A 55,798-nucleotide genomic window follows, 5' to 3' on the forward strand; every position below is an offset into this window, starting at 1 on the left:
CTGCCAGAAAACAGCGTGGTCCGGATTCATGGCGATAATTCAGAAGTCTAACAAATTGTCTTCCCAACAAGAAGAGTACAGGATCTGCTCTGATCCTTACGTTTTCTACAGGCTGATTTCTGACGCCAACGGTTTCAGGATTATGACGGCAACGGCCTCGGAGGACACGGGAGAATACCGTGCCTACGGTGATCAAGAGGCATTGATCAGCGCAACCGTGCAGGTTTTGGCGGATCGTGAAATGGCGTTTGCAACGAAAAAGGACCACGCAGAACGCCCTTACATCGAGTCTTCTGTCTATCCTGACAAAGAAGACCTGCTTCACCTCACTGCGACCATTCTTGATAGACTGGGTTTTGAAGACATTTCTGTATTGGCGCTTCGGGAAATGAAAGCGATCTATGACGAGTTCGCCATCGATGACAGTGGTGATGATACCTATTTCAGTGACGGAATGTGGATGACGTCTGACGGTAGGATGATTGAGAAATAGTCTTAGGCGCAAGAAGTCTTATTGGGTTGAAAAACTGACGGAAACGATATGGGCGATTTCGAGGATGTGTTTGGTGCGGGTGCAGACGCTGTTGACATCATTGACGGCTACAATCGTCAGTACCTACGTGCAAGCAATCGAGAAAAGGCCAATTGGTGGGGAACGGCCACTGAAGACGAACTCGAAGCCGCCGAGCAACAAGACGAGGTCGATGCTTGGCGGGCTTCGATGGCGTCACGCGGATACTCAAAAGGTCCGCAGTTCTCGTCCTACGATGAACTTTCGGAGTGGGACCGTGGGAACAATAGGCCTCATGTTCGCCGCCGCACTTCATACGGATTTGAAGTATTCTTCACTGATGGAAATAGTTCCGCACCTAAGGAAGAACTCAGCAAACTCCGTGAGAAAGCGAGCAATAACACGTCGGATGACGAGATCCCGTTTTAGTCAATCGGGATACATCCTCCAACTAATTGGACTATTGGCTCAGCCAATCACTCTTTGCAGTTTCGATAAACCCGACCACGTCCTTCTATCTTCTCCGAAGTGATGTTCAGCCCGAGCTTTTTCTTGAGCGCGCCGGACATTGCACCGCGCACCGTATGTGACTGCCATCCGGTTGCGGCCATGATTTCTGCGATGGTTGCCCCGTCTGGCGCGCGCAACATGGCGATTAGGGTGGCCTGCTTGGTGCCCACGCGCGGCGCGCGTGCCTTGGGTGCTGCATCCTCGGTCGGTTTGACCTCCGTGCTGTCGGTCTCGATGCCAATGGCGGCGAGGCCTGTGTCGGTGGCGATCAGCGTGACGCCGTGACCGTCCCCGGTTTCGCGCCAGACGGGCTCGCCGTTGCGAATGTCCGCTTCGGCCTCCTCGAGGAAGCCTTTGGCGAGCATTGCGCCGACCACCTTTGCGGCGGCACCGCCCCGCAGGCTGTCGGGCAGCGGCAAGGCGATATGGCCGTCGCGTTGAGATGCTGCGCTGAGAATGATGGCTTGGGTGTCGGTGAGTTTGGTCATCTGTGCCTCTTCGGTTTGAGCCGCGCGGAATGCGTGGCTTCTACCGAGGCGAGCCCGCCGTTCGGGCGGGCCGGGACCGACGCGCGAAGGCTCAGTTGTCGCGCGCGATCAGGGCAAGGAGGACGGCCGCCATGCCGCCGAGATATTCGCTGCGGCGAAAGACGATCTCGTCGATCTCGCTCGCGGTGTTGATGCTGGGATCGACCTGCAGGTCGCTGCCCATGTGTGGCATGAGGCGGTTGACCTCGAGGTTGTAGCGCTCTGCAAGGGTGCTGCTCATCGGGGTCACTCCGCGTATTCGCCTTCGCCAAAGGCGCTGTCGGTGATGCGCTTCAGGAGGCTGGCGTAGTGCTCGAGGCTGCCAACCGTGGCCCAGCCGATCTCGTCGGGATGGCAGTTGAAGTGTTCGTCGCTGAGGCCCTGTAGCCGGGCGAGCATCTCGTCGATCTCGGCCTTCTTGCCGATGAAGGCGTTTACAGCCGCCTCTTTGTTGCGACGCGCTTTCTCGGCGCGAAGCTCATGGCGGGGCGTTGTCTGTGGGTTAAGGCGAGTCATCGTGGCGGCTCCGTGGTGAGTTGCATCGTTTTCGTAGGACCACGTTCGCTCTGGTGCGGAGGCTTATCAACTACATAAGCACATGATTTTGAATGATAATCGGAGCGTTCCATGGAGGGTCTGAGCGAGCGCCAATACGCCGCCCGCGTCGGTCTCTCACGCGGAGCCATCCAGAAGGCCAAGGCAACGGGACGAGTGGTTCTGCATTCCGATGGCAGTATCGACGCGGAGGCGAGCGATGCGCTGCGTGCGCAGGCAACCGACCCGTCGAAAACCCGCAAAGCGCCGAAGCCGAAGCTCAAGCCTGTATCCGAGGCTGCCGTCTCGGCCGTGGGTGAAACGCTTCGCGAACAGGGAATGTCTGCCCCGCCGGTGGGTGGTGGCACCACGTTCCTGCAGGCCAAGACGGCGAACGAAGTGCTGAAGGCGCAGGAACGCCGCCTCCGGCTGCAGAAGCTAAAAGGCGAGTTGATCGACCGGGCCCGCGCGCTGTCGCTGGTGTTTCGGCTCGCGCGCCAGGAGCGGGACGTCTGGGTCAACTGGCCCGCGCGGGCAGCGGCGCTGATGGCTGCTGACCTCGGCGTTGAGCCCGCAGCAATGCAAAAGGTTCTGGAGAAACACGTCCGTGCCCAGCTCGACGACCTTGCCGAGGTCAAACCCGATCTCCGATGAGGATTTCGAGGGTGCGGCTGAAATCCTGCGCGCCTGGGGCGAAGGCCTCACCCCGGATCCGGACCTGACGGTTTCGCAATGGGCGGATCGGCACCGCATGCTTTCAGGCCGCGCGTCGGCTGAGCCCGGGCGGTATCGCACGGCGCGCACGCCTTACATGGGCGAAATCATGGACCGGCTGAGCCCAGGCGATCCCACCCAACGGATCGTCTTCATGAAGGCCGCGCAGGTCGGTGCCACGGAGGCCGGCAACAACTGGATCGGCTTTGCGATCCACCAGGCGCCGGGGCCGATGTTGGCGGTCCAGCCGACGGTGGAACTGGCCAAACGGAACTCGCGACAGCGGATCGATCCGTTGATCGACGAAAGCCCGGAACTGCGGGAGCGGGTCAAACCGGCGCGCTCGCGGGACGCGGGCAATACAATGCTGTCGAAGGAATTCGCGGGCGGCATCCTGATCATGACGGGGGCGAACTCGGCGGTCGGGCTGCGCTCGACCCCGGCGCGGTACATCTTCCTCGACGAGGTCGATGCCTATCCGGCCTCGGCCGACGAGGAAGGCGATCCGGTGACGCTGGCGGAAGCGCGCTCGCTGACTTTCGCGCACCGGCGCAAGGTGTTCCTGGTCTCGACCCCGACCATTCGGGGGATGAGCCGGATCGAACGGGACTACGAGGCCAGTGACCAACGCCGGTTCTTTGTGCCCTGTCCGCATTGCGGCGCGATGCAGTGGCTGAAATTCGAACGCCTGCGCTGGGAAAAGGGGCAGCCAGAGTTAGCGGAATATCACTGCGAGGGCTGCGACAAGCCCATCGCCGAACATCACAAGACGGCCATGCTTGAGGCTGGCGAATGGCGGGCGACCGCTACGGCGGCAGATCCCAACACTGTTGGCTACCACCTCTCGGCGCTCTATTCGCCCGTCGGTTGGCTGAGCTGGGAGCGGATCGTACGGGCCTGGGATGCGGCTCAAGGGTCGGATGAGGCCATCAAGGCGTTTCGGAACACGATCCTCGGCGAGACCTGGGTCGAGACCGGGGAAGCACCGGACTGGCAGCGGCTCTACGACCAGCGCGAACGCTGGAAACCGGGCGTTGTCCCGGCGGGCGGGTTGTTCCTGACCGCCGGTGCCGACGTCCAGAAAGACCGGATCGAGGTCGATGTCTGGGCCTGGGGGCGCGGACTGGAAAGCTGGCTGGTCGATCACATTGTCATCGAAGGCGGGCCGGACCGGCATCAGGCTTGGAGCGACCTGACGGCGCTGCTGAATCGCACATGGCCGCATGAACGCCGCGCGCATTTGAAGATCGCGCGGCTTGCCATCGACACCGGCTATGAGGCCCCGGCGGTCTACGGCTGGTCGCGGGCGCAAGGGTTCGCGCAGGTCGCGCCCGTGAAAGGCGTCGAAGGCTTCAACCGCGCGAGCCCGGTGTCCGGACCGACTTATGTGGACGCGACCGAGGGCGGCAAACGTCTGCGGCGTGGGGCACGCCTCTGGACCGTGGCGGTATCGACCTTCAAGGCCGAAACCTATCGGTTTCTGCGACTGGAACGGCCGACCGAGGAGGAACGCGCCAACGGCGCGGCGTTCTCACCCGGCACGGTGCATCTGCCGCATTGGGTCGAGAACGAGTGGCTGAAGCAGTTCGTGGCCGAACAGCTGGTCACCGTGCGCACCAAGCGCGGCTTCGCCCGACTTGAATGGCAGAAACTGCGCGAACGCAACGAGGCGCTGGACTGCCGCGTCTATGCCCGCGCAGCCGCCTGGATCGCCGGAGCGGATCGCTGGACGGACGAGAAATGGCGCGACCTTGAGGATCAGCTCGGGGTGGCCGATGTCTCCGCAGACCCCGCGGGGCAGATCAACAGGCAAGCGCAGACGTCGCAGGGCAAGCGCAAATCCGACTGGCTTGGACGGCGCGGAGGATGGTTTTGAGCATGACGAACTGGACGGAAACCGAGCTGTCGGCGCTGCGCCGAGCCTATGCCAGCGGCACGACACGGGTCAGCTATGACGGCAAATCCGTCGACTACGGCTCGGCAGAGGATCTGCTGGCGCGCATCCGCACCATCGAACGCGCTATCGCGGGGACGACACAGCCGCTGCCGATCGCCGGCCTCGCGGGCTTCTCGCGTGGAGATCGCTGATGTCAGCCAACTGGTTTGATCATGCGATTGCCACGGTGGCCCCGCGTACTGCGGCCCGCCGTGTCCTTGCCAGGCAGGCGTTTGAAACCCTGACGCGGGGCTACGATGGTGCCGCGAAGGGGCGGCGCACCGAAGGTTGGCGCGCGCCCGGCACCTCGGCCGACACTGAGGTCGGCGTGGCCGGGGCGCTCTTGCGGGACCGGATGCGCGATCTGGTGCGCAACAACCCGCATGCGGCGAAGGCCGTGGCGGTGCTGGTCAACAACATCGTCGGCGCGGGCATCATGCCGCGCGCGGCGAGCGGCAACGACAAGCTGGACCGCAAGGTCGATGCGCTCTTCGCGCAATGGTCGGACAGGGCCGATGCCGACGGCCAGCTCGACTTCTATGGTCTGCAAACGTTGATCTGTCGCGAGATGGTCGAGGCGGGCGAGGTCCTGGTGCGCCGCCGCCTGCGGCGCGCCAGCGACGGGCTGCCGGTGCCGCTGCAAGTGCAGGTGCTGGAGGCTGACTTCCTCGACGCCACGAAATCCGGCGTACTCGGCGGGGGACGGCTGGTTCAAGGGATCGAGTTCGACCCGGTCGGCAAGCGCCGGGCCTATTGGTTGCATACCGAGCATCCGGGCGATGCCTACGGCGCGCTGCAGAACGGCCTGCAGAGCCGTTCGGTCCCGGCGACCGAGATCGCCCACGTCTATGAAAAACAGCGCACGCAGGCGCGCGGCGTTCCATGGGGGGCACCGGTGATCCGCAGCTTGCGCGACCTTGACGACTACGAGGTGGCCGAACTGGTCCGCAAGAAGACCGAGGCCTGCGTCACGGCCATTGTTTTTGGCGACGATGAAGCCCAGCAGGGCATCGCGCCCTCCGTGGTGGATGCTGATGGCAACCGGGTCGAGCAATTCGAGCCGGGGCTGATCGCCTATGCCCGCGGCGGCAAAGACATCCGCTTCAACCAGCCCTCGGCCACAGGAGGCTATGCCGAGTACAAGCGGGCGAGCCTGCACACGATCTCGGCCGGGTTCCGGGTGCCCTATGAGCTGCTGACCGGGGACCTGTCCCAGGTCAACTATTCGTCGATCCGGGCGGGCCTCGTCGAGTTCCGCCGCCAGATCGACGCCGTGCAGTGGCAGCTCTTCATCCCGATGTTCTGCACCCCAGTCTGGCGCTGGTTCACGGAAGCCGCGTGGGCTGCGGGCCAGATACCGTCACCTGATGTACCGGTCGAATGGTCGCCCCCGAAGTTCGAGGCGGTCGATCCACAGAAGGACGCGATGGCGAACCTCTTGTCGATCCGCTCTGGCACCATGACGCTCGCGGAGGTGATCGCACGGCAGGGCCGCAACCCGGACGCCGTGCTGGCCGAAATCGCGGCCACGAACGCCAAACTCGATGACCTTGGGTTGGTGCTCGACAGCGACCCGCGCCGCGTCACCAAGACCGGCAGCGCCCAATCCAATAACGGGGTCGGCGATCCGGCCGCCGATGATCTGGATGCCGACAAGCCCGCCGCTGACACGGACACCGACTCGGCGCAGGCCGACCAACAGGATTGAGCAATATGGACACGATGATCGAAATCCCGGCCTTGCGCCGGATGGCGGAGCTTGCGCCGAACTCAGCCAATTCCGACGCCCGCACCGTTGAGGTGATCTGGTCGGCGGGCGCGCGGGTCCGCCGCTCGACCCTGTTCGGCGAGCCCTATGACGAGGAACTGAGCCTCGATCCGGACCATGTGCGGCTCGACCGTCTGAATGCGGGCGCGCCGTTTCTGAAGGTGCACGAGGTCGACACGCTGGATGCCGTGATCGGCTCGGTCGTACCGGGCTCGGCGCGGATCGAAAATGGCCGGGGCATCGCACAGGTCCGGATATCTGAGCGCGCCGATGTCGAACCGATCTGGCGTGACATCCAGGCCGGCCACATCCGCGCGGTCTCCATCGGCTACCAGGTCCATCGCTTTGAGGTCTCGAAACCCGAAGCGGCCCGCGAGCTTTGGCGCGCGGTGGACTGGACGCCCTTCGAGGTCTCCGCCGTGCCCGTTGGCGCGGATCCTGCTGCGGGCTTTCGCACGCAATCCCCCCTTCATGACTGCGTCCTCCATCGCCGGGACGTCCCATCCACCAACACAGGAGCCATCCCGATGACGGACAAATCCAATGATCCGGCGAACGACGCCGAAACCCAAGCGCAAAAGCCGGTCGAGCCGGTTGAAACCGAGGACACCACGATGACTGAACCGAAACCGGCTGCGGCAGAACCGATTGCCGCTGCCGTTGAGACCCGCGCGCAGCCACAATCGAAGAAGGCTGACACTGCCGCAGCACCCGACACCGAAGCGGTCGCGACCCGTGCGCGCGAAACCGAGCGTGATCGCGTCTCCACGATCTATGATCTGGCTGGACGTCTGAACCTCGAACGCAGCTTTGCCGAGGATCTGGTGAAACGCGGGACCGATATTGGCGAAGCCCGCCGTCTGATCCTCGATCAGGTGGCCGCCAAGTCCGAAGAAACCCGCACCTTCAGCCAGGTATCGATCCCTCTGGGCGGCCGCGATGAACAGGTCACCCGCCGCGACGCCGTCGCAAATGCGCTGCTGCACCGCTATAGCCCGACACTCTTTCAGCTGGAGGACGCCGCCCGCCAGTATCGCGGCATGACGCTCATAGAACTGGCCCGTGAAAGCCTCGGCAATGCTGGCGTGAACACACGCGGCCTGTCGCGCGACGAGGTTGCTACGCGCGCGCTGCATTCAACTTCCGATTTCCCCGAGATCCTTTCGGCGGTCACCAACAAGACCCTGCGGCAGGCCTACGAGGCCTATCCCCGAACGTTCATGCTGTTCTGCCGTCAGGTTCTGGCGACCGACTTCAAGGCCATGCACCGGGTCCAGCTCGGCGAAGCGCCGCAGCTGCTGGAGGTGAGCGAAAGCGGCGAGTTCAAGCGTGGCACGCTGGGTGAGAGCAAGGAGAGCTACAAGGTCAAAACCTATGGTCGGGTGGTCGCCATCACGCGCCAGACGCTGATCAACGACGATCTCGACGCCTTCACGCGCATCCCGGCGATGTACGGCAATTCCATCGCCCAGCTGGAGTCGGACGTGGTTTGGGGCATCATCACCGCAAACCCGGCGATGGCCGACGGCAACGCGCTCTTCCACAACAGCCATAAGAACCTTGCGGGCACCGGCGCAGCACTCGACGTGAGCAGCGTCGGCGCGGCCCGCGCCGCCATGGCCAAGCAGACCGGCCTCGACAAGAAGACCGTTCTGAATGTCCGTCCCGCCTTCCTGATCGTGCCCGCCTCACTGGAATTGAAGGCCGAGCAGCTGGTTGCGCAGAACCTTGTCCCCGCCGCGACGTCTAGCGTGGTGCCGCAGTCGATCCGCACACTTGCGCCGATCAGCGAGCCGCGCCTCGACGCCGCCAGCGAAACCGCCTGGTATCTTGCGGCCAGCCCGAACCAGATCGACACCATCGAATACGCCTATCTCGAGGGCCAGCAAGGCGCCTACATCGAGACCCGCAACGGCTTCGACGTCGACGGGGTCGAGATCAAGTGCCGCCTCGACTTCGGCGCCAAGGCGATCGACTGGCGCGGTCTCTACAAGAACCCGGGCGCATAACCGGGGTCATCCCTGACATCTCACCTCTGACGGGCGGTCCAATCGGGCCGCCCGTTCCTGTTTGCAAAGGAACGTGCACATGAAAAACTACGTCCAGCCCGGCAACACCATCACCCTGACCGCGCCCTATGCCGTGACCTCCGGCGACGGCTTGCTCGTCGGCTCCATCTTCGGCGTTGCCGCCGGGGATGCCGCCCTGAACGATCCCGTTGAGGCCGCCCTGACCGGCGTATTCGACCTCACCAAGGTTGGCTCGCAGGCCTGGACCGTTGGCGCCAAGGTCTATTGGGACGACACCAACAAGCGCACCACAAGCGTGGCCACATCGAACACTTTGATCGGCGTGGCCACCGAAGCTGTTGCTGGCGGAGCCGGTGACACCATCGGCCGGGTGCGCCTGAACGCGAGCTTCTGATGACGGCGTTTGCCGCCATCGTTGATGCACTGTTCTCAGATCCCAACATCGGGCGTGAGGCGGTCTACACCTCCGATGGTGGTGCGCCCGTTCTGGTGCGCGTCGTCTCGCGGCAGGCTGATGCAATCACCGACTTTGGCGACGCCCGGCTCTGGTCTGAAACAACCCGGATCGACCTTCGCGTCGCCGAGGTGGCGAACCCACGCCCCGGCGATCGCGTGGAGATCGACGGCGAGGCCTTTCTCATTCAGGGCGAGCCTGTCCGTGACCGAGAGCGGCTGGTCTGGACCGTGGACCTGCGCCCGGCATGAAGCTGAAGCTCGACATCACGCCCGATCTTGTCGCCGCCATGGAGGCCGAGGTGAAGGCGGGCGAGAAGGCCGTCACCGCTGCGATGCGCGAGGCAGGGACCGGGTTGAAGTCTTCGTGGCGGACGCAGATCACCGGCGCGGGGCTCGGGCGACGGCTTGCCAACTCGATCCGCAATCAAACTTTTCCGCGCGCAGGCGAAAGCCTCGATGCAGCGGCGCTGGTCTGGTCGAAAGCACCGGTCATCGTGGGCGCCCACGACACTGGTCCGATGATCCGCTCGAAAGAAGGCTTCTACCTCGCGATCCCGACGGAAGCCGCAGGACGAGGCCTGCGTGGTCGCCGGATCACCCCGGGCGAATGGGAGCGGCGGCGCGGCCTGCGCCTGCGGTTCGTCTATCGCCGCCGAGGTCCGAGCCTGCTCGTAGCTGACAGAGCTCGCATCAACAAGCGCGGTAAGGCTGTGGCCTCGCGCGCGAAGACCGGCCGAAACCAAGTCACCGCTCCGATCTTCCTGCTGGTCCCGCAGGTCAAGCTGCACAAGCGGCTTGATCTCGACCGCGATGCTGACCAAGCGTTGGACAGCGTGCCGGGGTTGATCGTCGCGAACTGGGTGGGGCAAAAGCTATATTAGAGAAGGGTCATTGACGATTTTCGGCTACTACGTCAACTCTCTCGAAAGCTGGCTTAATTCCTATCTCAAGAATATCGTACAGCCCGCTTGAGTTTGTACGCTGGGCCTCTTTTTGCAGCCAATCTATCCAAGAGACCGGTTTTGTTGCAGAAAGGCCGCCTGAGGCGTGAGTGTCCCTTTCCCGTTCGGGTTCAGGCCACGCGGACCACCTCGGCGGTGCCGAGCGCGTTGAAGCGATTGATAAGGGCGACACGGATGTGGATTTCGGCGGTCTGGCGGTCTGGGTCTCTCGCGGCGATGCGCTCGCCGAAGGCCTTCAGGCATCGCATCTTGGCCTCCACGCGGCTTCGGGCGTGGTATCCGGTCCACCGCTTCCAAAACGCCCGACCGTAGTGACGCGTGGCGCGCAGGGTTTCGTTGCGTGCCTTGGCAGCCGGACAGTCCTCCTTCCAAGCCCGACCGTTCCTTCGGATGGGTATGATTGCCGTGCCACCGCGTGCGATGACGGCGCCGTGGCAGCGGCGGGTGTCGTAGGCGCCGTCCGCGGTCACGGTGCCGATGTCTTCGTCTTCGGGGATCTGGCCCAACAGGTCCGGCAGGACGGGGCTGTCGCCTTCCCGGCTGTGGGTGAACTCGACGGCCAGGATATCCGAGGTGGCGGTGTCCATCGCCAGATGCACCTTGCGCCATTGGCGGCGACCCTGAATGCCATGCTTCCGGGCCTGCCACTCGCCATCGCCGAGGAACTTGATGCCGGTGCTATCAACCAGCAGGTTCAGTGGCCCGCCAGCACGGCGATAGGGGATCTGAACCTTCAAGGTCTTCTGCCTACGGCACAGGGTCGAGTAGTCCGGAACGGGCCAGTCCAGCCCCGCGAGTCGCAGCAGACTGGCGACCATCCCGGCAGTCTGTCTGAGCGGCAACTTGAACAGAACCTTGATCGATAGGCAGAACTGTATCGCGGCATTCGAAAAGACCGGGGGGCGCCCCGGGCGTCCCTCATGCGGCGCGTGCCAGGTCATCTCCTTGTCCAGCCAGATCAGCAGCGACCCGCGCTTCCTGAGCGCATCGTTGTAGGTGGACCAGTTCGTCGTGCGGTAGCGGGCGGGCTTGGGCTTGCTCATGCTGCTCGTCTAAGCGCATGAATTCCCGATGTGAATCCTTTACGGCTAGAGTTCTGCAACAACGCCCTGCCACGGGCAAACACGTCTGCCATGCCGTCGACAGCCTGACGCTTCCAAGCGCTTACCTGGTTCGGATGAACCTGATGCCGCGCAGCAGTCTCCTGGATCGTCTTGTCGCCTCGCAGCGCCTCGAGCGCGACCTTTGCCTTGAACTGATCCGTGAACTTCCGGCGTTTCGCTATTTCGTATCCCTCCAAAGGTTCGGGATACACCTTAGCTACCTGTCCGATTTCCTGGGACCACTTCAAGCAGAATGAGCATTTCCGCAAGCTCTGCATTTTCTCATGGATACCTGTGATTATCTTTCCGTGCTGACCGGCGGGCTGGCGGCGTGCCTCTTGGTGCTGCATCCACGGGCTTACGGTCTGGCCGACGTTCCCGCCGCGTTCATCCGGCCCTTCCGGCCCTGGTGAGCTGACCCCGCCCTTGCAAAACGCGCGCCATGGCTTTAGGGGGACGGCTTCCGACACGTGGGCCGGCCGATGTGGCATGCCGAGTCCGCGGTGAACCGAACCCCGGAAGGAGACGGAAATGCCCAAGATGAAGACCAAGTCGAGCGCCAAGAAGCGCTTCAAGGTGACCGCGACCGGAAAGGTCATGGGCGGTCAAGCCGGCAAGCGGCACGGGATGATCAAGCGGTCGAACAAGTTCATCCGCGACGCCCGCGGAACCCAGGTGCTGAGCGAGCCCGATCAGAAGCTCGCCAAGACCTACATGCCCTACGCCCGCTAAGGAGGCCTGATCCATGTCACGCGTCAAAGGCGGCACCGTCACCCACGCCCGCCACAAGAAGATCGTAAAGGCCGCGAAGGGCTACTATGGCCGTCGCAAGAACGCCTTCCGTACGGCCACCCAGGCCGTCGACAAGGCCAACCAGTACGCCACCCGCGACCGCAAGAACCGCAAGCGCAATTTTCGCGCCCTGTGGATCCAGCGGATCAACGCCGGTGTCCGCGCCCATGATGAGAGCCTGACCTATTCACGCTTCATCAACGGACTGACGCTTGCGGGCATAGAGGTCGACCGCAAGGTGCTGGCCGATCTCGCCGTGCATGAGCCAGAGGCATTCAAGGCGATCGTCGAGCAGGCCAGGGGCGCGCTACCGGCCTGACGCCGAGCGCACCCGAAGTCCTGCCGGGGCCGTCCCTCGGTGGACGGCCCTTTGTATTTGCGCCTTGCGATGCCGGACGGGGATCGCCGAAACCGGCGCATATCGGCTCGTCTATCCCGGGCGTGCGGCTGCCCGGCCCGCGCCAGTGCGTCGTCCAGCGGATGTCCCGACAGGTCGGACTGGCATCTATGCGGTCACCGCGCTGTCGCTTTCGACGGTCAGGCCGCGGCGCGAGTTTTACGCACCGGCATATGCACGGTGCGATCCGGCACGCCTGTCGGGCTGCAGCGGATCGCGGGCAGCTTGACGCTAGGTCTCTGACTCTTCCGCGGGTTCGCGGCCCCAGAACACGCCCTTGGTGCCCTCGCCCGCGCGTTCGAGCAGCGCATAGAGGGCAGGGATGATAAGGATGCCCAGGAACGTCGCTGCCGCCATCCCGCCCAGGGCCGCGGCGCCGATGGCGTTGCGGGACGCCGCCCCTGCACCGGTCGCCATCACCAGCGGCATCATTCCGAACACGAAGGCCAGCGCGGTCATCAGCACGGCGCGGAACCGCTGGCGCGCGCCCAGGATCGCGGCCTCCGTGATCGCCATCCCCTCCGCGTGCCTTTCCCTAGCAAATTCGACGATCAGGATCGCGTTCTTGGCCGCCAGCCCGACCAGCATCACCATGCCGATCTGCGCATAGAGATTCGCGGTGAAGCCGAAGACCAGCAGCGTCGCCGCCGCACCCGCCATGGCCACGAGCACCGACAGCATCACCGCCAGCGGTTGCAGCCAGCTTTCGAACTGTCCGACAAGGAAGAGATAGGCGAAGACGAAGGCGGCGAGCAGCGCGTAGATGGCCGTGCTGCCCACTTGCTGCTCCTGGTACGACGCGCCGGAAAACTGGTATGTGTAGCCGTCGGGAAGGGTTTCGTTCGCGACCTCCTCCAGCGCGGCGAGCGCGGCGCCGGTGGACGACCCCGGTGCCGGGTTGCCGGAGACGGACGCGGCGGTGAACAGGTTGAACCGCGGCAGGATGTAGGGCCCGAACTCCGTCCGGAGATCCACCAGATCATCCAGCCGGACCTGGCCGCCCGTCGCTGTGGTCACGTAGAGATCGGTGATGTTCTCTGGCTCCGAGCGGTATTCGGCATCGGCCTGGATGCGCACCTGATAGACGCGCCCCTGATAGACGAACTGGTTGACGAAGCCTGCCCCCAGCGTCTGGCCGAGCGTCTGGTAGATATCTGCGACGGAAAGGCCAAGCTGGGCCGCGCGGTCGCGGTTGACCTCCACGAAGATGCGCGGAACGCTGGCGGCAAAGCTGGTCCGCGCGCCGGCGATCTCCGGCCGCGCGTTGGCGGCCTGCACGAACGAGCGCGCGACCTGGGCGACCTCGCTCGCATCCTGGCCTTCGGTCGCCAGAAGCTCGAACGAGAACCCGCCGACAGAGCCGGTGCCGGGAATGGATGGCGGCGGAAAGGCCGCGATCTGCACACCCGGAATGGTCTGGAACTGTCCGTTCAACCGGCCGAGCAGGGCGAAGACGCTGGGCCGCTCCCCCCATGGCTTGAGCGTGGCGATGGCGATCCCGACGGATGAGCGCGATCCGCCGAGAAAGCTGAAGCCGACGACCTCGATCACCTCGTCCACGCCCTCCGTGCCTTCGATGATCGCGCCGATCTCCGCCATCGCGCGTTCGGTCCGCTCCAGCGACGCGCCGTCCGGCAAGGAGATGTCCACGAAGAGAGCGCCCTGATCCTCCGGCGGCACCAGTTCGCCCGGAAGCGACGTATAGGCCCAGGCCGCGATCCCCACCGCGACGGCAAGGGCCGCCAGTGCCAGGATCCCTCTGGTCACGAAGAAGCCCACGATGCGGCCGTAGCCGGTGCGCGCCTTGTCGAGCGTCCAGTTGAACGGCCGGAAGATCCGCGATGGCGTCCCGCCCGCCTGCAGCAGCCACCCGCAGAGCGCCGGCGTCAGGGTCAGGGCCACGATGGAGGACAGGACGACGGCGCTGGACAGGGTCAGCCCGAACTGGCGGTAGAGCTGGCCCGACAGACCCGGCAGCAAGGTCGTCGGAATGAACACCGCCAGCAGCACCAGCGTGGTCGACACGATCGGTCCCTGGATCTCTGCCATGGCCTGTTCCACGGCCTCGCGGCCGCGCAGATCCGTCTCGTCCATGATGCGGCGGGCGTTCTCCACCACAAGGATCGCGTCGTCCACGACAAGCCCGATGGACAGGATCAGCGCCAGAAGCGTGATGACGTTGATCGAGAAGCCGACCGCCAGCAGGACCGCGAAGGTGCCGATCAGCGATACCGGGATCGCGATCAGCGGGATGACGGTCGACCGGATCCCCTGCAGGAAGACGAAGACCACCACCACGATGATCGCCGCCGCGATCAGCAGGGTGCGGATGATCTCCTCGATGGTGACACGGATGAATTCGGTGGTGTCGTAGACGACGTTGAAGTCCAGCCCGTCGGGAAAGGTGGATTTCAGCGTCGAGAGTTCGTCGCGCACCTGCTGCATGGTTTCCAGCCCGTTCGCGCCGGGCGCCTGGTTCACCTGTACGGTAATCGCCGGCAGATCGCCGAGATACGCTGTCGACGAATAGTCCTCTGACCCCAATTCTACCCGCGCCACGTCGCTCAGGCGCACCAGCCCGCCCGTGTTCCCGGCGCGCAGGACGATATCCTCGAAATCCGCCACGTCCGAAAGCCGGCCCGTGGATGTCACGGTATAGACCAGCGACTGGCCTTCGACGGCGGGCGGGGCGCCGACCTGTCCCAGGGCGGCGGCAAGGTTTTCTGACCGGATCGCGGTGGCGATATCCTGGGCAGAGATATTCAGCGCGCTCATCTTGTCGGGATCGGTCCAGACCCGCAGCGCGTAGTTCGACGGGCCCAGAACCGACGCGTTGCCCACGCCGTCGATCCGCTGCAGCGCGGTGGTCACGTTGGTGGAGATGTAGCTGGCCGCCTCGATCACGGTCAGGCCGCTGTCCTGGCTCACCGGAAAGGCGATCGCGGCCAGGAAACTGGGCGACTGGCTGGAGACGCTCACCCCCTGCTCGACCACCGATGTCGGCAGCTGCGAGGTCGCCAGCTGCACGCGGTTGCTGACGTTGACCTGCGCGATGTCTGGGTCGGTGCCGATCGCGAAGGTGATCGACAGTGAATAGGTGCCCTGATTCGAGGATGACGATGACATGTAGATCATGCCCTCGACCCCGTTGATCGCGCGCTCCAGCGGCGCGCCCACCGTTTCGGCCAGAACTGTCGAATCCGCTCCGGGATAGGCGGCCGACACCTGTATCGTCGGCGGAGAAATCTCCGGATACTGGGTGATCGGAAGCGCGAAGATCGAAATCACGCCGGCGATCGCCAGCACCAGGGAGATCACGGCGGCCAGGCGGGGACGCCGGATGAATGCACGCGAGATCATTGCGTGGATGCGCCCGGCGCGTCGCTCGCGCGGCGTGGATCGACTTTCGCGGCATCCTGCAGATTCATCGTGCCGCGGACGATCACCCGCTCGCCGCCGGACAGTCCTTCGGTCACGGCGACCTCTCCGGGCTGGCCGCTTGGCCGGACCGAGATGGGGACGCGCGCCACGGTATCGTCCTCCTTCACGACCCAGACCGCGCGCCCGTCGCGGCCCAGCTGGACGGCGGCCTGGGGGATGACCGGGAATTCCGGCGGATCGGCCTCGGTGACGCGCAGGGTGACATTCTGGTTCGGCAAAAGCAGGCCGTCGGGATTTGGAAACTCCACCCGCACATCGACGGTCCCGGTCGCGGGATCGACCGAAGAGCCGATGAAGGACAACGACCCCGTGTCGTCATAGACAGATCCGTCCGGAAGCAGCAGGCTGAGCCTGTACCCGTCGCCAGAGACGCGCTGCCCTGCGGCAGGTTCGCCCCCGTTGTCGTTGGTGTCGTCGGCTGCGGCCGCGCCCGGTTCACCGCCGATCCCCAATCGCTGCCATTCGATCAGGCGTGTCTCACCCAGTGCGAAGACGCCCCAGATCGGGTCCATCTGCGTCAGTTCCGCGATCTCGCCGGTCGTGGAGTCGACGAAATTACCGCGGGTCTGGAGCGGCGCCGACATCCGGCCCGAAATCGGCGCGGCGATCGTGGTGTAGGCAAGATCGAGCTCGGCCTGCCGGACGGCGGCCTCGGCCTGCGAAAGCGTGCCAGACGCGGATTCGAACGCGGCCGTCGCCTCATCTAGGCTGGCGACGCTGACGGTACCGCTCTCGCGCAGTTCCTGCGCCCGCTCCAGGCTGCGCTGCGCTGCGGTCAGCTGCGCGCGCGCGCTCTCTGCGCTGGCCTTCGCCGACTGAAGCTCTGCCTCGTACCGCGTGGCTTCGATCTCGAACAGGACGTCCCCCTCTGCGACGGTCTGCCCGCCGGAGAAGGCCACGCGCTCGATGAAGCCCGGCACGCGCGTCTGCACCCCGACCACTTCGATCGGCGCGATGCGTCCCAGGAAGTCGAAGGTCTCGGCCACCGCGCGGGTTTCCGCCGGGGTCCAGACGACCGCCGGGGGCGGCTGCTCACCCTGGCCGGGGCCTGCCTGGCCCTCGTCGCCGCCAAGGCCCAGCATCGCCGCGATGAAGCCGGGCACCGGAACCTCGCCGATCAGCGGAATATCCACGGTCGGCGGACCGGAGTCCTGAGGCGGCCCGGCCTGACCGTCGCCGCTGCCCTGCTGCGCAACAAGGCCCATGGGGAATACCGAGAGCGTCGCGGCGAGCGCGAGGCCAAGAAGCCGGACCCTCGGATTGTCGTACGTCTTACGCAAGATGTCGTTTTTCCTTCTGCTCCGCCGGGCGGCGTTGTGGCCGTGATAGGGGGTTTGGGACGTCTCGGACAGGGCGAAGCTGCGCGTGACACTCGCGGGGGGCGTAGCGGCGCCCCACCGGCGATAGCCGCCCGTCGGTCCGGATCGCGCATCCGCCCGGGCTGAAAAGGGTGCGATGCGTGTGACCTTACCAAGAGGGCGGGGGCGATGTCCGGCGTCCAGTCCGGATGCGCCGCAAGGCGCGGAGGGTGCCGGGAGACCGGACATCGAATGCGTCCGATGGATTGTCGCGAACCGGAGAACGCGGCCGCTCCTCGCAACGCACGTTCCCACCGCCGCGTCGGTCGTATCCGGATGCGGGGCGCCGCGCGCGATCCGACCTGCGCCGTTCATATCCTCGTGCCCCGACTCGGCTGGTGGAAGGGTGGCGGGACACCTATGGGGAGAAGTCATCAATCTGCGCATCGTATGGGCATTTCGTCGTCCATCCAGGGGCGCGCATCCGTCGCAGCCCGATGATCCGCGATGCGGGCGATCTCGTCGCTGCGGCAAGAGGTCCGCGCAGCCGACCGGACCCTGTCCGCCGGCGACGCGCCGCTTATGCATCCTTGTGACCATCATTGTCTTCGCGGCGGCGTCTTCGACCCGTCGCGCTTGCAGAGGCGCGCAGGACAGCGATCCTGGCGTAGGCGATCACCCTCACGCTGCCGGGACGCAGGACGCGTCCCGGCCCCTCCGCACATACGGGTATCAGCCGGTCGGCCTTGCCATTTCCCGGTCGGTGCCGTTTCGTCGCCCCATGCATGAGCCTCTTGTCTTCGACGGGCATAACGATCTTCTGACCCGCCTCCACATGGCGGGCGGCATCGCCGCGCTCGGCACCGTGGAGCGGCCCGGTCACGGCGCCATCGACCGCGCCGGCGCCACGCTGGGCGGGTTCGGCGGCGGGTTCTTCGCGGTCTGGGTGCCCTCCCTCGTGGATCTTGCGGCGAAGATGGCGGCGATGCAGGGCGACAGCTACGACATGCCGCTGCCAGCCATGATCGGAGCGCGGGAGGCGGGCGGGACCGTCGCGGCCCAGATCGAGATCCTGGAGGCGCTGGAGAATGCGGGCCATGTCACGATCTGCCGCGACACGGACGCGCTGCGAAGCGCGTTCGGCGGCGATACCCTGGCAGCGATCCTGCATCTGGAAGGCGCCGAGGCGATCGGACCCGACCTGGGCGAATTGCAGGCCCTCCACGACCGCGGGCTCCGCTCGCTCGGGCCGGTCTGGAGCCGCGAGACGATCTTCGGCCACGGGGTGCCGTTCCGCTTTCCGTCCTCCCCCGACACGGGCCCCGGGCTGACGGAGGCGGGCGCGCGGCTGGTCTCGGTCTGCGACCGGATGGGGATCATGCTCGACCTCAGCCACCTGAACGAGGCCGGGTTCCGGGACGTGGCGCGGCTGTCCTCCCGGCCCCTGGTGGCGACTCACTCGGGCGCCCACGCGGTGTCGCCCCACTCCCGCAACCTCACCGACCGGCAGCTCGACGCCATCGCCGAAAGCGACGGGATGGTGGGCCTGAACTTCGCCTGCGCGTTCCTTCGGCCGGACGGAAAGATGCGCGCGGATGTGGGCATGGAGGTGCTGATCCGCCATCTCGACCACCTGATCGGCCGGTTGGGAGAGGATCGCGTGGGGCTGGGTTCCGACTATGACGGGGCGCTGGTGCCGAAAGAGCTGACCACCGTGGCCGGGCTGCCGGTGCTGCGCCGCGCCATGGAGGCGCACGGATTCGGGTCGGAGCTGATCGCCAAGATCTGCCACGGCAACTGGTTCCGGGTGCTGGAGAAAAGCTGGGCCTAGTCGTCGTCCACCACAGGCTCCTGCCAGTCCACCGATACGCCGTCCAGTTCCTCTTGGATCGCGATATGGGTCATGGCCACGTCGCGTGCCGCGCCGTGCCAGTGGCGCTCGCCGGGGGCGAACCAGACGACGTCGCCGGGGCGGATTTCGTGGATGCCGCCGCCCGCCCGCTGCACCCGGCCGATCCCTTGGGTCACGATCAGCGTCTGGCCGAGCGGATGGGTGTGCCAGGCGGTGCGGGCGCCGGGCTCGAACGTCACCGACAGGGCGATGGCGCGGGCCGGCGCCTCCGGCCGGTGCAGCGGGTCGAGCCGCACCCAGCCGGTAAAATACGCCGCTGGGCCGGGGCGGGATGCCTGCGTGCCGGCGCGGGTGATCTTCATGGCGTGTCCCCCTGCAGAGATGCCCCGAGGTTTTCCAGCATGTCGAGGCATAGGCCAAGCTGCGTCCGGGACACGTATTCGTCGGCCTTGTGGGCCTGGTCGATGGAGCCGGGGCCGCACACCACCGCCGCGCAGCCGAGCGACTGGAACAGCCCCGCCTCCGTTCCGAAGGACACCGTGGCCGCGCCGTTGTCGCCGGTCAGCGCGGCGACGATTTCCCGCGCTTCGTTGTCGGTGACGGGCTCAAGCCCGGCCACGTCGCCCACGGTCAGGGTCTCGATATTCGCGCTTTGGTGGACGTCTCTCATGGCCGGAAGCAGCGTCTCGTTGCAGAAATCGCGCATCGCGCGGATCGCGTGGTCCTTGTCGGCGGCGTTGATCGGGCGCAGCTCCCAATCGACGCTTGCCAGTCCTGCGATGACGTTGCGTGCGACACCGCCGGTCATGCGGCCCACCTGGACCGTGCTGTGGGGCGGGTCGAACGGGCTGTCGGCGGGGGCGCGGGCCGTCAGCTCATGGCGCAGTTCGAGCAGCCGGACGATGAACCGGCCGGCGTATTCCGTGGCCGAGACGCCGCGTTCCGGGGCGGAGCCGTGGCCTTCCAGCCCGTGAAAGGTGGTGGTGTATTCGCAGCAGCCCTTGTGCGCGTCGATGATCTTCATCGAGGTCGGCTCACCGATGATCGCCGCGGCGGGGCGCAGCCCCTCGCGCCGGAGGAGCGCCACCAGATCCTGCGCGCCGAGGCAGCCGACCTCCTCATCGTGGGTCAGCGCGAAATGGAGCGGCCGGGTCAGGCGCCCGGTAAAGAGCGGCGCGGAGGCGAGCGCGCAAGCCAGAAACCCTTTCATGTCGCAGGCGCCGCGGGCATAGAGCAGATCGCCCGCATCGCGCAGGACGAACGGATCGGATGTCCAGCCGGTCTCCTCTGCCGGAACAACGTCCGTGTGGCCCGACAGGACGATGCCGCCGTCTCCGTCCGGCCCGAAGGTCGCAAAGAGGTTGGCCTTGCCGCTTTCGGGCGCTTCCAGGACCCGGACGCGCCCGCCCAGCGCCTTCAGCCGGTCGGCATACCAGGCGATCAGCTCGATATTGGGACGCGACGAAACGGTAGCGAAGGCAACCATGCGCGACAGATGCTCCTGCGCCTCATCCAGGCGGCTCATGGCTTGACCACCAGTTCGCGCGGGTAGTCGCAGAGGCATTCGGCAGCGGCGCCGTCGCGGATCAGGATGGTCTCGGTGATTTCCAGGCCCCAGTCCTCCATCCAGAGGGCGGGCATGAAATGAAAGGTCATGCCCGGCCGCAGCACCGTCTGATCCATCGCACGGATCGAAACCGTATGCTCGCCCCAGTCGGGCGGATAGGACAGGCCAACCGCATAGCCCGCACGGCCCTGCCGGTCGATGCCGTGGCGCTTGAGCACCGATGTCAGGGCGATGGCGATGTCGGCGGCGCGGTTGCCGGGGCGCGCGGCGGAGAGCCCTGCCTCGATCGCCTCGATCAACGCGGTTTCGGTCCGGCGGACGGTGTCGGAGGGCGTACCCAGATAGACCGTCCGGCAGAACGGCGCGTGGTAGCGCCGGTGGCAGCCGGCCAGTTCGAAGAACGTCGCCTCGTCGCGCTGGAATGGCCGCCCGTCCCAGGTCAGATGCGCGGCGGATGCGTCCGGACCCGAAGGGAGCAGCGGCACGATGGCGGGATAGTCGCCCCAGGCGTCGTCGGTGCCGCGGATGGCGTCGCGGTAGATCTCGGCCACCAGGTCGTTCTTTGGCAGGCCGGGCTCCACCCGGTCCATGATGCCGCGGATCATCTTGGTGGAGATCCCAGCGGCCTTGCGCATGACCGCGATCTCTTCGTCGGATTTCACCAGCCGCTGCCAGTTCACCGTATTCGTGGCGTCGGGGAACACCGCCTGCGGAAGCTCGGCGCAGAGAACCTCGAACGCGCGGGCGGTGAAATAGTAATTCTCCTTTTCCACGCCGATCCGCGCCCGCTCCAGCCCGCGGTCCGCCATCAGGCGGGCGAGGGTCTGCATCGGATGGCGCTCGTCCGACTGGATGTAATCGTCGGCGTAGTCGACGATGTCGTCGGAACCCATCCAGACCGTGCGCCGCGCGCCGAAACCGTCCATGCGGCGGCCCCACCAGACCGGATCGGCGTCCGGCAGGATCAGGACGCCCTGATGGACATAAAAGGACCAGCCGTCGTAGCCGGTGATCCAGTTCATGTTCGACGGGTTCGTGACGAAGAGGGCGTCCAGCCCATCCGTGCCCATGGCCTGCCGGACGAGGGCGAGGCGGCGCTGGAACTCCGCGGCGGAAAAGGACTGGGACATGGGGCGTTCTCTTGTGACCGACCACCGAAGGGAAGGCCAGTCGCCCGCCGCCGTCAAGGGCGGGGGTTTCGCGGGCGGTGCGGTCGCGGTAGACGCGGCGGGACACACCCCAATCCGGAGGTTTCCATGGCCCGTGTTCTGCACAACGACCAGCTTGACCAGTGGGACCGGGACAATCTGCTGCACCCGTCGACGCATCTGGCCCAGCACGCCCGCGGCGAAACGCCGGGCCGCGTGATCCGCACCGCGTCCGGCGTCAGGATCGAGGACCGCGACGGGCAGCGCTGGCTCGACGGGTTCGCCGGGCTCTACTGCGTGAACGTGGGCTACGGGCGGTCAGAGATCGCGGATGCCATCGCCGAACAGGCGCGTGAGCTGGCCTATTACCACGCCTATGTGGGCCATGGCACGGAGGCGTCGATCACCCTGGCCAAGATGGTCATGGACCGCGCGCCGGACCACATGTCCAAGGTCTATTTCGGGCTCTCCGGGTCGGACGCGAACGAGACCAACATCAAGCTGGTCTGGTACTACAACAACATCCTTGGCCGGCCGGAGAAGAAAAAGATCATTTCGCGCTGGCGGGGCTATCACGGGTCGGGCGTGATGACCGGATCGCTGACCGGATTGCCGCTGTTCCACGAGAAGTTCGACCTGCCCATGGCGCCGGTGCTGCACACCACCGCGCCCTACTACTACCGCCGCGACGACCTTTCCCAGTCCGAAGCCGCGTTCACCGCCCAATGCGCCGCCGACCTGGAGGAGATGATCGCGCGCGAGGGCGCCGACACCATCGCCGCCTTCTGGGCCGAGCCTGTGCTGGGCACGGGCGGTATCGTGCCCCCGCCCGCGGGTTACTGGAAGGCGATCCAGCCGATCCTGCGCAAGCACGACATCCTGCTGGTGGCCGATGAGGTCGTGACCGGGTTCGGCCGGCTGGGAAGCATGTTCGGGTCCGACCATTACGGATTGGAGCCGGATTTCATAACCATCGCCAAGGGCCTGACCTCTGCCTATGCGCCGCTCTCGGGGTCCATCGTATCGGACAAGGTCTGGAAGGTGTTGGAGAAGGGCACGGATGAGAACGGCCCCATCGGCCACGGCTGGACCTACGCGGCCCATCCCATCGGCGCCGCGGCGGGGGTTGCGAACCTGAAGCTTCTGGACAGCCTCAAGCTGGTGGAGAACGCGGGAACCGTGGGCGCCTATCTTGTCGAACGGATGCGCGACGCGCTCGGCGACCACCCCCATGTGGGCGAGATCCGGGGCGAGGGGATGCTCTGCGCTCTGGAGTTCGTTCAGGACCGGGACCGGCGGCGCTTCTACGATCCGGCCGACAAGATCGGCGCCAGGGTCGTGTCCAAGCTGGCCGAGAGCCACGTGATCGGCCGCGCCATGCCGGGCGGCGACATTCTGGGCTATGCCCCGCCCTTCAGCCTGACGACCCAAGAGGCAGATGAGATCGTGGCGGCCACCGTCAAGGCCGTGCGCGCGGCGGGTCTGTGACCGGGGGCGTCATCCGTTTGCGTCCCAGGAACACCACGGCGCAGACGACCATGAGCAGCATGGACACCAGGAACGGCGCGCCGGGCAGATAGACCGCGGTGGATTCGGCCGTTGCCACCCAGAAGACCTGACTCATCACCGCCGGGCTGACGATCATCGCAAGCGCCCCGGCGCTGGTCAGAAGCCCCTGCAACCCGCCCTGGGCGTTATCCGGTATGGCGCGCGACATCATCGCCTGAAGCGCCGGGATGACGACCGCGCCCAGGGCCGCCAGCGGCGTCAGGATCAGCGCCAGTGTGCCTGAGCTGACCATCGCCAGGGCCAGAAACGCGGCGGCATTGAAGAGGATCCCGTAGAGCACGGTCTTCCGGTCGCCCAGCCAGGCCAGGACGTAGCGGATCAGCCAGCCCTGCACGATGGCAAGCGAGATGCCGAAGAGCCCCAGCGACAGGCCGATGGTCCTGGGGCCCCAGTCGAATCGCTCCTGCGCGTAATAGGCCCAGATCGCCGGATAGACGAAGAACGCGGTCTGGTAGAGGAAGAACATGAAGGTCAGCCGCCCGACGCGTTCCTTGCGGCCCAGATCCAGAAGCGCGCCCAGCGGGTTGGCCCGTTTCCATGAGAACGGGCGGCGGATGCGGTCGGTCACCGTTTCGGGAAGAACCATGACCCCAAGAAGCATGTTGGCCGTAGCCAGGGCCGCGGCGGCCCAGAAAGGCGCGCGCGTTCCCAGTTCCGCCAGCAGGCCGCCCATCAGCGGCCCCAGGACGAACCCCAGTCCGAAGGCTGCGCCGACCAGCCCGAACCGCGCCGCCTTTTCCTCGGGTGAGGAGATGTCGGCGATGAAGGCCGTGGCGACCGAGCGGGTGGAGGCCGCGATGCCGCCGATGATCCGGCCGAAGAGCAGGACCCAGACATTCATCGCGACGGCGATCACCACGTAGTCCAGCGCCATGATGGTCAGCGTGATAAGAAGCACCGGTCTGCGTCCGAAACGGTCGGACAGGGTTCCCAGCAGCGGTCCGCAAAGAAACTGCATCACCGCGTAGGCGGTCGAGAAGATCCCGCCCCACAAAGCGGCCTGCGCGAGCGTGCCGCCTTCGATGTCGCGGATCAGCTGCGGCATCACCGGGATCACCAGTCCGATCCCCATGGCATCGATCATCAGCGTTGTCAGGATGAACAGCAGGGGCAGGCGCGCGCGCATCGGGTCTCCGGTCCTGTTCGCGCCCATATGCGGCGGGGGCGCGGCCGGGTCAACTTGGACAAGGCCGAAAGGGGCGCGCCTGCGGTCCTTATGTCGCGGCGATGGCGGCCAGGCGGCGGGCCAGGTCCTCGGGCGCGGCGAAGAACGGAGAGTGCGACGTGGGCATTCGCTGGATGTTCCCGGCCGGGATGCCTTCGGCCATCAGCGCCTGGAAACCGACGGGGACCGCGCGATCGTCCTCGCAGAGAATGGCATGTCGCTCGACGCGCGGCGTGGCGGGATCGAGCGGCGTGCGCTGCGGCGCAAGAGGCTGCGGCGTCAGATGCGCGCGGGCATGTTCCAGCGTACCCGAAGGGCAATCGTGGTAGAAGAGGTCCAGCTGCCGGTCGGGCGCGAAGCTGAAGGCCACGCGGTCCGCATCGGGGACGATGGCCGGAAGCAGCGGCTGTTCCGGCCAGAGATGGCGCATGTCGGCAAGGCTCTTGCCTGGCTGGGGTATGTAGGCGCAGAGATAGACCAGCCGCGCGATCTTTTCCGGCGCGCGGAGGGCCGCGGCGGTGATCGGAAAGCCGCCCATGGAGTGTCCGACAAGCGTCACCGGCGCGTCGATGGCCGCCAGGATCGCGTCGGCATATCCGTCCAGGGTCACCCGGTCGCGGGGGGTCTGGTCGGCGCCGTGGCCCGGCAGGTCGATCGCGCGGGCCGGCTGGCCCATGGCGCCCAGGGCGGCCAGGGTTTCGTCCCAGCACCAGGCGCCGTGGCAGGATCCGTGGATCAGGAGAAGCTCAGACATGATTGATCCTGTCAAGGAACCGGTTGAGTGCGTCTGCATAGGCCGCGGGCTGTTCCAGGAACGGCAGGTGGCCCGCACGCCGGATCAGGGCGAAATCGGCCCCCGGGATCAGGGCGGCGGTCTCGCGGACCATATCGGGCGGGGTGGAGTCGTCCTCATCCCCCGCGATGGCCAGGGCAGGCAGGCGCAGGGTTGCCGTGGCGGCCATCAGATCGGTGCCGGAGATGGCCGCGGAGCATCCCGTGTAGCCATCCACGGGCGTGCGGGTGAACATATGGCGATAGGCGATGTGGTCCGGGCCGTCGCGGTAGTGGCGCGCGAACCAGCGGGCCACGGTGGCGTCCGCCTGGGCCGCCAGACCGCCGGTGCGGACGCTTTCGATCCGATCGTCCCAGAGCGCGGGCGTGCCGATCTTGGCGCCCGTGTTCGACAGGACCAGACCGCGCACCAGATCCAGCCGTTTCACCGCCAGGGCCTGCGCCGTCATGCCGCCCAGGGAGATCCCGACCAGGACCGTGTCCCGCAGGTCCAGATGGTCGCAGAGCCGCTCCAGGTCGGTCACCAGCGCGCCCATGGCGTAGGGCGGCGGCGGCGCGTCCGAAAGGCCGTGGCCGCGGGTGTCGTAGCGGACGATGCGCAGGCCGGCGCGGAGATGGGGCAGCAGGCTGTCCCACAGATGCAGGTCTGTCCCGAGCGAATTGGAAAAGACCACCGCGGGGCCGTCGCGCGGACCTTCGTCGCGATAGTGCAGGTGGATGCCGTTCAGATGGGCGACAGGCATGGGTTCAGATCCTACATGTGCGAGTCATGCGAGCCTCTCCAGCGCGCGGGAAAAGGTCCGGGGGTCGACGTTGCCGCCCGAGGCGATCACGGTCACGGCGTCGCCCTCGATCAGGTCGCGGCGAAACAGGGCCGCGGCCAGGGCGACCGCGCCGCCGGGCTCGCACACCAGCTTGAGCCGCAGGAACGCCAGCGCGACCGCATGCATCGCCTCGTCGTCGCTGACCGACAGGCCGGGTCCTGCGCGGTCTTTCAGGATCGGAAAGGTCAGATCTCCGGGCGCCGGGGTCAGGATGGCATCGCAAACAGAGCCGCCCACGGCCGCGTTACGCTCGATCCGGCCGGAGGAGAGCGAGCGGGCCATGTCGTCGAATCCCTCCGGCTCGACCGTGCGGACGCGGAGCGCCGGGCGCTCGGCCTCCAGCGCCAGGGCGATCCCGGCGCTGAGCCCACCGCCGCCGCAGCAGACCAGCACATCGCCGGAAACGTCGCCGGGAAGCTGGCGGGCCAGTTCCAGCCCCACGGTGCCCTGGCCCGCGATGACCTCCGGGTCGTCATAGGGGCGGACCAGCGCCAGGCCGCGTTCCCGCGCCAGGGCGGCGCCGATCTCCTCGCGGTTCTCGCCGCGCGCGCGGTCGTAGAGCACGACCTCGGCCCCCAGGGCGCGCGTGTTGGCGATCTTGAGCGCGGGCGCGTCCAGCGGCATGACGATCACCGCCGGCATGTCCAGCCGCTCCGCGGCCATGGCGACGCCCTGGGCGTGGTTGCCAGAGGAATAGGCCAGCACGCCGCGCGTGCCCTTGGGCAGGGCGGTCAGCGCCGACCACGCGCCGCGGAACTTGAAGCTGCCGGCCCTTTGCAGCGGTTCCGCCTTTACGTGGACGCGCCGGCCGGCGAGATCGTCCAGGAACGGCGAGGTCAGGATAGGCGTGATCCGCGCATGTCCGTTCAGCCGTTCGGCCGCCGCATGGATTTGCTCGACGGTCACATCAGCGCCCGCCAGCGCGCGATGGCGTCTAGCGCCCGGGGCTCGTCCAGGAACGGAACATGGCCGCGGTCGGGCACTTCGGCCGCGACCATGTCGGGACGGCGGGCCTGCATCTCGGCGAAGGTGGCGGGCGACAGCAGGTCGGAGTTCGCGCCCCGGATGCAGGCCAGCGGCAGGCCGCCCAGCGCATCGAAGGCCGGCCAGAGATCGGCGGCAGGCTCCGCGCCGCCGGCGCGCACCGTCTCGGCCAGGGCCGGATCGTAGTTGATCACCAGCCCCTCGTCGGTCTCCTCGTAGTGTTTTTCGACCTCCTGCCGCCAGCGGCTTTCGGGGACGTTGGCGAATCCGGCCATCAGGTTGGCGCGGACGGCAACGGCCTCGGCATGGGTTTTCTGCGCCGGGTTGCGCCCGATATAGCCCATGATCACGTCCAGCCCCTCCGGCGCGATTTCCGGGCCGATGTCGTTGAGGCAGGCTCCCGCCAGCCGGTCCTTGGCCATCGCGGCCAGGATCATGGCGATCAGCCCGCCCCGGGAGGTGCCGATTACCGCAGCACGCCCCAACCCCAGATGATCCAGAAGTTCCACCGCGTCCCGCGCCTCCACCGGAACGGTGTAGCTGGCCGGATCGCCCCAGTCCGACCGTCCCCGGCCCCGGTAGTCGAGCGCGATCATCCGCGCGTCGTCCAGATGCGGCGCGAGGTAGTCGAAATCGGTCGAGTTGCGGGTGAGACCCGACAGGCACAGGATCGGCTGGCCCTCGCCCCGGTCCTGATAGTGCAGGCGCAGGCCGTCGGAGGTGGTGAAATCAGGCACGGGCGATCTCCGGGATGGGGGTCAGGTCGGCAAGGACGTGGTGCGGGGCTGCGGGAAGGCGGTCCATGGGCTTGCCGGCGCGGTTCACCCATGCGGTGTCGAAGCCGTATCCCGCGGCGGCGCAGACGTCCCAGCCGTTGGAGGACACGAACAGCACCTCCGACGATGCGATGCCGAAACGCGCGTCCACCATGTCATAGACCTGCGCCGCGGGCTTGAAGACGCCCACCGTCTCCACCGACAGCACCGCATCCAGCGTGCCTGACAGCCCGGCGGACGCCACGGCGCCGTCGAGCATGGCGGGCGATCCGTTCGACAGGATCGCGGTCTGCAGGCCGGCGGACTTCAGGGCGGTCAGCGTGGCGGGCGCTTCGGGAAAGGCGGACAGCTGCCAATAGAGCGACAACAGGCGCTGGCGCAGATCCGCATCGCCGGCAAGATCGTGCGCCTCAAGCGCCCAGTCGAGCCCGTCCTGGGTTACGCCCCAGAAGTCCCGATGCGTGCCCATGATCGCCCGGAGCCAAGAGTATTCCAGTTGTTTCGCGCGCCAGTCCCGCGACAGGTCCTGCCAGCAGCCCGCCAGCGCATCCCGGCCCGGCTCGTCTGCCGCGGCGCGCGCGGCGGCGTCCACGTCGAAAAGCGTGCCGTACGCGTCGAACACACACAGTCTGATGGTCATCCGCCCCTCCGCTACCGGGTCTTCGTGACATGGCGAACATGGCTCGGCAAGGGCCGGGGTTGCGTGCGCTGACGCGGGAACGTCCGTCGCGCGGATCCCGAAACCGGCGCGTTCCCCGGCAAAACGGGTCACGCGGGGTTTACAACCGGGGTTCTGTTTCCCACGTCGGACCGGAGCCGGGGAGACCGACGCAGATGCCTGCGGTGTCCCCGAAACCACTGCGACCCGAAAGGACATCCCATGAGCCAAGCCAAGCCAGGCGACACCGTTCGTATGCATTACACCGGCAGCCTAGCCGACGGCACCGAGTTCGACAGCTCCGCAGGGCGCGACCCGCTGGAGTTCCGACTGGGATCCGGCCAGATCATTCCGGGCCTCGACGCGGGCGTGACCGGCATGGAGGTCGGCGACACCAAGACCGTCGTGATCGAGCCGTCCGACGCCTACGGCGACCGCGACCCGGCCCGCGTGCAGGCCGTCCCTCGCGAGCAGATCCCGGACCACATTCCCGTCGAACCCGGCACCCAGTTGCAGATGCAGACCCCGGACGGGCAGACCATGCCCGTTATGGTGGCCGAAGCCGACCAGAGCCAGGTCACGCTTGACGCGAACCACCCGCTGGCCGGTCAGCAGCTGACGTTCGACGTGGAACTGGTCGAGATCGTCTAACCGCGCCGGAGGCCGCAACTCCGGATCGCACAGTGCGGGCGGCGCCTTCTCCGGGCGCCGCTCTGCGCGTTTCCGCGACACCCCATCGCGAACTGCCAGAGGCGGAATTGCCAGAACGCGGTCGGGCACATGTGCCATTCCGGTCACGGGGCTGCGACCAAGCAGGCGATGTGTCAAAAAGGCGATATGTGAACTGGTTTGCCGATCGCCAGGCGATGCCCGGGTCCGGGCGACGGTCCGTGCCGCCACCTGTCGGGGACTTGACAACGGCGCGGCAAGGCAGTGTCGTCGCGGCTCTCACGGTAGGGGCCATCGAATGATATTTGCGCGTCACGCGATCCCGGTTCTCGCCCTCGTCCTGTCGCTGTCCATGCCGGCCGACGCCCAAGAGGTCGCCGACATGGCGCCGCGGGAGGGCTGGGCCGTCGCTCGCGCCCAGGTCGGTGCCGACGCGCTGGCCGAGGCCGTGCGAACTGCTGTCGCGGAAGAGGGTCTGGCGGTCGTCACCCAGGCCGGACCCACAGGTGCCGCCGCGGCGCGCGGGATAGATATTCCGGAAAACCGGGTCATCGGAGTCTTCAACAACGATGTCGCCGTCCGCGTCCTGCGCCTGTCCACCGCCGCGATGATCGAGGCGCCGATGCGGCTCTACATCACCGGAAACGCCGATGGCACGGCCAGCCTCAGCTACAAGCTGCCCTCCGCCGTTCTGGCCCCCTATCGCGATGAGGGCGGCGCGGCGCTGGCCGACATCGGCCAGGAACTGGACGCGACCTTCGCGCGGATTGCCGACGCGGCACTGGATCGTTGAGGGCCGCCGATAGCCTGGCCCGCCGTCTGGCAGAGGCGGGATGCCGCCGCGCCTTCGGGATGCCGGGCGGAGAGGTGCTGACCCTTCTCGACGCGCTGGGTCGGGCGGGCATCGCGTTCCATCTGGTCAAGCACGAGAATTCCGGCGGCTTCATGGCCGAAGGCGGCAGCCACATGGACGGCGCGCCGGGCGTGCTGGTGGCGACCCTTGGACCCGGTATCCTCAACGCCGTCAACGTGATCGCCAATGCCTGGCAGGACAGGGTGCCGCTGATCGTGCTGTCGGGCGCGGTCGATGCGGACGACGCGCTGCGCTACACCCACCAGGTGCTCGACCATCGCGCGGTGCTGGCCCCCGTCACCAAGGCGACCTTCACGCTGAGCGCCGCGGAGGCGGACACCATCGCCGACAAGGCATTGGCCATCGCGACGGAGGGTCGGCCCGGGCCGGTCCTGATCGACGTCCCGATCTCGGTCGCCGATGCGCCGGCCGGGACCGCGCGCCGCCGCCGGGCCCGACCCGCCCCGGTCGCGCCGTGCGGCGCCGCGCTGGATGAGGCGCGCGCGTGGGTCAGCGCAGCCGAGCGTCCGCTGATCGTGGCCGGGCTGGACGTGCTGACCGACCGCGGCGAAGCGGCCCTGTCGCGCACCGCGCGGCGGCTGGGCTGGCCGGTGGTCACCAGCTACAAGGCCAAGGGCATCCTGGATGAGCGCGATCCGCTGGCCTTGGGCGGGGCAGGCCTGTCGCCCAGGGCCGACGCGATCCTGGGCGATGTGGTGCGCGCCGCCGACACGGTGCTGTGCCTGGGCTACGATCCGATCGAGATGCGGCCGGGCTGGCGCGATCTCTGGGATCCGGCCCGCCAGCGGGTGATCGACGTACATGCCGCGCCGAACCATCACTACATGCACCACGCGGGCCTCAGCTTCGTGGCCGATACCGCCGCGTCGCTGGCGGCGCTGACCGATGGCATGACGCCGCGTCCGGTCTGGCCGGGCGGAGAGATCGCGTCTGCCCGCGCGGCCCTGGCCGAGACGTTTCCGGGCGACGAGGACTGGGGACCCGCCGCGGTCATCGCCGAGGCCCGCGCCGCCTTTCCCGACGACGCCATCGCCACCGTGGATTCCGGGGCACACCGCATCCTGCTCAGCCAGATGTGGACCTGCGCGCGGCCGCGGACGCTTCTGCAATCCACCGGCCTGTGCACCATGGGCTGTGCGGTGCCGCTGGCGGCCGGCGCGAAACTGGCCGATCCCGCGCGGGAGGTCGTGGCCTTCACCGGCGATGCCGGCCTGCTGATGGTGGCCGGAGAGCTTGCCACCCTGGCGGAAATGGGTCTGGCGCTGACGGTCGTGGTGTTCGTGGACGCGCGTCTGGCCCTGATCGACCTCAAGCAGCGCCAGCGCCAGTTGCCCCGGACCGGCGTGGGGTTCGGCCGCCACGATTACGCGGGCCTGGCGCGGTCGCTCGGCGGCACGGGCCACCGGGTCGAGACCCGCGCAGAGCTTCGCGCGGCACTCGCCGAGGCGAGCGCGTCGGACCGGTTCACCCTGATCGCCGCCGAGATAGACGAGGACGCCTATGACGGACGCCTCTGACGCATCGCCGCCCGGACCGCTCGCCGGGCTGACGGTGCTCGACCTGAGCCGGATTCTCGCCGGGCCGACATCCACGCAGATGCTGGGCGACCTCGGCGCGCGGGTGCTCAAGATCGAGAACCCCGCCACCGGCGGCGACGATACCCGCCAGTGGGGCCCGCCCTTCGTCGCCGACGCGGATGGGTCGGACACGGACCTTTCGGCCTATTTCGTCTGCGCCAACCGCAACAAGTTCTCCGTCGCGCTGGATATTTCCACGCCCGAAGGCCAGCGTGCGGTGCGGGCTCTGGCCGCCGGGGCAGACGTGGTCGTGGAGAACTTCAAGCCGGGCGGGCTGAAGCGCTACGGGCTGGACCATGAGACCCTCAGGGCGGAGTTTCCGCACCTGGTCTTCTGCTCGATCTCCGGGTTCGGGCAGACCGGACCGAATGCGCCGAAGCCGGGCTATGACCTCATGGCGCAGGGCTACGGCGGGATCATGAGCCTGACCGGACCGGCCGACGGTCCGCCGATGAAGGTCGGCGTGGGGATCGCCGACGTGATGTGCGGAATGTATGCCGCGATCGGTATCCTTGCCGCCCTGCACCACCGCACGAAGACCGGTGAGGGGCAGCATATCGACCTGTCGCTGGTGGATTGCCAGGTCGCCTGGACGATCAACGAGGGCGTGAGCACGCTGGTCACGGGGATGCCGCCCCGGCGGCGCGGCAACGCCCATCCCAACATCGTGCCCTACAACGTCTATGCCGTCGCAGACGGGCATGTGATCGTCGCGGTGGGCAACGACAGCCAGTTCCGTCGCTTCGCCGCGTGGCTGGGTCAGGATGGCTGGGCCGTCGATCCGCGCTTTGCCACCAATCCCGCGCGACTGGCCAACAGGGACAGCCTTGAGCCGCTGGTCGCGGGGGCGCTGCGGGACCGGACCGGGGCGGCGGTCATCGCCGGGCTCGAAAGCGTCGGCGTGCCGGTCGGCCCGGTACAGACGCTGGATCGGGTCCTGGCCTCGGACCAGGTGGCGGCGCGGGACATGGTTGTCCGGATGGAGGCCGCGGGCACCGCCGCGCCCGTGCCGGTCCTTGGCAATCCGCTGAAATTCTCTGCCACGCCGGTGACCTACCGCCGCGCGCCGCCGCGGTTCGGCGCCGATACCGATGCCGTGCTGTCCGGGATCCCGCCGGTGGCGGATGGCGATGGGCGGCGCCGCTGATCGTCACAAGGCCGTGGAATACTGTCATGTTCGGGTGCGAAGCCTAGGCTGCGGGGGGCGGCGCGGGGTATGTAAAATGACCTAAGGAGGGCGCCGCGCATGAGACAGGATCAATACGGCCAGCCGGTGGATCTGCCCACGGAGCGGGCGTTGGCCGACTGGAACGCCGTCATGCAGGGGGTCCTGAGCCATTCCGCCGCCGCGCCCGCGCATCTGGCCGCCTGCCTGGAGGCCGCGCCGGACTTTGCGCTGGGGCACGCCACCAAGGGGCTGTTCCTGGTGCTTCTCGGGCGAAGAGAGCTTTTCGGCGCGGCGGCGGAGAGCCTCGCGGCAGCGCGTGCCGCTTTTGCCCCGGACGCGCGCACCCGGGCCATGATCGACGCGCTGGCCGCCTGCATCGACGGGTATCCGGTGCAGGCCGTCGCGCATCTGTCGGCCCATGTGGACCGGGCGCCCGGGGACGCGCTGCTGGTCAAGCTGGAGCACGGTCTGCGTTTCGTCCTGGGCGACGCGCGCGGCATGAACGAGCGGCTCCGGGCCGTGGCGCCCGCCTATGGGGCGGACCACCCCGCGGCGGGCTATATCGGCGGCTGCCGGGCCTTCGCGCTGGAGGAGACGGGCGCCTACGGCGACGCCGTCCGCGCCGGGCACGACGCGCTGGATCGGGCCCCGGACGACGCCTGGGGCCTGCACGCCGTGGCCCATGTCCACGACATGCGGGCGGACGCCGCCGCCGGGATCGAATGGCTCACGCGGCAAGAGGGCGCCTGGGCCCATTGCAACAATTTTCGCTACCACGTCTGGTGGCACAAGGCGCTGATGCTGCTCGACATCGGCCGCACCGACGAGGCCCTGGCCCTCTATGACCATGAGATCCGCGCCGAGCGTACCGACGACTACCGCGACATCGCCAACGCCACGTCGCTGCTGTCGCGACTGGAACTGGAGGGGGTGGCGATCGGCGACCGCTGGTCGGAACTTGCCGACCTGTCGGAGCGGCGGTTCGAGGACGGATGCCTGATCTTCGCCGACCTGCACTACCTGCTGGCGCTGGTCGGCGACGGGCGGCGCGACGCGGCGCAGCGGCTGGTGGCGCGTATCGCCCGGGACGGAACGGGCGACACCGACACCGCCCGCCGCATGGCCCGGCCCGGCGTGTCGGCGGCGCGCGGTCTTGCGGCCTTCGGAGAGGGCCGGTACGACGACGCCTTCCGCGATCTCGCCGCGGCGCAGGACTCGCTTCATCTGGCCGGCGGCAGCCACGCCCAGCGCGACGTGTTCGAGCGGCTGACCATCGACGCGGGGATCCGCGCGGGCGCGTGGGGTGCCGCAGAGCGGATCCTCGACCGCCGCCAGCGCACCCGCGGCCGGCACGAGGACGGCTATGCCGCCACCCGCCGCGCGCTGATCGACGCCGGCCGCGGGCATCTCAGGACCCCGGCGGAGTGACATGACGCTGACGGCCGACGCCTTCCCCGCCCATCGCGCCGACGCCCCCGGCCGCCCGGCCACGGGAGGCGTGCGCCTGCGCGACCCGCGGCTGGATTTCTTCCGCGGCATCGCCATGTTCATCATCTTCATCGCGCATGTCCCGGGCAACCGCTTTACCGGCTGGATCCCTGCGCGCTTCGGGTTCTCCGACGCGACCGAGATTTTCGTGTTCGCCTCCGGAATGGCCTCGGCGATCGCCTTCGGCACGGTGTTCGACCGGGCCGGCTGGAGGCTGGGAACCGTGCGCGTGGGCTTTCGGGTCTGGCAGGTGTACTGGGCCCATATTGGCCTGTTCCTGGCCTGTGCCACGTTCCTTACCGCGCTCGACCAGACCGGTGCGTTCGACAAGGTGTATATCGGCACGCTGAACCTGTGGAAGTTCTTCCGCGACGATCCGGGTCCGCTGTTGGTCGGTCTGATGACGCTGACCTACGTGCCGAACTATTTCGACATCCTGCCCATGTATCTGGTGATCTTGGCGATGATCCCCGTGATCATGGGGCTGGCGCGGATCCATCCGGGCATGGCGGGCATCGCTGTGATCTGCGTCTGGGCGCTGGCGCAGGGTCGGGCGTGGTCCTGGGGCGGGATCAACCTGCCGGCAGAGCCGTGGTCCGACCGGAGGTGGTTCTTCAACCCGTTCGGCTGGCAGCTCGCGTTCTTCACCGGTTTCGCCTTCATGCGCGGTTGGCTGCCGGCGCCCCCTGTGCGCGCGTGGCTGGTGCTGCTCGCGGCGCTGATCGTCGTCGCGAACCTGCCCCTGTCGGACGTGGGCATCCGCGAGTTCGGCCAGTCCTGGGCACGCACGTGGCGCGCGGACAACGGCCTGCTGGTCTCAAAGAGCGATTTCGGCATCCTGCGCTACGTGCATTTCCTGGCGCTGGCGTATCTTGCATGGGTCGCCGCGGGTCCGGGGGGGCGGGCGCTGAGTTCCGCCGGCATGCCGCGCGTCTGGCGGCGGGTCGTGGCGATCGTCAGCAAGGTGGGGCAGCAATCGCTGGCGGTCTTCCTGTTCTCGATGTTCTGGGCGCGGGTGACGGGCCTGGGACTCGACATCGCGGGACGCAGTGCGCCGACGACGGTCATGGCCAACGCTCTGGGCTTCGTGCTGATCGTTGCGGTCGCCTATGTCGTCGCCTGGATCAAGGGTCAGCCCTGGCGGCGGCCGCGCGCCGGCTAGGTCGTGGACTCATTAGTCCTGATCCAGATGCGGGTTGAGGCGAGGTGGAGGGCGGCGAGGAAGTTCGTTGCGGTCTTGAAGTAGCGCGTGGCGATGCCGCGGAAGTGTTTCAGGCGGTTGAAGAACCGTTCGATCCTGTTGCGCTGGCGGTAGAGGTCCCGGTCGACGCTTCGCACCACCCTGACGTTCGATTGGCTCGGGATATGTGCCGTCGCACCGCTCGCCTCGATGGCGGCGATCACCGCCTGTCCGAAGTAGCCCCGGTCGCCGACGACGTCGCCGGTCAGTCCGAGCGGCGCGACAAGCTCCGGCGCGGTGGTCTTGTCCGAGGCCTGGCCGGGCGTCAGGAGCAGCCGAACCGGCAGGCCGCGACCGTCCACCACCGCATGGATCTTGGTCGTCAGGCCTCCACGGGAGAGACCGATGGCGTGATCCTCGCCCCCTTTTTTCCGCCGGCGGCGTGCTGGTGGGCGCGGACGATGGAACTGTCGATCAGATGCAGCGACCCCGGGGAGCGCTCCGCCAGAGCCTCGAAGATGCACAGCCAGACGCCGCTCTTGGCCCACCTGTTGTACCGGTTGTAGACGGTCGTCCGAGGACCGTAGCGCTCCGGGAGATCGCGCCACGGTGTCCCGGTCCTGAGAATGTAGAAGATGCCGCTGATGACCCGCCGGTCGTCAACCCGCGCGACGCCCCGTGGCTTGTTCGGCAGGAGCGGCGCGATCACAGCCCACTCCGCATCCGTCAGATCGTGCCTGCCCGACATATATCACCTCCACCTCCCGGAAGTGAATCACGACACAGAAACCAAGGGAATCCTGTTTATGGGTTCACGACCTAGGCCCGGAGCGGTGGGGGGCGGCGGCTCCGCGAGCCTTGTGGGGTTGCACTTGGTTCTGACGGGGGGCGGTTTCGCGCTGCAATGAGGTCAGTGGCTTACGTGGTGTCGCGTTGCAGAGGTTTTGGCAGCTCGGGCGGTTCTCGCGCCTGTCCGGCCCGATGTCCGGACGATGTATCGGACGAGATGAAGGCCCCGATTTTCCGACTCTGCGCCAAAGAGCCCGCGCCGCACGATCTGCCGATCAGCTTTCCGGCGATACCGTATGCCACTCCGTGACGCCCGGTTGATGTCCGCGGATCTGCGCACGGTCACGCCGCACCGCATCTTCGGGATGCCTGCAATCTTCGTGGATCGGAACTTCGAGCGGCGAATGCGGCTGCCGGTCGCCAGAGGCTTGCGTGGCGGCGAAGGGCCCGCCTTGCGCTGACCCGAACAACGTCCAGAGGTCCGCTGGACGGCTCGCCATCTGCATCATGCCGGCGAAGTCATCCTTCGCCGCCGCATCTGCGTGGATGCATGGCCGCGCTCATCATGCGGGGTTCGTCCCTGACGCTCTGAGCTGCTGAGCACGTCAAAAGGCACAACCTCACGAAGGCGCGTCCTGGTCAGTGGAACGGTCCGACAGCAACGGCGCTCCGGGAGCAGGTTGCGTCCGAGCCAGTTTCGCAAACCGCGCCACGGGACTGAAGGTCAGCGAAATCTGCGGCATTGGCCGTATTCCGCAGCACCAACCTCGGCTTCGGAATGGCTGCGCCGTGAAGGCATCGCGATCGCCCTGACAACCGGACGCGGCGGCTCCTGCGAAACCGTCCGTCTTGCCGGCCTTCCCCAGCCGGAGCGTCGGGCGTATCTCGACCGCCAGGCCGAAGATGCCGGGATCGAGCCGGGCGCGCATGACAGCGCGGCGAAGCTCCTGTTCATCGTGAAGCGGGAGAGCGTCGGTCCGAGAGGGCCGGAGATCGAGGAGGCTGGCCGGAACATCTTCGGCGCCTTCCCTTCGCGAAACACGGTCAAGGTCCGGAAACGCCGGACCGACGCCGTCGCGCCCGCGAACCGGGCGCCCGCGCTGGCGCCGAGCTGGTCGGGCGGCGGCGTCGGCGATCCGGTCTCGGCCGAGGCTATGGCTCGGATGCTGGACCTGATGAAGCTGTCGGGCAAGAACCGGCGCGGCTGGTCGCTCAAGCACGCGCACCGGATGGTCGCCGATGAAGCCGCGCGCAAAGGCTGGGCCTGGCCAAGGCCCCCTAACGTGCGGCGGCGCTGGAACGCCCTCGACCCGAACGAACGCCTCTTCGCCACGCTCGCAGAAGAGCGGTTCACCACCCGCATCCATATGCAACACCCCCGGCACACCAAGGGCATGGCCGGTCTTGCCCCGTTTCACCGGACACTCGGGCGGTTGCGATCTGAGCTGCGATGAACGCGCGGGGTGAGCGCATCCTCGGCCTCGGGTGGTTGTCGTCGTCGCACCACCCTGCGATCGGTCCGGGGACGGTCGCTTCGTCGGGCAGCGGCGTGATGCGGGCGGGGTCGCGCTTTGGCGTCGTCACGGATGCCTCGGCTATCCCGGTGCTCCGCGGGCTATTCACCGGCGTGCAGCGGGGTTTTCGGGCCGATTTGGCGGCCGAGGATGCGGGTGTCCCTGGCGCTGTCGGGCGCGCCGTTGCCGGTGAGCATCTCGACGGGATTTGGCGTCTTGCAGGCCGCGAACCGTCGCCCGACCGCATCATTTCGCGGATGTCCGATGCCGGCATCCACCACGGCCCGCCGAAAGACGATCTCGCGGTCGAGCGCATCCATGACGAATGCGCCGCGGACGACATCGCGGTGCCAGCGGGGGAGCTCGAACCCGTCCGGACACCGGCGGATGCTGGAGCGCATCGTGACCGCTTTGCCCGCCTGGGTGGGTTCCGGCTGCGCGGTGGATCCGCGCGCCTGCCCGATGCGATACACGCCTGTGGTGCACGGGCGCGGCGCCTTCGGTCCAAAGCCCCCGGTTCGGGAGAGCGTCTGCGGTGGTCGCTCGGACCGGTGGCGCAACCAGCGGCACCTCCGCCGCTATCCGCAGGTCGGCCGCGCGGCGATCGGCGGCACCGCCTCGCGCGTCGCGATGGCGCCGACGCGGCTCTGCGCTTCCCTTCGGATCATGCGGATCGGCGCGGGAAACACCGAAGCGCCCGGCGACGCTCATCGGGAACGGTCCTTCGGCCGGTGCGCCGCACGCGCGCGCCACGGCGGTTTTCCTGAGCGCGACGTGCCGAGCGCCTCCTCGGGGCTCTCGACGTCGCGAGTCTTTCGCCCCGGTCGGCGCGCCGAGACGCGAATGCGATCCGCCATCTGCCGGACGGCGCGGTTGCCTGTGACGTCATCGTCTCCGGCCCCTCCCGCCAGACGCCGCCGACGATACGGCAGGTCGGGCGCCAAACCGCTGCGGCGCGCCACGACCGGGGTGCCGGCGGCCTCGTCCCGCGCCTCCTCGACGACCCGCCGCGTCCCGGACGACGTCCCGCGACGCCCGCGGTGATGATGTCACGGTCAGACACAAGCACGTGCCTGGGGCTCTCCCCAAGCCTCCATGGTCCTGCCTGTGGGTCCGGTCGAAAAGGGGACCGGTTCAAGGGCCGCGATGGATGCGGTTCACGGCGACGGACGCGCGTTCAAGGGACGGATCCGCTGGCCGGAGGGATCGGTCTGGTGCCTTGGGTGGTGGCGCTCGTGGACCATGCCAGCCGCAGGCCCGTCGGATGGGCCATCGGCCGATCCGAGAGCGCCGGCGTGACGGAAGCGGCCATCGTCCCGCTCGGCCCCGCCCGGCCCGTCACCTTCACCTTCGACAACGGCAGCGCCGTCAACAGCAAGCGGATCGCCGGAACGGACACTCGACCGACCGGATCGCCAAGACCCTGAACGTCAACGTCCGCGCCGTGACCCGCTACCGCGCGCGGCTCCGCGCCCACGGGCATGCCTTCGCCCGGGCCACCGACAGGACCCCAAGATGATCGTGAACAGCCAGAACCTCGACCTCGCCTTCAAGGGCTTCAAGTCCGTCTATACGGACGCCTACAACACCGCCCCGACCACCTGGGACAAGATCGCGATGACGGTTCCCTCGGGCGTCCGCGAAGAGACCTATGGCTGGCTCGGCCAGTTCCCGCAGATGCGCGAATGGCCGGGCGGCGGGCGCGTGCTGAAGGACATCGAGCCGCAGTCCTACACGAGCGCGAACCGCGCGTTCGAGAGCGCCTTGAACATCCGGCGCGAGGACGTCTCCGACCGCCTGGGCATCTTCGAGCCGATGATCGCCGGGACGGCCCAGACCGCGCGGCTGCCGCCCGAAGAGCCCCTCTACGGCCTGCTGGAACCCGGAGCCTCGGCGGAGCGCGTCCATCGCTCGCCCCGGTTCGCCAGGTTCGGCGCCTCCCGTGCCGCCTTGTCCGCAGATCCGCGGCATGTCCGAAAGCGACGAGCAGCGCGCGAAGGCACCCGCACATGCCGCTTCGGCATTCGGGGCGCCGGCACGGGCCCTGCGTCCGGAAGGCGTCGCCGTGACGGGCGCGGCCCGGAATGGCGCTCGATGTCCTGCAAGGGCAGCCGCGCGGACGGCCGGGCCGAGGCGCGCCGCGGATGACCGCCGCGGCCCCCGACGGCTCCACGCGTTGCCTGGCGCCCCGACGGCTCCGGCGCACGGCCTGCGGCGCTCGCGACCGTGGACGACGCCGCCGCCGCGCTGGCAACCGTCCGGGCCGCGCCCGACGCCGCCCGTGAACGGGATGTTCAACGCCCCCGAAACACCCGTTCACCCCGCCCGTCACACCGCCGGAAGAACACCGGCGCGCGCACCGATCCCGACGGCCGCGCCGGATCGACACCGACCCGGACCCGCGCGCCTTCGCCAGCGACCAGATCGACCGCATGATGTCCGCGCAGGTCGCAAACGCCGTGGCCACGTCCCGCCCGCCATCCACGCCTGCCGCCCCCCCCCCGGCGAAACGCGACCCCCCGATCCCGACCCCATCCGGCGTCGCACCATTCCCGCCAGACGCCGGACCTCCGTCCCCTTCCAGCGACAAATCCACCGAAACCCGGTGACAAACCCGGTGAAAGAGCAAAATATTTCGGGAAAGATGAAGACCCCCCTTCATCTTTCTCCAAATATCCCGGGGAGCGCGAGGGGCAGCGCCCCTCGCCCGCACGCTTCGCGCGGATCAATCGTCCAGCAGCGCCAGCACGGCCCGCTCCATCGCGCGCAGTCCGCGCCGGGCGGGGGCATGAAACGCCGTCATGCGGTCCGCAGGACAAGCGTTGCGTGATCGGACATGTCCGGTTCAGCCATGACGTCGAATGCCTCGACCGCTACCGCATCTTCAACCAGCACGTCGAACCGCTCCGCTTTGGTGCAGAGCGCCGGGCGCGTGCGAAACCTCGGGCCGTGACGCGTTCGGTCAGGCCCGGCCGCCGCCGCAGGATTCCCGGTGTCTCGCTGTCGGGACGGACGTTCGGATCGCCGCACGTCGATCAGATCGGCGACGCGGTGCGCCTGTGCCGCGCGTGCCCGGATGTCGCCCTTGCCCGCGAGATCGCGCAGACCGTGGAGATGGAGCGCATGGTCCGCCGCGACGTCCTAAAGGCACGGGGGGAACGGGGATGCCCGCCATGGCCGTGCGCTCCGACGTCGCCATGCGCAAAGTCCCGCACCCGACCGATCGCGGCGCCGCACCAAGGTCGCCAGACCCCACTTGGACGGGTACGACACGTCTCCATGCCACGGATCGCCACGCGCGGCGGGGCAGAATGCGGCGCGGAGGTCCGGCATGGCGGCGCTGAGTCGGTCGAACATCGCCGCCCGCTGGGGCAGCGCCGTTCCGAGCCGCGGGTCACGGTACTCTGGGGCAGCTGCCGGCGCGGCCGGCGTGTAAACCTCCTCCGGGCAAAGGATAGCCGGGTCAAAGGCCAGGACGCGCTCATAGGGCCGCCCGCCCCAGGCATCGAGAGGTGCTATACGCCTGGAAGATCAGCCTATGCCGGCGCGCGGCGGCGCGCGCGGTTCGAGGCGGCGACGAAGTTCTCTGGACGGTCCTCGGACCTCGACCCTTCGTCGAAGCGGCACCTCGCGCTGGCGCAGCCGGAAGAGGGGCATCCGAACGGCCTCCGTCATGCCCGGTTGCGTATCGAAATGTTACACTATAACAGAACCGTCATGACGTGTCCCTCCTTCGATCCCCATGACCACGCCGCCTGCCGGCGCGCCGGAATGGATGCGGCGGAATCGCTCTGCGCGGACCGCCGCCTGCGCCTCACCCCGGTCCGCCGACGGGTGCTGGAGCTTCTGCTCGCCGCACCGAAGGCACAAGGCGCCTATGACGTCCTGTCCGGCCTCAACCGCGATGCGCCCCCGCGCCAGCCCCCGGCCGCCTACCGCGCGCTCGATTTTCTGGTCGCACACGGGCTGGCCCATCGGATCGAGCGCCTCAACGCCTATGTCGCCTGCGCCAGCCCCGGCAGCACCCACCGCCCCGCATTCCTGATCTGCCGCGCCTGCGACCGGGTGGCCGAAACGCCCGACCTGACACCGGACCGCCTGAAGCGGGAGGCCGATGCGCAGGGATTCCGCATCGAGGCCACGGTGGTCGAGGCCGTCGGCCTGTGTCCGGCCTGCGCGCCATGAGCCTGGTCGCGCTGGAACGGATCGTGGTGGCCGAGGGCGGCCGGCAGATCCTGTCGGGGGTCGACCTGGCCATCGACCGCGGTGAGATCGTCACCATCGTCGGCCCCAACGGGTCGGGCAAGACCACGCTTCTGCGCACCGTCCTGGGCGCCGTCCGGCCACGGGCGGGCCGGGTCCGCCAGGCGCCCGGCCTGCGGATCGGCTACGTGCCGCAGAGGCTGGCGCTGGATCCGACCCTGCCGATGAGCGTCGGGCGGTTCATGGCCCTGCCGGCCCGTCCGCCCGCCGGCGCCGTCCCCGCGGCGCTGGCAGAGGCGGGCCTGCCCGACATCGCGGACCAACCCCTCGCCTCGTTGTCCGCCGGGCAGATGCAGCGCGCGCTTCTGGCCCGCGCGCTGCTGTCGGATCCCGACCTGCTGGTGCTGGACGAGCCCACGGCCGGGCTCGACCAGCCCGGATCGGCCGCCTTCTACCGGCGGATCGAATCGCTCCGCAACGCGCGCGGATGCGCCGTGCTGATGGTCAGCCACGACCTGCACGTGGTCATGGCGGCGTCCGACAGGGTGATCTGCCTCAACGGCCACGTCTGCTGCGAGGGCACGCCCGAAAGCGTCGCCTCTGCACCCGCATACCGCGCGCTCTTCGGAGAGGGGACGCGGGGGGCGCTGGCGCTCTACCGCCACGAGCACGGGCACAGCCACGACCACGGCACCCGCGATGGATGATGCGCTGATCCGCGCGCTTCTGGCTGGAACCGGACTGGTGCTGGCCACGGCGCCCCTGGGCTGTTTCGTCATCTGGCGGCGGATGGCCTTTTTCGGCGATGCCACGGCCCATGCCGCCCTTCTGGGCGTGGCGCTGGCGCTGGCGCTGTCGCTGCCGGTGGGGCTGGGCGTGCTGGCCGTGGCGCTGGTCTTCGCGCTGCTGCTCTTTCGCCTGACCCGCGGCGGAGAGGCGCCCGACACGGTGCTGGGCGTGCTGAGCCACGGCGCCCTGGCGCTGGGGCTGATGGCCGTCGCACTGCTGCCGGACGCGCAGGTGGACCTGGAGGCGCTGCTGTTCGGCGACATCCTGGACGTCGGTCCGCGCGACGTGGCGCTGGTCTGGGCCGGCAGCGCCGGCGTGCTGGCCGTGGCGCTGTGGCGCTGGCAGGGGCTGGTGACCGCCAGCCTCAATCCGGACCTCGCCCGCGCCGCGGGGCTCAGGCCAGAGCGCGACGACGCCGTCCTGACCCTGCTGCTGGCGCTGACCGTGGCGCTGTCGCTCAAGCTGGTGGGGGCGCTGCTGATCTCGGCGCTGCTGATCCTGCCGGCCGCGGCGGCCCGCGCCTTCGCCCGCTCGCCCGAAGCCATGGCGGTCCTGGCGGCGGCGGCGGGCGCGGTCTCGGTCGCGGCGGGGCTGGCGCTGTCGGTCGCGCTCGGCACGCCGGCGGGCCCGTCGATCATCGCCGCGGCCGCGGTCCTCTATGCCCTGGGCCGGGTGGTGGCGCGATGATCCGTCAGTCGCGGAACCCGTTCGGATTGGCCTGCTGCCATGCCCAGGTAGAGCCGCACATATCCGGCAGATCGCGGCGCGATTCCCACCCCAGCAGATCGCGCGCCTTGTCCACGGAGGCAACGTAGCTTTTCACGTCGCCGGGACGGCGGTCGGTCAGCCGGTAGGGGATGGCGACGCCGGTCGCCGCCTCGAACGCGGCGACCATCTCCAGCACGGTAGAGCCGGTTCCGGTGCCGACGTTGCAGACGTCATACCCCGTCCGCCCGGCGACATGGGCCAGCGCGGCGACATGCGCCTCGGCCAGATCGGAGACGTGGATGTAGTCCCGCTCACCGGTGCCGTCGCGGGTCGGCCAGTCGGCGCCGAAGATCGCCAGTTCCTTCCGCCGCCCGATGGCCACCTGGGCGATGAACGGCATCAGGTTGTCCGGCACCCCGATCGGATCCTCCCCGATCCTGGCCGACACATCCGCCCCCACCGGATTGAAATAGCGCAGCGAGATGGCCGAGGCACCGTCGGTCGCGCCGGCCCAGTCGGCGATGATCCCCTCGCTCATCAGCTTGGTGCGGCCGTAGGGGTTGGCGGGCCGGGTCGGGTGGTCCTCGTCCAGCGGCAGATAGTCGGGAGAGCCGTAGACCGTCGCCGATGAGGAGAACACGATCCCCCCGCAGCCGTGCCGGTCCATCGCCGCCAGAAGCGCCACCGTCCCGCCCACGTTGATGTCGTAATAGAGAAGCGGCGCGGACTCCGATTCGCCGACGGCCTTCTTGCCGGCGAAGTGGATCACCGCCTCCGGGCCGAAGCCTTCCATCGCGGCGTCGAGCGCGCTGTCCTTGCGCACGTCACCGCGCGTCAGGCCGATCCGCCCGTTGGTCATGGCGCCGACGCGGGCCAGCGCCTCCGGCGACGCGTTCGAGAAATCGTCGAGCACATGGACCTCATGGCCCGCGCGGAGCAGCGCCAGGACGGTGTGGCTTCCGATATAGCCGGCGCCGCCGGTGACGAGTACGCGCATGGGACGGATCCAGATCTCTGCAATCGCCCCGTCTCTACCGCAAGGGCGCCGGCCGACAAAGGCCCCCTGTCCGAATGAGACGCGGCACTGGCCATTGCGGGGCGGATCGCTACCTTCGGCGCGGTCTGGACCGCATGGGCATGGGAACACACGGATGATCGGTGGCATCGACCTTGGCGGCACGAAGATCGAATCGCGCCTCTTCGATCGCGGGGGCGCCCCCCGGGGCGAGGCGTTGCGCCTGCCGACGCCGCGGGACTACCCGTCGCTGCTGGACGCCCTGGCCGGACAGGTGCGGGCGCTGGACGACCGGGCCGGGATGCGGGTGCCGGTGGGTCTGGCCGCGCCGGGGGTGGTCGCGCCCGGCACGGGGCGGCTCTTCGCCGCCAACCTGGCCGCGACCGACCGGCCGCTGGGCGCCGATCTGGCCGCGCGCGCCGGCCGCCCCGTTCCGGTGGTCAACGACGGCATGGCCTTCGCGCTGTCCGAGGCGCGCGGCGGGGCGGCCGCGGACGCCCGCGTGGCGTTGGGTCTGGTCATCGGCACCGGGCTGGGCGGCGGCGTCACCGTGGACGGCCGCCTGCCGCCGCGCCACGCCGGCTACGGCGTGGAGATCGGCCATGCGGGCCTGCCCGGGCGTGCGCTTCTCCGCCACTCTCTGGACCTGCGTCCCTGCGGCTGCGGGCGGCTGGGCTGTGCCGAGGCCTATCTCTCCGGCCCCGGCCTTGCCGCGCTGGCCGGCGGCGGGCTGCCGCCCGGCGCGGCGGTCCCGGACGCCGCGCTCGACATCTGGGCCGATCTGGCGGCAGAGACGCTCCAGGCGCCGGTCCTGGTGCTGGACCCGGCGGTGATCGTGCTGGGCGGCGGCGTGTCGCTTATCCCGGGCCTCATCGACCGGCTCGGCGCGGCGCTGGACCGCCACCGTCTGGGCGGCGCCCCCGCCCCGGCGCTGGCCCCGGCGCGGTTCGGCGCCACCTCCGGCGCGCGGGGCGCGGCGCTTCTGGCGGGGGATGCGTCATGCTGATCGCGCCGGACCGGCTCTGGACCGGCGGACGGCTTGGCGCCGGGATGGCGGTAGAGGTTGCCCGGGGCACCGTCGCGGCGGTCCGCCCGCTGGGGGCGGACACGCCGGACCTGACACCGCATCTGCTCATCCCCGGCCCGACGGACCTGCAGGTGAACGGCGGCGGCGGCGCGCTCTTCAACGCGGACCCCACCCCGGCGACGCTGGAGACCATCGTCGCCGCCCATCGCCGCCTGGGCACCGGAGAGATCCTTGCCACACTGATCACCGACACGCCCGGCGTGATGGAGGCCGCCGTCGATGCCGCGATCGCCGCGCGGGACATGCCCGGTCTCCTGGGCCTGCATCTCGAAGGACCGCATATCGCCGCCGCGCGCCGGGGCACCCATGCGGCGGAGCATATCCGTCCGCTGGACGCGCGCACGGTCGCGCAGGTCACCCGCGCCCGCCGGGCCGGCCTGCCGGTCATGGTGACACTGGCCCCCGAGGAGACCGGCGCGGCGGTCCTGTCCGATCTGCTTGCCACCGGCGCCATCGTCTCCGCCGGCCACAGCGCCGCGGACGCGGCCACGGCGCGGGCCGCCTTCGCGGCCGGGATCACCTGCGTCACCCATCTGTTCAACGCCATGGCGCCGATGACGTCGCGCGCGCCGAACCTGCTGGGCGCGGCGATCCTGTCGGACGCCCATTGCGGCCTCATCGCCGACGGCCACCACGTGTCGTGGGAGATGATCCGCCTGGCCCTCTCCGCCCGCCCGCGTCCCGACCGCACCTTTCTGGTCTCCGACGCCATGGCCACGGTCGGCGGGCCGGACCGCGTCACGCTCTACGGACAAAAGATCCGCCTGGACCGCGGTCGGCTGATCAACGCGGAAGGCAACCTTGCCGGGGCGCATCTCGACATGGCGACAGCACTGGGCAACCTGCACCGCATGGCCGAAGTGCCGCTTGCCACCGCCGTCGCCATGGCCACGGACATTCCCCGCCGCGCCATGGGGCTGGCGCCGGTGGACGCCGCCCCGGGCCTGCCCCTCGCCCGGCTCACCGCGCTGGACGCGGGCCTCAGACCGGTCGCACTGGCCTAGGAATGCTCTTCCGCCGCCGTGGCCGCCAGCGCCTTGTTGTAGCGTTGCAGCGCGTCCACGTGGTGCAGCGTGCCCAGGATCTTCGGCGCCTCGCCGCTGTCGCCGATGCGCACCACCGGCAGCCACATCCGCGCGGTGTCCTGGAACATCGGCATGGCGGTCTCCAGCGTCGCGTTGGGGTCGATGAAGATACCGGCCTCCAGCGCCTCCCAGACATCGTCGGTGGGCACGGCGCGGGCGTGATCGGGCGGACGCATCACGTTGGCGACGCGGAACATGCACAGAAGATACGCCTGCGGGCCCTTCGACAGGTGCACCTTGCGCCGCTCCAGCTGGGTCAGAAAGAAGCTGCGGTCCACCAGCCGGGAGGCCAGCGCCGTGGAGGTCGAGACCGCGACCATCACCGCCAGGCCGGTCTGCCAGTCGCCGGTCAGTTCGAACACGATCAGCGTGGTCGAGATCGGCGCGCCCAGCACCGCCGCGGCGACGGCCCCCATGCCCGCCAGCGCATAGAGCGTCTCGGACCCAGACACATCGGGAAAGACCGACGTGGCGATGAGGCCGAAGGCCAGCCCCGCCAGACTGCCGACCATCAGCGACGGTGAGAACACGCCGCCGCCCATGCGCCCGCCCATGGTGATCGCCACCGCGGCGACCTTGACCGCCGCCAGCACCACCGCCTCATGGGCCAGCATCTTGCCGGTCAGCGCCAGGGACGTGGTCTCGTAGCCCACGCCGATGATCTGCGGAAAGCCCAGCGCGATGACCCCCAGGATCGCCCCCGCCGCCGCCGGACGCAGCCAGGGCGGGATGTTCCAGCGCGCGCGCCACCTTTCGGCCGTGTCGTCCACCCAGAAGATGGCGCGCATCAGGATCACCGCCACGGCGCCGCAGACCAGCCCCAGGATCAGGAACGCCGGCAGCTCCACGTAGAACGACAGCACCCCCTGGCGCTCCAGCGTGAACTCCGTCACGCCGCCGAACTGCAGCCGGTTGATGACGGTGCCGGCGGCGCTGGCGATGACGATGGGCGCGAAGGCATGCACCGCAAAATGGCGCAGCACCACCTCTAGCGCGAAGAGCGCCCCGGCGATGGGCGCGTTGAACGACGCCGACACGGCGGCCGCCACGGCGCAGCCCAGAAGGTCGCGCGCGGTGATCCCCCGGGCGTCGATGAGATCGTTGACCTTGGTGGCGATGACGGCGGCCAGATGGACCACCGGCCCCTCCCGCCCCGACGACCCGCCCGATCCCAGCGTGATCAGCGACGCCGCGGCCGAGGCCAGGCCCGCCCGCACCTCCACCCGCCCGTCGCGGAGCGCCGCCCCCTCGATCACCTCCGCGACCGAGCGCACGCGCCCCCCGGCGGACAGGCGGAACAGGATCAGCCCCACGACCAGGCCGCCCAGGGTCGGCCACAGGATGAACAGATACCACGGCAGGTCCACCGCGCTGGAGGCCAGCCGCGTCACGTCCTCGACCCGGTAGAGTGCCGCCTGAAGCGCGTCGATACCGATGCGGAACCCCAGCGCCGCGAAGCCCGAGGCGATGCCGATGACCAGCGCCAGCAGCCAGAACTGGAACTGCCCCGGTCCATGCTGGCGCAGGACGGTCCAGCCGCGCCGCCCCCGCGCCAACATGCCATCGACCAGGTGCCAGTCCCGCACGGCCTTGGGCGCCGCCATCCCCTGTTCCTCCGACCGGATCCCCGCCCTTCTACGGGCAATGGCGGCGAAGGGGAACCTCGACGCGGACCCGCACCCCGTGCCGGCCCGCACCCATGCCCGCCGCCCCCGGGGACTGCCCGACGCCTTCCGCTGCGTCCCGATGGCCCGGCGTCGCAGCGCGAGCCTGACCCCGCGCTCCGAAGGCGGATGTCGTGAAAGCGGCCGGGATCCGGCGGCGCGGCCGCGGGGCCAACGAAACCGCGCGTCGCGGTGGGCCGGGGCGGTTTTCGCACCCTCGTCCCTCCGGATCGGGCGGCGGGGTCCGCGCCGCGCGGGGGCCGGCTGTCGCCACGGTCCTTGCCCAAGCGATTCTCTCCGGCCGGATCGCCCTCCGGCGGGCGCCCATGGCCGAGCGGCGCACCGGGCCCGGCTGGCGCTGCGTCTCGACCCGGCGCACCGGCAACCGTCCGGGTGCGGAAACCGTGGCGCCCGGCCCCGGCGGCCCGCCGCCCGCCCGGGATCGCGGCGGCTGACCCGAACCGGCCCGGCGCGGCGCAGGTCCGTGACGCCGCGCTCGGCGAACCCGGCCCGGCAAACTCTGTCCGGCAAACCTGGGCCCGGCACGCCCCTCTACGCGCGGCCCCGGACCCCGGCGCCTCAGCCCAGCAGGGACCGTGCCGCGCCGCGCGCTTCGTCGGTCACAATGTCGCCGGCCAGCATCCGCGCGATCTCGTCGATCCGCGCGGCCTCGTCCAGCGGCGTCACGGTAGAGGTGGTCATTCCCTCCGCCACGCGTTTCTCGACCCGCCAGTGATGCGCGCCGCGGGCGGCAACCTGGGGGGAATGGGTGACCACCAGGACCTGCGCGGACTCCGCCAGCGCGGCAAGTCTGCGGCCCACCGCATCCGCCGTGGCCCCGCCCACGCCGCGGTCGATCTCGTCGAAGATCAGCGTCAGCCCGCGGGAGGTGCCGGTCAGGCAGACCTTGAGCGCCAGCAAAAAGCGCGACAGCTCTCCGCCCGACGCGATGCGGCCCAGCGGACCCGGCGGCGCGCCCGGGTTGGTGGCCACGGTGAATTCCACCGCGTCGCGGCCGTCCGGGCCGGGGGTGCCCGGCGCGATCCCGGTGGAGAACACCGCCCGCTCCATCTTCAGCTGCCCCAACTCGCCGGCCATGGCGGCATCCAGCCGCCCGGCGGCGTCGCGGCGCAGGTCGGTCAGCGCCCCCGCCGCCACGTCATAGGCCCGGTCGGCCTCGGCCAGCGCGCGGCGCAGCGCGGCCAGATCCCCCTCGCCCGCGTCGAGCGCGGCAAGCCGGTCGCGCAGCGCCGCGGCATGTGCGCCCAGATCGTCGGGCAGGACCTCGTACTTCCGGGCCAGTCCGCGGATCGCGAAGAGCCGCTCCTCGATCCGCTCCAGCTCATGGGGGTCGAACTCCATGGCCTCCAGCACCCGGCCCAGGCCCTGCTCGGCCCCGGCAAGCTCATCCATGGCCCGCAGCAGCGCCGCAGAGACCGCCTCCAGATCCCCCGCGTCCCCCACGTCCCCCGCCGCGCCGTCGAGCCAGCGGGCGGCGTCGGTCAACAGCCCCTCCGCCCCCTCCCAGCCCATCGCGGCCTGGGCGCGGGCCAGATCGCCCCGCACCCGTTCGGCGGCCTGCATCTGCCGGCGGCGGGTGTCGAGCGCCGCCTCCTCGCCCGGATCGGGATCCAGCGCATCCAGCTCCGTCACCGCGTGGCGCAGAAAGTCCTCCTCGGCGCGGGCGGTCTCAAGCGCCGCCTCTGCCGCCGAAAGCTGGCGCGCCGCGGCTGATTTCGCCGACCAGGCGGCACGCGCGGCCGACAGCGCCAGATCCGCACCGGCAAACGCGTCGAGCAGCCGCCGGTGCCCGCGCGCGTCCAGAAGTCCGCGGTCGTCGTGCTGGCCGTGCAGCTCGACCAGGGTCTCGGAGATCCGCCGCAGCGCCTCGCCGCTGGCGCGACGGTCGTTCACCCAGGCGGTCTTGCGCCCGTCGGGCGTGTTGACGCGGCGCAGGATCAGCGGCTCTCCCGGTTCCAGCTGAAAGCCGGTGTCCTCCAGCACGGCGCGCGCCGGATGGCCGTCGTCCAGGTCGAACTCCGCCACCACCTCTCCGCGCTCCGCGCCCTGCCGGACCAGTTCCGCCCGGCCGCGCCATCCCAGCACGAAGCCCAGCGAATCCAGCAGGATGGACTTGCCCGCCCCGGTCTCACCGGTCAGCACGTTGAGGCCGGGCCGGAGGTCCAGGTCCAGCCGGTCGATCAGCAGCATGTCCCGAACGCTCAGCCCGCGCAGCATGTGGCCCCCTTGGTCGGCGCAGCTATCGCACGGGCCGGAGGGCTGTTCCAGTGCGCGGGATCCCGCCGCGCCGGGATCTCCCGAACCGCGGTGTTCCGCCCGGTCCGCGATGCGCGGGAACGTCCGGTCCGGCCCGTCCGTTACACCAGTCTTCGGGGACATTCCCGCCCCGAAGATTGGGTAACGTGTGAGCGTAACCAGTTCGCTTACCAGTGCCCCGGACATGTTCCGGACTTCGGATCGGGTCGGCAACCCCGGTCCGGGCGTCGCGTCCCAAGGGGCGCGGCGCCGATCCGGTCAGAGCCACTCGCCCCGCACCACCTGCCGGTAGACCTGTGTCAGCCAGCCGTCTCCCGCCGCCTCCACCGTCAGGCCGCGGCCCGTGAGCAGCGCATAGGCGCGCTGGTACCATTCGGTCGATTGATAGTTGTAGCCCAGTATCGCCCCGGCGGTCCGCGCCTCGTCCTCCAGCCCGAGGGAGAGATAGGCCTCGACCAGCCGCAGAAGGGCCTCCGGGGTGTGGGTGGTGGTCTGGAAATCCTCGATCACCACCCGGAACCGCGTCACGGCGGCGGCATAGTTCTTGCGCTTGAGGTAGTAGCGTCCGATCTCCATCTCCTTGCCCGCCAGATGGTCGAAGGCCAGGTCGAATTTCAGCACGGCGGAGCGGGCGTATTCGGTATCGGGATATTGCTCGATCACGGTGCGGAGCGCCTGCAGCGCCTGAAAGGTCAGGCCCTGATCGCGTCCCACGTCGTCGATCTGGTCGTAGTAGCTGAGCGCCAGGAGATACTGGGCATAGGCCGCGTCCTCACCGGTTGGATAGAAGTCCAGGTAGCGCTGCGCGGCGCCGCGCGCGCTGTCGTAATCGCGGTCGCGGTGAAAGGCCAGGGCCTGCATCACCAGCGCGCGCTTGCCCCATTCCGAATAGGGATAGAGCCGCTCGACCTCACCGTAGAGTTCGGCCGCGCGCTCCGGATCGTCGGTCTCCAGGCTCAGCTCGGCGCGCTGGAAGATCGTCGCCGCGTCGAGATTCTCCAAAGGCGCATCGCGTGAGGCCAGGCGGGAGCCGCCGCAGCCCGAAAGCGCCAGCCCGATCAGTCCCAGACCGATCAGGCGTCCCGTCATCCCTGCCATGTGTCCGGCCCCGTTCGTCGCCCCGTCGCACGTCGCCGACGGACCGTCGGCCCGCCGCGCGCTTCTGTTAGCACAGAAAAATCCGGGGCAAAACGTCTCGATGTCACGCGGCGCGCCGGGGCGCGTCTTCGGGCATCAGCCCGGCACCCGGCAGCCGCGCCAGAAGCGCGGCGTCGGCCTGGATCATCCGCCAGGCGCCCTTGCGCGCGAACAGCGTGCGCAAAAGCGCGTTGGTCAGCGCGTGGCCGGACCGGACGCCGGTGTAGCGGCCCAGGATCGGCGCACCGGCCAGGGCCAGATCGCCCAGCGCGTCCAGCATCTTGTGGCGCACCGCCTCATCGGCATGGCGCAGACCGCCGGGGCTGAGAACCTCGGCGCCGTTCACCACCACGGCGTTGTCATAGGTGCCGCCCAGGGCCAGCCCGCGGGCGCGCATGGCCTCCACATCGGCCTGCCGGCAGAAGGTGCGGCTGTCGCACAGCTCATGCACAAAGGTGCCGTTGGCCAGATTCAGCCGCTTTTCCTGACGCCCGATGGCGGCATCCGCGAAGTCGATGGAAAAGTCGATCTCAAGCCCGCCGGCCGGTTCCAGCCGCGCCAGCGCGGGGCCGTTGCGCACCTCGATCACGTCGAGGATCTCCAGCGCCCGAACCGGGGCGCCCTGCCGCACCGTGCCCGCGGACAGGATCCTGGCCACGAAGGGCGCGGCGGAGCCGTCAAGGATCGGCACCTCGGGCCCGTCGATCTCGATCAGCAGGTTCTGGATGCCGCAGCCGGCCACCGCCGCCATCACATGTTCGATTGTGGACACCTCGGTGCCGTCCGCATTGGCGATCCGGGTGCAGAGCTCTCCCTGCACCACCGCGTCCCACTGTGCCGGAACCATGGATGCGCGGGGCGGCAGATCGGTGCGGCGGAACCACAGGCCGTGGTCCACCGGCGCGGGGACAAGCCGCAGCCGCGCGGGCCGGCCGGAATGAAGCCCGGTGCCGTGAAACGTGACGGCCGTCGCCAAAGTGCTCTGCATCCTGCGGTCCTCTCCGGTCTTCGGCCGGTTGCCTGCACGATCAGTTAAGAGCGCCGGGAAATCGGTACAAATCAAGCCTTGCAACCGAGTGTTACAAAGCCCGCCGCCGGTCGGCAGAGACTCGCCGCAACTTGAGGGATACCGCACAAACCATTGTGCAAGAACAGAAAAGGCCGGCTTTCGCCGGCCCCTCCATCACGGGAAGCGTGATCGGTCAGTTGGCCTGACGGCGCAGGAAAGCGGGGATCTCGATGCGATCCTGCTCGCCGGCCTCGGCCTCGTCCTCGTAACGCGGCAGCGGCGGCGCGGCACGGCGGGCGGCCGGCTGGGCCGGCGCGCGGGGTTCCTGGGCGGCGGGACGGGCCTGACCCTCACCGGTCATGCGGTTGATCAGGCTGTTGATCCCGAAGCGCGCGGCCTTGTCCGGCATGCCGGCCGGAACGGGGCGCGGCTGCACCGCCGCGGGGCGCAGGGCGGCCGGACGCGGCGCCTGGCCGGACCCTTGGCCCGCACCCTGGCCCGCGGCCGCGGGACGGCCTTCGGCGCCCGGAACCTTGCGGACCGCGCGTTCCAGCCGCTCCAGGGCCTCGGCGGACGGCTGACCCGGGGCGGCCCGCTGCGCGGCGGTCTCGGCCGGGCGCGGTGCTGCGGCGTCGTGCTGGTCCGCGGCTTCCGCGGCGCGGCGGCTTTCCCAGTCGGCGAAGAAATCCGGCTCGCCGGAGGCGCTCGCGGCAACCTGCTCCGGCGCGGTCTCGGCGGCCATGGCGTACTCGTCCGCCTCCTCCTCCTCGACCACCGGGCGGGCCAGAGGCTCGGACAGGCGGCGGCGGTCGGCGGGCGGGTCCATCGTCGCGGCGATGGCGTCGATGCCCGTGGCCACCACGCTGACGCGCATCCGGCCGTTCATCTCCGGGTCCAGGGTGGAGCCGACGATGATGTTGGCGTCCGGGTCCACTTTCTCGCGGATGACGTTGGCGGCCTCGTCCAGCTCATACAGGGTCAGGTCCTCGCCGCCGGTGACGTTGATCAGCACGCCCTTGGCGCCGTTCAGGCTGATCTCGTCCAGGAGCGGGTTGGCGATGGCCTTCTCGGCGGCCTGCAGCGCGCGATCCTCGCCCTCGCCCTCGCCGGTGCCCATCATCGCCTTGCCCATCTCATCCATCACGGAACGCACGTCCGCGAAGTCGAGGTTGATGAGGCCCGGACGCACCATCAGGTCCGTGACGCCCTTGACGCCCTGGTAGAGCACGTCGTCGGCCATGCCGAAAGCGTCGGTGCAGGTGGTCTTTTCGTTGGCCAGGCGGAACAGGTTCTGGTTGGGGATGATGATCAGCGTGTCGACCATCTTCTGCAGCGCCTCGATGCCGTCCTCGGCCTGGCGCATCCGGCGCGCGCCCTCGAACTGGAACGGCTTGGTGACGACGCCGACGGTCAGCACGCCCAGCTCGCGCGCGGCCTGGGCGATGATCGGCGTGGCCCCGGTGCCGGTGCCGCCGCCCATGCCCGCGGTGATGAAGCACATGTGCGACCCGGCCAGGTGATCGACGATCTCCTCGATCGATTCCTCGGCCGCCGCGGCGCCGACGGAGGCGCGGGCGCCCGCGCCCAGCCCTTCGGTGACCTTGACACCCATCTGCACGCGGTTGGCGGCAGCGGATTGGGCCAGCGCCTGCGCGTCGGTATTGGCGACGACGAACTCGACCCCTTCGAGCTGCTTTTCGATCATGTTGTTGACGGCATTGCCGCCCGCGCCGCCGACACCGAACACGGTGATCCGGGGCCGCAGCTCTTCCTGCGTCGTCATGGTCAGATTGAGTGTCATGCTATGTCCGCCTGTCTGTTCCCGCTTGAGCGCGCGAGTTTCTGCCAAATTTTCTTGAATTCTAGCGTTACCGGGCCGTCGCGTCACCCATAAATCTGCCCGAATCATACAAAATAAAGGGGAGGCCGCCGGCGCCATCGGCGGCATGTCGCCGAATCAGCTAGATATGGCGGCTACCAGTTGTCCTTGAACCACTTCACCGCCCGCCGGAGCGACCGGGCCGGGTAGCGCTCGGACGGGATCTCGAAATCCCACCATTCGTCCTGCGGGTCGGCGGCGAAGAGGCACAGGCCCACCGCGCTGGCAAAGGCCGGTCCGGTCGCCTTTTCCGGCAGGCCCGCCACGCGCAGCGGCCGGCCGATGCGCACCTGCTGGCCCAGGATCCGCGGCGCCAGCGTGTCGAGCCCGGGGATCTGGCTGGCGCCGCCGGTCAGCACGATCTGCCGGCTCGGCAGCGTCTCGAACCCCGCGACGTCGAGCCTGCTGCGCATCTCCTCCAGGATCTCCTCGACCCTGGGGCGCATGATGCCGATGAGTTCCGCCCGGCTCGCCGTGCGGCGGTCGAGGTCCCAGTCGCCGGTTTCTCCGCCCAGCTCGATCAGGTCGCGGTCGTCCATGGAGGTCGCCACCGCGCCGCCGTGCAGCGTCTTGACCCGCTCGGCCGTGGCCAGGCTGACGCGCAGCCCCTTGGAGATGTCGGCGGTGACGTGATCGCCGCCCATGGACACCGCATCCGCATAGATCAGGTGCTTGCGCCAGAAGATCGACAGCCCCGTGGCACCGCCGCCCATGTCGATGCAGGCCGCGCCCAGCTCCTGCTCGTCCTCGACCAGACTGGCGATTCCCGACACGTAGGCAGAGGATGCCAGCCCGGCCAGTTCCAGATCGCACCGCTTCACGCAGTGGATCAGGTTGGCGACCACGCGATCGTCCACGGTCAGCATGTGCAGGTCGCACGACAGCACGTCGCCGACCTGCCCGCGCGGATCCTGCAGGCCCGACCGGTGGTCGAGCGCGAAATTCACCGGCTGCGCGTGCAGCACCTCCCGGCCCGGCCCCACGTCGGGCATGTCGCAGGCGGCCAGCACCTGGGCCACGTCGCGCTCGGACACCTGGGCGCCGCCCAGCACCACCTCTCCGGCCAGCCCATAGCTGCGCGGCTGTCCGCCCGACACGGCCGCGATCACGTGGTCCACGCGCACCTGCGCCATCTTCTGCGCCGCCTGGACGGCGGTGCGGATCGCCCGCTCGGTCTCGTGCATGGCGTCCACCTCGCCGAAGCGCACCCCGCGCGACCGGGTGGTGGCCGCCCCGATGATGCGGAACCGCGACTGCCCGGCCATCCGGCCGACGCCCTCTCCGGGCTCGGTCTCGCCGTCGAAGCGCAGCACCAGGCAGGCGATCTTCGATGTGCCCACGTCGAGGATCGCGATGACGCCGCGCTGGATGG

The 55,798-nt window shown here is 68.8% G+C and carries 52 protein-coding genes and 1 pseudogene (1 of these 53 running past the window's edge); 28 read left to right on the top strand and 25 right to left on the bottom strand.

The genetic code is table 11. From position 1 onward, the window contains the following. Positions 1-28: 28 nt before the first annotated feature. Positions 29-493, top strand: a complete 465-nt coding sequence (locus KW83_RS04650) for a hypothetical protein (protein ID WP_036175354.1) — start codon at positions 29-31, stop codon at positions 491-493. Between the two features lie 48 nt (positions 494-541). After that, a complete protein-coding gene (locus KW83_RS20420; protein ID WP_152563477.1) occupies positions 542-940 on the top strand; it encodes a hypothetical protein in 399 nt (132 codons plus the stop codon). A gap of 47 nt (positions 941-987) precedes the next feature. On the opposite strand, the gene KW83_RS04655 is transcribed toward KW83_RS20420, so the two are convergent. From KW83_RS04655 to KW83_RS04665, 3 genes are all read right to left on the bottom strand, one after another. Beyond that, on the bottom strand, positions 988-1,509 hold the full coding sequence (locus tag KW83_RS04655; protein WP_036175357.1) for a DUF3489 domain-containing protein: 522 nt from the start codon (positions 1,507-1,509) through the stop codon (positions 988-990). A 91-nt stretch (positions 1,510-1,600) separates the two neighbouring features. Then, a complete protein-coding gene (locus KW83_RS04660) occupies positions 1,601-1,789 on the bottom strand; it encodes a hypothetical protein (protein WP_036175360.1) in 189 nt (62 codons plus the stop codon). A gap of 5 nt (positions 1,790-1,794) precedes the next feature. Continuing rightward, the gene (locus KW83_RS04665) at positions 1,795-2,064 is read right to left on the bottom strand and encodes a hypothetical protein (RefSeq protein ID WP_036175363.1); all 270 of its coding nucleotides are present in this window, start codon (positions 2,062-2,064) and stop codon (positions 1,795-1,797) included. 111 nt (positions 2,065-2,175) lie between these two features. Here KW83_RS04665 and KW83_RS04670 point away from each other — a divergent pair, with 111 nt between their 5' ends. The 8 genes from KW83_RS04670 (at position 2,176) to KW83_RS04705 (ending at position 9,867) form a co-directional block, all read left to right on the top strand. After that, the gene (locus KW83_RS04670) at positions 2,176-2,736 is read left to right on the top strand and encodes a hypothetical protein (protein ID WP_036175366.1); all 561 of its coding nucleotides are present in this window, start codon (positions 2,176-2,178) and stop codon (positions 2,734-2,736) included. Then, on the top strand, positions 2,690-4,672 hold the full coding sequence (locus KW83_RS04675; RefSeq protein ID WP_327203957.1) for a phage terminase large subunit family protein: 1,983 nt from the start codon (positions 2,690-2,692) through the stop codon (positions 4,670-4,672). Before KW83_RS04670 ends, KW83_RS04675 begins: the two co-directional genes overlap by 47 nt. A gap of 2 nt (positions 4,673-4,674) precedes the next feature. Continuing rightward, on the top strand, positions 4,675-4,884 hold the full coding sequence (locus tag KW83_RS04680) for a phage head-tail joining protein (RefSeq protein WP_036175369.1): 210 nt from the start codon (positions 4,675-4,677) through the stop codon (positions 4,882-4,884). Then, complete coding sequence (locus tag KW83_RS04685) at positions 4,884-6,440, top strand: phage portal protein (protein ID WP_036175370.1); 1,557 nt, start codon at positions 4,884-4,886, stop codon at positions 6,438-6,440. Before KW83_RS04680 ends, KW83_RS04685 begins: the two co-directional genes overlap by 1 nt. A 5-nt stretch (positions 6,441-6,445) precedes the next feature. Beyond that, entirely contained in the window at positions 6,446-8,509 is a 2,064-nt protein-coding gene (locus KW83_RS04690) for a prohead protease/major capsid protein fusion protein (RefSeq protein WP_036175373.1), read from the top strand. A gap of 79 nt (positions 8,510-8,588) precedes the next feature. Then, positions 8,589-8,924: a DUF2190 family protein gene (locus KW83_RS04695; RefSeq protein WP_036175375.1), complete on the top strand. Its 336-nt coding sequence runs from the start codon at positions 8,589-8,591 to the stop codon at positions 8,922-8,924. Beyond that, a complete protein-coding gene (locus KW83_RS04700; RefSeq protein ID WP_036175377.1) occupies positions 8,924-9,235 on the top strand; it encodes a head-tail joining protein in 312 nt (103 codons plus the stop codon). The genes KW83_RS04695 and KW83_RS04700 overlap by 1 nt, the downstream gene beginning before the upstream one ends. Then, entirely contained in the window at positions 9,232-9,867 is a 636-nt protein-coding gene (locus KW83_RS04705) for a DUF6441 family protein (protein ID WP_036175379.1), read from the top strand. Before KW83_RS04700 ends, KW83_RS04705 begins: the two co-directional genes overlap by 4 nt. A 191-nt stretch (positions 9,868-10,058) precedes the next feature. Here KW83_RS04705 and KW83_RS04710 read toward each other — a convergent pair whose 3' ends face one another. Both KW83_RS04710 and KW83_RS21365 read right to left on the bottom strand, forming a co-directional pair. Beyond that, positions 10,059-10,991 (bottom strand): IS5 family transposase, encoded by a 933-nt coding sequence (locus KW83_RS04710; protein WP_036173704.1) that lies wholly within the window; start codon positions 10,989-10,991, stop codon positions 10,059-10,061. Beyond that, a complete protein-coding gene (locus tag KW83_RS21365; protein ID WP_161785454.1) occupies positions 10,988-11,401 on the bottom strand; it encodes a transposase in 414 nt (137 codons plus the stop codon). The genes KW83_RS04710 and KW83_RS21365 overlap by 4 nt, the downstream gene beginning before the upstream one ends. A gap of 181 nt (positions 11,402-11,582) precedes the next feature. Between KW83_RS21365 and rpmI the strand changes: the two genes are divergently transcribed. After that, entirely contained in the window at positions 11,583-11,783 is a 201-nt protein-coding gene (gene rpmI, locus KW83_RS04715) for a 50S ribosomal protein L35 (RefSeq protein WP_036175381.1), read from the top strand. A 13-nt stretch (positions 11,784-11,796) separates the two neighbouring features. Further along, positions 11,797-12,162 (top strand): 50S ribosomal protein L20, encoded by a 366-nt coding sequence (gene rplT, locus KW83_RS04720; RefSeq protein ID WP_036175383.1) that lies wholly within the window; start codon positions 11,797-11,799, stop codon positions 12,160-12,162. Between the two features lie 309 nt (positions 12,163-12,471). On the opposite strand, the gene KW83_RS04725 is transcribed toward rplT, so the two are convergent. Both KW83_RS04725 and KW83_RS04730 read right to left on the bottom strand, forming a co-directional pair. Further along, positions 12,472-15,600, bottom strand: a complete 3,129-nt coding sequence (locus KW83_RS04725) for an efflux RND transporter permease subunit (protein WP_036175386.1) — start codon at positions 15,598-15,600, stop codon at positions 12,472-12,474. After that, positions 15,597-16,961: an efflux RND transporter periplasmic adaptor subunit gene (locus KW83_RS04730; RefSeq protein ID WP_051928268.1), complete on the bottom strand. Its 1,365-nt coding sequence runs from the start codon at positions 16,959-16,961 to the stop codon at positions 15,597-15,599. Before KW83_RS04730 ends, KW83_RS04725 begins: the two co-directional genes overlap by 4 nt. A gap of 799 nt (positions 16,962-17,760) precedes the next feature. Between KW83_RS04730 and KW83_RS04735 the strand changes: the two genes are divergently transcribed. Further along, positions 17,761-18,810 carry a dipeptidase gene (locus KW83_RS04735; RefSeq protein WP_036175389.1) on the top strand — a complete coding sequence of 350 codons (1,050 nt, stop codon included), beginning with the start codon at positions 17,761-17,763 and terminating at the stop codon, positions 18,808-18,810. Here KW83_RS04735 and KW83_RS04740 read toward each other — a convergent pair. The 3 genes from KW83_RS04740 to KW83_RS04750 are packed head-to-tail and all read right to left on the bottom strand — an operon-like array spanning position 18,807 to position 21,528. Further along, positions 18,807-19,193, bottom strand: coding sequence for a (R)-mandelonitrile lyase (locus KW83_RS04740; RefSeq protein ID WP_036175391.1), 387 nt, complete (start codon positions 19,191-19,193; stop codon positions 18,807-18,809). The genes KW83_RS04735 and KW83_RS04740 overlap by 4 nt on opposite strands. Next, positions 19,190-20,356 (bottom strand): acetylornithine deacetylase, encoded by a 1,167-nt coding sequence (gene argE, locus KW83_RS04745; RefSeq protein ID WP_036175393.1) that lies wholly within the window; start codon positions 20,354-20,356, stop codon positions 19,190-19,192. Before argE ends, KW83_RS04740 begins: the two co-directional genes overlap by 4 nt. Further along, positions 20,353-21,528: a M24 family metallopeptidase gene (locus tag KW83_RS04750; protein WP_036175395.1), complete on the bottom strand. Its 1,176-nt coding sequence runs from the start codon at positions 21,526-21,528 to the stop codon at positions 20,353-20,355. Before KW83_RS04750 ends, argE begins: the two co-directional genes overlap by 4 nt. 126 nt (positions 21,529-21,654) lie before the next feature. Between KW83_RS04750 and KW83_RS04755 the strand changes: the two genes are divergently transcribed. Next, positions 21,655-23,034, top strand: a complete 1,380-nt coding sequence (locus tag KW83_RS04755) for an aspartate aminotransferase family protein (protein ID WP_036175397.1) — start codon at positions 21,655-21,657, stop codon at positions 23,032-23,034. Here the strand turns inward: KW83_RS04755 and KW83_RS04760 are convergent. From KW83_RS04760 to KW83_RS04785, 6 genes are all read right to left on the bottom strand, one after another. Continuing rightward, positions 23,006-24,241: a TCR/Tet family MFS transporter gene (locus tag KW83_RS04760; RefSeq protein WP_036175399.1), complete on the bottom strand. Its 1,236-nt coding sequence runs from the start codon at positions 24,239-24,241 to the stop codon at positions 23,006-23,008. The two genes, KW83_RS04755 and KW83_RS04760, sit on opposite strands and share 29 nt — an antisense overlap. A gap of 88 nt (positions 24,242-24,329) precedes the next feature. After that, positions 24,330-25,034, bottom strand: a complete 705-nt coding sequence (locus KW83_RS04765) for an alpha/beta fold hydrolase (protein ID WP_036175401.1) — start codon at positions 25,032-25,034, stop codon at positions 24,330-24,332. Continuing rightward, entirely contained in the window at positions 25,027-25,815 is a 789-nt protein-coding gene (pcaD, locus tag KW83_RS04770) for a 3-oxoadipate enol-lactonase (RefSeq protein WP_036175403.1), read from the bottom strand. The genes KW83_RS04765 and pcaD overlap by 8 nt, the downstream gene beginning before the upstream one ends. Before the next feature lie 24 nt (positions 25,816-25,839). Continuing rightward, positions 25,840-26,802 (bottom strand): threonine ammonia-lyase, encoded by a 963-nt coding sequence (locus tag KW83_RS04775; RefSeq protein ID WP_036175406.1) that lies wholly within the window; start codon positions 26,800-26,802, stop codon positions 25,840-25,842. Next, entirely contained in the window at positions 26,799-27,617 is an 819-nt protein-coding gene (locus tag KW83_RS04780) for an alpha/beta fold hydrolase (protein ID WP_036175409.1), read from the bottom strand. The genes KW83_RS04775 and KW83_RS04780 overlap by 4 nt, the downstream gene beginning before the upstream one ends. Beyond that, a complete protein-coding gene (locus KW83_RS04785) occupies positions 27,610-28,296 on the bottom strand; it encodes a haloacid dehalogenase type II (RefSeq protein ID WP_036175412.1) in 687 nt (228 codons plus the stop codon). Before KW83_RS04785 ends, KW83_RS04780 begins: the two co-directional genes overlap by 8 nt. Before the next feature lie 240 nt (positions 28,297-28,536). Between KW83_RS04785 and KW83_RS04790 the strand changes: the two genes are divergently transcribed. From KW83_RS04790 to KW83_RS04815, 6 genes are all read left to right on the top strand, one after another. After that, positions 28,537-28,965, top strand: coding sequence for an FKBP-type peptidyl-prolyl cis-trans isomerase (locus KW83_RS04790; RefSeq protein ID WP_036175415.1), 429 nt, complete (start codon positions 28,537-28,539; stop codon positions 28,963-28,965). A 316-nt stretch (positions 28,966-29,281) separates the two neighbouring features. Beyond that, entirely contained in the window at positions 29,282-29,776 is a 495-nt protein-coding gene (locus KW83_RS04795; protein ID WP_036175418.1) for a DUF302 domain-containing protein, read from the top strand. Continuing rightward, positions 29,773-31,374: a thiamine pyrophosphate-binding protein gene (locus KW83_RS04800; RefSeq protein WP_036175421.1), complete on the top strand. Its 1,602-nt coding sequence runs from the start codon at positions 29,773-29,775 to the stop codon at positions 31,372-31,374. The genes KW83_RS04795 and KW83_RS04800 overlap by 4 nt, the downstream gene beginning before the upstream one ends. Continuing rightward, on the top strand, positions 31,358-32,581 hold the full coding sequence (locus tag KW83_RS04805; protein ID WP_036175425.1) for a CaiB/BaiF CoA transferase family protein: 1,224 nt from the start codon (positions 31,358-31,360) through the stop codon (positions 32,579-32,581). Before KW83_RS04800 ends, KW83_RS04805 begins: the two co-directional genes overlap by 17 nt. A gap of 99 nt (positions 32,582-32,680) precedes the next feature. Next, positions 32,681-34,030, top strand: a complete 1,350-nt coding sequence (locus tag KW83_RS04810; RefSeq protein WP_036175429.1) for a tetratricopeptide repeat protein — start codon at positions 32,681-32,683, stop codon at positions 34,028-34,030. Position 34,031: 1 nt separating this feature from the next. Further along, positions 34,032-35,252: an OpgC family protein gene (locus KW83_RS04815; RefSeq protein ID WP_036175432.1), complete on the top strand. Its 1,221-nt coding sequence runs from the start codon at positions 34,032-34,034 to the stop codon at positions 35,250-35,252. Here the strand turns inward: KW83_RS04815 and KW83_RS19650 are convergent. Continuing rightward, positions 35,249-36,018, bottom strand: a protein-coding gene (locus KW83_RS19650; protein WP_152563479.1) for an IS5 family transposase whose coding sequence is annotated in 2 segments (ribosomal slippage) — positions 35,249-35,706 and positions 35,706-36,018 — 771 coding nt in all. Because the reading frame shifts where the segments join, the coding sequence is not laid out codon by codon here. The genes KW83_RS04815 and KW83_RS19650 overlap by 4 nt on opposite strands. Positions 36,019-37,222: 1,204 nt before the next feature. Between KW83_RS19650 and KW83_RS21120 the strand changes: the two genes are divergently transcribed. Beyond that, a complete protein-coding gene (locus KW83_RS21120) occupies positions 37,223-37,513 on the top strand; it encodes a hypothetical protein (RefSeq protein ID WP_200879660.1) in 291 nt (96 codons plus the stop codon). Here the strand turns inward: KW83_RS21120 and KW83_RS19655 are convergent. Beyond that, positions 37,488-38,711, bottom strand: a pseudogene (locus tag KW83_RS19655) (IS3 family transposase); the annotation flags it as partial. The gene KW83_RS21120 and the pseudogene KW83_RS19655 sit on opposite strands and share 26 nt — an antisense overlap. 76 nt (positions 38,712-38,787) lie before the next feature. Between KW83_RS19655 and KW83_RS04845 the strand changes: the two are divergent. The 5 genes from KW83_RS04845 (at position 38,788) to KW83_RS04865 (ending at position 43,252) form a co-directional block, all read left to right on the top strand. Beyond that, positions 38,788-39,000, top strand: a complete 213-nt coding sequence (locus KW83_RS04845) for a hypothetical protein (RefSeq protein WP_152563481.1) — start codon at positions 38,788-38,790, stop codon at positions 38,998-39,000. Between the two features lie 88 nt (positions 39,001-39,088). Next, a complete protein-coding gene (locus KW83_RS19020; RefSeq protein ID WP_051928272.1) occupies positions 39,089-39,721 on the top strand; it encodes a Mu-like prophage major head subunit gpT family protein in 633 nt (210 codons plus the stop codon). Positions 39,722-41,290: 1,569 nt separating this feature from the next. Further along, positions 41,291-41,758, top strand: a complete 468-nt coding sequence (locus tag KW83_RS04855) for a helix-turn-helix domain-containing protein (RefSeq protein ID WP_036175446.1) — start codon at positions 41,291-41,293, stop codon at positions 41,756-41,758. Continuing rightward, on the top strand, positions 41,755-42,483 hold the full coding sequence (locus tag KW83_RS04860; protein WP_036175998.1) for an ATP-binding cassette domain-containing protein: 729 nt from the start codon (positions 41,755-41,757) through the stop codon (positions 42,481-42,483). The genes KW83_RS04855 and KW83_RS04860 overlap by 4 nt, the downstream gene beginning before the upstream one ends. Continuing rightward, positions 42,476-43,252 (top strand): metal ABC transporter permease, encoded by a 777-nt coding sequence (locus KW83_RS04865; RefSeq protein ID WP_036175449.1) that lies wholly within the window; start codon positions 42,476-42,478, stop codon positions 43,250-43,252. Before KW83_RS04860 ends, KW83_RS04865 begins: the two co-directional genes overlap by 8 nt. 4 nt (positions 43,253-43,256) lie before the next feature. Here KW83_RS04865 and galE read toward each other — a convergent pair whose 3' ends face one another. Further along, entirely contained in the window at positions 43,257-44,270 is a 1,014-nt protein-coding gene (galE, locus tag KW83_RS04870) for a UDP-glucose 4-epimerase GalE (RefSeq protein ID WP_036175452.1), read from the bottom strand. Positions 44,271-44,424: 154 nt separating this feature from the next. Between galE and KW83_RS04875 the strand changes: the two genes are divergently transcribed. Together KW83_RS04875 and KW83_RS04880 are read left to right on the top strand one after the other, a co-directional pair. Then, positions 44,425-45,294, top strand: coding sequence for an ROK family protein (locus tag KW83_RS04875; RefSeq protein WP_036175455.1), 870 nt, complete (start codon positions 44,425-44,427; stop codon positions 45,292-45,294). After that, the gene (locus KW83_RS04880; RefSeq protein WP_036175458.1) at positions 45,288-46,379 is read left to right on the top strand and encodes an N-acetylglucosamine-6-phosphate deacetylase; all 1,092 of its coding nucleotides are present in this window, start codon (positions 45,288-45,290) and stop codon (positions 46,377-46,379) included. The genes KW83_RS04875 and KW83_RS04880 overlap by 7 nt, the downstream gene beginning before the upstream one ends. Here the strand turns inward: KW83_RS04880 and KW83_RS04885 are convergent. From KW83_RS04885 to ftsA, 6 genes are all read right to left on the bottom strand, one after another. Then, complete coding sequence (locus KW83_RS04885; RefSeq protein ID WP_051928274.1) at positions 46,376-48,064, bottom strand: chloride channel protein; 1,689 nt, start codon at positions 48,062-48,064, stop codon at positions 46,376-46,378. The genes KW83_RS04880 and KW83_RS04885 overlap by 4 nt on opposite strands. Before the next feature lie 639 nt (positions 48,065-48,703). Then, complete coding sequence (gene recN / locus KW83_RS04890; RefSeq protein ID WP_036175460.1) at positions 48,704-50,362, bottom strand: DNA repair protein RecN; 1,659 nt, start codon at positions 50,360-50,362, stop codon at positions 48,704-48,706. Positions 50,363-50,659: 297 nt separating this feature from the next. After that, complete coding sequence (locus KW83_RS04895; protein ID WP_200879655.1) at positions 50,660-51,499, bottom strand: outer membrane protein assembly factor BamD; 840 nt, start codon at positions 51,497-51,499, stop codon at positions 50,660-50,662. A gap of 103 nt (positions 51,500-51,602) precedes the next feature. Beyond that, positions 51,603-52,526 (bottom strand): UDP-3-O-acyl-N-acetylglucosamine deacetylase, encoded by a 924-nt coding sequence (gene lpxC / locus KW83_RS04900; RefSeq protein ID WP_036175466.1) that lies wholly within the window; start codon positions 52,524-52,526, stop codon positions 51,603-51,605. A gap of 214 nt (positions 52,527-52,740) precedes the next feature. Then, a complete protein-coding gene (gene ftsZ / locus KW83_RS04905) occupies positions 52,741-54,348 on the bottom strand; it encodes a cell division protein FtsZ (protein ID WP_036175468.1) in 1,608 nt (535 codons plus the stop codon). A 173-nt stretch (positions 54,349-54,521) separates the two neighbouring features. Further along, positions 54,522-55,798, bottom strand: the 3' portion of a protein-coding gene (gene ftsA, locus KW83_RS04910; protein ID WP_036175471.1) for a cell division protein FtsA. It continues 52 nt past the right edge of the window; 1,277 of the gene's 1,329 nt are visible here — the last part of the coding sequence; its start codon lies off the right edge, out of view; its stop codon occupies positions 54,522-54,524.

The sequence above is a fragment of the Palleronia rufa genome (genome assembly GCF_000743715.1).
Lineage (GTDB): Bacteria > Pseudomonadota > Alphaproteobacteria > Rhodobacterales > Rhodobacteraceae > Palleronia > Palleronia rufa.

Bases quoted from the DNA above. Each gene is read 5' to 3' on its own strand.
- KW83_RS04660 (WP_036175360.1), bottom strand. From the start codon at position 1,789: ATGAGCAGCACCCTTGCAGAGCGCTACAACCTCGAGGTCAACCGCCTC.
- KW83_RS04655 (WP_036175357.1), bottom strand. From the start codon at position 1,509: ATGACCAAACTCACCGACACCCAAGCCATCATTCTCAGCGCAGCATCT.
- argE (WP_036175393.1), bottom strand. From the start codon at position 20,356: ATGAGCCGCCTGGATGAGGCGCAGGAGCATCTGTCGCGCATGGTTGCC.
- KW83_RS04810 (WP_036175429.1), top strand. From the start codon at position 32,681: ATGAGACAGGATCAATACGGCCAGCCGGTGGATCTGCCCACGGAGCGG.
- ftsZ (WP_036175468.1), bottom strand. From the start codon at position 54,348: ATGACACTCAATCTGACCATGACGACGCAGGAAGAGCTGCGGCCCCGG.
- KW83_RS04750 (WP_036175395.1), bottom strand. From the start codon at position 21,528: ATGTCCCAGTCCTTTTCCGCCGCGGAGTTCCAGCGCCGCCTCGCCCTC.
- KW83_RS04685 (WP_036175370.1), top strand. From the start codon at position 4,884: ATGTCAGCCAACTGGTTTGATCATGCGATTGCCACGGTGGCCCCGCGT.
- KW83_RS20420 (WP_152563477.1), top strand. From the start codon at position 542: ATGGGCGATTTCGAGGATGTGTTTGGTGCGGGTGCAGACGCTGTTGAC.
- KW83_RS04805 (WP_036175425.1), top strand. From the start codon at position 31,358: ATGACGGACGCCTCTGACGCATCGCCGCCCGGACCGCTCGCCGGGCTG.
- rpmI (WP_036175381.1), top strand. From the start codon at position 11,583: ATGCCCAAGATGAAGACCAAGTCGAGCGCCAAGAAGCGCTTCAAGGTG.
- KW83_RS04765 (WP_036175401.1), bottom strand. From the start codon at position 25,034: ATGTCTGAGCTTCTCCTGATCCACGGATCCTGCCACGGCGCCTGGTGC.
- KW83_RS19020 (WP_051928272.1), top strand. From the start codon at position 39,089: ATGATCGTGAACAGCCAGAACCTCGACCTCGCCTTCAAGGGCTTCAAG.
- recN (WP_036175460.1), bottom strand. From the start codon at position 50,362: ATGCTGCGCGGGCTGAGCGTTCGGGACATGCTGCTGATCGACCGGCTG.
- KW83_RS04680 (WP_036175369.1), top strand. From the start codon at position 4,675: ATGACGAACTGGACGGAAACCGAGCTGTCGGCGCTGCGCCGAGCCTAT.
- KW83_RS04690 (WP_036175373.1), top strand. From the start codon at position 6,446: ATGGACACGATGATCGAAATCCCGGCCTTGCGCCGGATGGCGGAGCTT.
- KW83_RS04670 (WP_036175366.1), top strand. From the start codon at position 2,176: ATGGAGGGTCTGAGCGAGCGCCAATACGCCGCCCGCGTCGGTCTCTCA.
- KW83_RS04725 (WP_036175386.1), bottom strand. From the start codon at position 15,600: ATGATCTCGCGTGCATTCATCCGGCGTCCCCGCCTGGCCGCCGTGATC.
- KW83_RS04710 (WP_036173704.1), bottom strand. From the start codon at position 10,991: ATGAGCAAGCCCAAGCCCGCCCGCTACCGCACGACGAACTGGTCCACC.
- galE (WP_036175452.1), bottom strand. From the start codon at position 44,270: ATGCGCGTACTCGTCACCGGCGGCGCCGGCTATATCGGAAGCCACACC.
- KW83_RS04705 (WP_036175379.1), top strand. From the start codon at position 9,232: ATGAAGCTGAAGCTCGACATCACGCCCGATCTTGTCGCCGCCATGGAG.
- lpxC (WP_036175466.1), bottom strand. From the start codon at position 52,526: ATGCAGAGCACTTTGGCGACGGCCGTCACGTTTCACGGCACCGGGCTT.
- KW83_RS04695 (WP_036175375.1), top strand. From the start codon at position 8,589: ATGAAAAACTACGTCCAGCCCGGCAACACCATCACCCTGACCGCGCCC.
- KW83_RS04665 (WP_036175363.1), bottom strand. From the start codon at position 2,064: ATGACTCGCCTTAACCCACAGACAACGCCCCGCCATGAGCTTCGCGCC.
- KW83_RS21120 (WP_200879660.1), top strand. From the start codon at position 37,223: ATGCTGGACCTGATGAAGCTGTCGGGCAAGAACCGGCGCGGCTGGTCG.
- KW83_RS04740 (WP_036175391.1), bottom strand. From the start codon at position 19,193: ATGAAGATCACCCGCGCCGGCACGCAGGCATCCCGCCCCGGCCCAGCG.
- rplT (WP_036175383.1), top strand. From the start codon at position 11,797: ATGTCACGCGTCAAAGGCGGCACCGTCACCCACGCCCGCCACAAGAAG.
- KW83_RS04865 (WP_036175449.1), top strand. From the start codon at position 42,476: ATGGATGATGCGCTGATCCGCGCGCTTCTGGCTGGAACCGGACTGGTG.
- KW83_RS04860 (WP_036175998.1), top strand. From the start codon at position 41,755: ATGAGCCTGGTCGCGCTGGAACGGATCGTGGTGGCCGAGGGCGGCCGG.
- KW83_RS04700 (WP_036175377.1), top strand. From the start codon at position 8,924: ATGACGGCGTTTGCCGCCATCGTTGATGCACTGTTCTCAGATCCCAAC.
- KW83_RS04760 (WP_036175399.1), bottom strand. From the start codon at position 24,241: ATGCGCGCGCGCCTGCCCCTGCTGTTCATCCTGACAACGCTGATGATC.
- KW83_RS21365 (WP_161785454.1), bottom strand. From the start codon at position 11,401: ATGCAGCACCAAGAGGCACGCCGCCAGCCCGCCGGTCAGCACGGAAAG.
- KW83_RS04880 (WP_036175458.1), top strand. From the start codon at position 45,288: ATGCTGATCGCGCCGGACCGGCTCTGGACCGGCGGACGGCTTGGCGCC.
- KW83_RS04735 (WP_036175389.1), top strand. From the start codon at position 17,761: ATGCATGAGCCTCTTGTCTTCGACGGGCATAACGATCTTCTGACCCGC.
- KW83_RS04895 (WP_200879655.1), bottom strand. From the start codon at position 51,499: ATGGCAGGGATGACGGGACGCCTGATCGGTCTGGGACTGATCGGGCTG.
- KW83_RS04790 (WP_036175415.1), top strand. From the start codon at position 28,537: ATGAGCCAAGCCAAGCCAGGCGACACCGTTCGTATGCATTACACCGGC.
- pcaD (WP_036175403.1), bottom strand. From the start codon at position 25,815: ATGCCTGTCGCCCATCTGAACGGCATCCACCTGCACTATCGCGACGAA.
- KW83_RS04855 (WP_036175446.1), top strand. From the start codon at position 41,291: ATGACGTGTCCCTCCTTCGATCCCCATGACCACGCCGCCTGCCGGCGC.
- KW83_RS04885 (WP_051928274.1), bottom strand. From the start codon at position 48,064: ATGGCGGCGCCCAAGGCCGTGCGGGACTGGCACCTGGTCGATGGCATG.
- KW83_RS04795 (WP_036175418.1), top strand. From the start codon at position 29,282: ATGATATTTGCGCGTCACGCGATCCCGGTTCTCGCCCTCGTCCTGTCG.
- KW83_RS04755 (WP_036175397.1), top strand. From the start codon at position 21,655: ATGGCCCGTGTTCTGCACAACGACCAGCTTGACCAGTGGGACCGGGAC.
- KW83_RS04650 (WP_036175354.1), top strand. From the start codon at position 29: ATGGCGATAATTCAGAAGTCTAACAAATTGTCTTCCCAACAAGAAGAG.
- KW83_RS04785 (WP_036175412.1), bottom strand. From the start codon at position 28,296: ATGACCATCAGACTGTGTGTGTTCGACGCGTACGGCACGCTTTTCGAC.
- KW83_RS04815 (WP_036175432.1), top strand. From the start codon at position 34,032: ATGACGCTGACGGCCGACGCCTTCCCCGCCCATCGCGCCGACGCCCCC.
- KW83_RS04875 (WP_036175455.1), top strand. From the start codon at position 44,425: ATGATCGGTGGCATCGACCTTGGCGGCACGAAGATCGAATCGCGCCTC.